Source organism: Stenotrophomonas sp. AS012628 (assembly GCF_010608305.1).
GTDB lineage: Bacteria > Pseudomonadota > Gammaproteobacteria > Xanthomonadales > Xanthomonadaceae > Stenotrophomonas > Stenotrophomonas geniculata.
Genome location: NZ_VMBJ01000005.1, coordinates 56310 through 113759 on the forward strand (window position 1 = coordinate 56310; position 57450 = coordinate 113759).

The window sequence follows — 57450 nt, forward strand, 5'->3', positions numbered from 1 at the left end:
TTGGCCCAGTCCGGCGTGTGCAGCAGCTCGGCCACCGAGACCGGGTACTGCAGCTGGCCGTGCGCCATCGCCAGCACCGGCAGCGGCTCGACGCAGCCGTCGGCGTCGGCGGGAGCGCTGTTGTCGTAGACATGCAGCTCGGCCAGGTGTGGCAGCAGTTCCAGCAGGTTCTCGCGTGCCGAATCGAAGCGGGCGTGGATCTTCTCCACCGGAATGTCATGGCCGCCGGCGGCCACCCGCGCTGCAACACGGGCAATGTGCAGGTCCACCGTGGCCAGGCCACAGAACCAGATCGCGACGTGATGGTGCTCGCAGGCCTCGCGCAGCAGGCGCGGAATGGTGTTGCCGCCCAGCGTGGTCTCGAAGGCGAAGTCCGTGCCATCGGCCATGGCCTGGCGCAGGCGGCGGGTGCCTTCCTGCCAGGCCTCGGCATTGGCGTCGGGCAGCGGCCAGCCCGCCTCTACCAGGCGGCGGGTGAACGAATCGGGGTTGAACCAGCCCAGCCCTTCGGCTTCCAGCCAGGTTCCCAGCAGCGAACTCTTGCCGGCGCCGTTGACGCCGGCCAGCACCAGGATCCGCCCCATCGGTCAGAGCGGACGGCCGAGGGTGACCTTGCGGCCGCGGCGGATCGGCTGGCCCAGCACCTTGCCCAGCCCCTCACCGCGCTGCAGGCCAGCCAGAGTCTGGTCGAATTCGCCGCGCAGGCGCAGCAGTTCTTCACTGCGCTCACCGGCATCGCTGCCGGCGGCCTTGGCCAGCAGCTCCTGGTAGGTGCGGATGTCCACGATCACCGCTTCGGGGTGGTTGTGGTTGGTGATGACCAGCGCCTGCTTCTCGCGCACGGTACGCATCAGGCTCGGCCAGCCCCGGGTCTTCACCGACGAGGCTGGGGCCTTCTCGAGGCCAGGCAGATCCAGCGGCAGGGTCATGGCACGGCTCCGGGCAGGGTGGATAATGGCCACTATACCCAATTTGGCCCAATTGGGGATAAATGGACCTTTACCTGCCGGAACCGTCCGCCGCCGCGTCCGGAGCATCGGTCTGCAGCAGGCTGTCACGCTCGCGCAGCGGGAAGCGGATCCAGGCATCCAGGCCTTGTGGGCCAAAGCGCAGCTCGCCGCTGCCGGCGAGCTCGTACGGCACGCGCTGCTCGATCAGCGCCCGGCCAAGGCCACGCTGCCGGGGCAGCTCCCAGTCTTCCACGGTGGCATGGCGTTCACACCAGTGCAGCCCCAGCCACGGCTGCCCGTCCTGCACCTGCAGGTGCCAGGACACGTCGATCCGGCCGTCCTCATGGGTCAGCGCACCATGCCGCAGGGCGTTGGTCGCCAATTCGTGGATCGCCAAGGACAGCACTTCGGCCGCCTTCGGCGGCAGCAGCACGTCCTCGCCCTGCAGGCGGCAGGCGGCCGCTGCTGGCGTCTGCGCCGCGATCTCCTCATCGATCATGCCACGCAGGCAGACCCCGGCATTGGCGCCACGGGTCAGCAGGCTCTGCGTGCGTGCCAGCGACATCAGTCGCCCGCACAACCGTTCGGCGTATTCATCCACACTGCTGACCGACTCGCGGGTCCGCCAGGCAATGGCATGGATGGTCGACATGATGTTGCGCACCCGGTGCTGCAGCTCCGCCAGCAACACCGACTGGCGCTCGGCGGCACGCTTGAGATCGTCGATGTCCACGGCGATGGCGAACACCCCGCTGACCTCGCCACCGCCATCGCGCAGGGGCGCGGCCGCGACCCGGGTCCAGCGCGCGCGGCCATCGTCGTGCAGGTACTGGAACTCCAGCCCCGGCACCACGGTCTCGCCGCGCATCGCACGGGCGATGGCGAAATCCTCCGGCCCGATGGCGCTACCGTCGGCATGCCAGCCACGCCAGCGATGCAGGTTGGCCTCATCGGTGGAAGGCACCTTGCCGCTGGGCAGGTAGGCACGCATCTGGTCGTTGGACAGCAGCATGCGACCCTGCAGATCGACGATGCACAGGCCGACCGGCAGCATCCTGAAGGCCAGCTCCAGGCGTCGCTCGCTCTCGCGCCGCCGTAGTTCCTCGCGCTCGCGCGCGGCCCGCGCCAGATGCGCGGCGGTGGTCTCGAACATCGTCACCAGCACGCCGTTGATGCGCCCTTCCTCACCACGGATCGGGCTGTAGGTGATGGTGAACCAGATGTCCTCCAGACGCCCCCGGCGGACCAGCGGATACAGCTTGTCCTCGAAGGTGAGCGTCTCGCCCTGCCAAACCCGGGTATAGAGCGGCCCGTTGATGTGCCAGACCTCGGGCCAGCACTCGCGGGTCGGCTGGCCGAGTCCACCGGGATGCTTGTCGGCCAGGATCTCGGCATAGCCATCGTTGTAGAGCTGCACCAGCTGCTCGCCCCACAGCACGATCATCGGGAAGCCATGGGCCAGCATCAGGTCCACGGTAGCGCGCAGGTGGGGCGGCCACTGCGCGCAGGCACCCAAGGGCGTGGATGACCAGTCATGGCGGGCGATACGCGCGGCCATGCCATCGTGGCGCGCATGCAGGCGCGGCGCAGGTGGCATCCCGCCACGCAGCGTGGCGGCGTGGATGCCTTCAGGACGGCGCGACATGCCGCGCAATCAGGCGATGCCCGCAGAGACCTGCGGCGCCGCCACCAGCCCGGCCAGCTGCTGCACCAGGGTTTCGATGTGATAAGGCTTGGTACAGCGCGGCGCGCTGGCGAAGCGGCTGGGCAGGTTGTCGTCGTAACCGGAGGTCAGCAGGAAGGGGGTACCCGCCTCGGCCAGCCGATCGGCCAGCGGATAGACCTGCTCACCGCCCAGGTTGATGTCCAGCAACGCCACATCGATGGGATGGGTATCGACCAGCTGCCCCAACGCCTGCAGGTCACCGGCAGGCCCCACCACCTGTGCGCCTTTCAGCTCCAGATAGTCGACCAGGAACATCGCGATGGCGAATTCATCCTCCGCCACCAGTACACGCAGCCCTTTCAGGCCCTCTGGTTTGTTGCCCGCTTCCAGCACGACCGGCGCTCCTCGATACACGCGGCCCACCTCTGCCGCAACGCCCGCAGGATGCGCGAACCGGGCTACAAGAGCGCGTGATGATGGATGAAGGTCGCGGCCACGGCGCGTTCACCGCGGCATTGCAACGCCGCGTTCAGAAGGCCCGTTCCCACTTCAGGCTGAGCAGGCTGCGGTCGTGGCTGTACAGCCAGCCGACGTTGCTGTCGATGCGCGCGTAGCGCAGGCTCAGGCTGGGTACCAGCCCGGCCACGGCCAGGCGCTCGCTGCGCACGATGGCGATCAGGTTCTGTTCGTCGTCCTGCCTGCGCGCCTCCAGCAACGGACTCCAGGTGTCGTAGTCGCGCTGGCGCAGCGACACGAATACGGTGGCCGTGGTGCCACTCCACTGCCGCGCCGCGCCCAGCCGCAGGCCGCGCTGGCGGTAGCCGTTGGCCGGGTCGGCTGCGCTGCTGTCGGTGACATCCAGCCCGGCGAAGACCGTCCAGCGTGGATTGAGCGCGCGGAACCAGGTGGCGTACAGCGATGCCAGCTCGCCGTCGTAGTTGCTGGCAAGGCCCTGCTGGCGGTAGCGCTGGCGCTTCCAGTCAGCCTCCAGCTTGAGCAGGCTGCGTGCATCCAGGGCGTACTGCCATTCCGCGTGCACGCCACTGCCGCCCTGCAGCGCATGGTTGCCCAGGGCCTGGTAGTCATAGCTGGGGGCGAGCATCACGGTCTGCCGTGCACTACGCCAACTGTAACCCGCCTGCACGTTGGCATTGAGCTCGTTGTACGCACTGTGCCCGCGCCATGCCTGACCGAAGGCGAGACCGCGCACGTACAGCCCATGATGCCCGCCGAGCACCCAGCGCCGTTCCAGGCTGGCGTCGTAGTCGAGGCCCGCCGCGCGCTGGGCGTCCGGCAGTTTCCGTTCGATGATGCAGGCGTCGCCCACGCCGAACAGGCAGGTGCGACTGGCCGAACTGCGGTTGATGTTGTCACTCCATGCCGGGCCGGCGGACAGCGCGCCTTTCCAGCGCTGGCGCGCCTGCAGGGCACTCAGGTAACCGTCCACGCGCGCGCGGACGCCGGCCGTGGCCGGATCATCGGCATTGATGCCTGCAGCGATGGCGGTGAACAGCGCGGCCGCATCGCGATCGCGCTGGTCTTCCGCATAGACACGTGCCAGCTCGAGGCGGGCCGGCAGGAAATCCGGCTGCGCCGCCAGCAGCGCTTCGTACTCCATCGCCGCGCGACGATGGTCGCCTGCCACCCGCGCCAGCGCCCCCTGCGCATAGTGGCGCAGCAGGGGGTCATGCCCCGGCAGTTCGATGTACTCATCGAGGAACGCAGCGGCGGCCTGCCATTGCTGATGCTGCAGAGAGAGGTAAAGGGCCTGGCCAAGATCATCGACGGTGCGCTCCACGCGCAGCGTCTGGCCGTCGATGGTGATGGTCGGCCGCTCCGACTCGGCCTGCTGCAGGCGCTGCTGGTCCTGCTGCTGGTGGCGCAGTTCGGTGCCCTGTTCAAGCACACGACGAAGATCGTCCTGCTGGGCGCGCACCTCGGTGGCAGCCAACAGCAGTACGACAAGGAAAATGGAATGGCGCATGGTCGATCCGTGGTGGTGCATGCAGCGGGCCGAAGCAGGGACTGGCGGATCGCGGCTTGTCCCTGCCCTGCCCCGTCAGGGGCGTGGCGATCAGTTCTTGCTGCCGCCGAAGGCGGTGTCGTACTGGCTGTTGCCGCTGAAGGTGGCGATACCGGCCAGGGTGGCCGCGTTGGCGCCGAAGAACTGGCCCTGGCTGGTGCCGGCAACGCTGCCGTTGGCGGTGGCGGTGCCGGCGAACGAGGCGTTGGCGCTGTTGATGTTGGCGTTGACGTTGATCGACAGGCCGCCACCGCTCAGGCCACCGAGCAGGGTGCCATTGCCGAAGTTGGCGCGGAACGTACCCGACAGCAGGTTGCTGCCATTGAACTTGTTCAGGCCTGCCACGCTGTAGGTGGCCACGCCGGCCGGCAGCGTGGTGCCTGCACGGTCACCGACGAAATAGACCTGGCGGTTGTTGAAGCCACCAGCGGCGCCATCCTTGGACCACTCGCCGAACCACACATCGCCGCTGCCGACCTTGACGAAGTTGAAGTGGCCCATGCCGGAATGGCTGCCCGGGGTACCGGTGATCGGCATGGCCAGTGTGCGTACGGTGACACCATTGACGGTGGTCGGGGCCGAGTAGGCCGCCAGGCCCTGGAAATCGACCGGCTTGGCATTGGACACGGTGCCAACGCCGATACCGGCCTTGCCGGCCGAGTGCGGGCCGCCGTTGACTTCCGACGCACCCACCTTGACGTACAGCTGCGCATCGGTCGCCGGGCTGGCAGCGCCGACGATGTCGGCCGCCTGCGCAGTGCCAGCCAGGGCCAGTGCAGCGGCGACGGCCAACAGGGAACGGTTGATCATTTTCATGGTATTGCTCCTTGGGTTGAGGGAACTACGGGTACAACACAAAAAGGAACGGCGGCGGATCAGTTGCGCTGACCGCCGAAGGACGTATCGAACTGGCTGTTGCCGGCAAAGGTTGCGATGCCGGTCACCGCACTGGCACCGGCGCCGAAGAACTGGCCGCTGCTGGTACCGATGATCGAACCATTGGCGATGGCCGAACCGCTGAACGCACCGGTGGCGCGATCCAGCGTGCCGCTCGCGGCGAGCCTGTATCCGGTCCCGACCAGGCCGGCGGTAACGGTGCCGGTATCGAAATTCGCCCGCAGTGCACCTTCCAGCACGCCGCTGCCATCAAAGCGGTTGATGCCAGCCAAGGTGTAGGTCACGATGCCTGCTGGCAGCGAAGTACCGGCACGGTCACCGACGAAGAACACCTGGCGGTGATTGAAGCCCGCCTGCGCGCCGCTGGATGACCATTCACCGAACCAGACATCTGCATTGCCCACCTGCACGAAGCTGAAGTGGCCCACGCCAGCGGTGGCGAACGGCAGGCCTGCGTCCGGGCCCAGCGTGCGGACCGTGGTTGCGCCACGCACCACCGTGGTGGCGTAGGGCACCAGGCTGGCCACGTCCACTCGCGCCGCGTTGGCATACGGCCCCAACGAAACGCCTGCGCGACCGGAACGGTGCGGACCGGCATTGAGTGTCGATTCGCCTGCGTTGATGTAATGGACGCCGTCCTGGGCCGGGCTCTGCCCGCCAGCGATGTCGGCAGCCATGACCGGCATGGAAGCCAGCAGGCCGATCGAAAGTACAAGGGTGCGGGGCTGTTTCACGGTTGATTCTCCCTGTCGAATACGGACTCAGAAGCGCGCGGTGATGCCAAGCTTGATCGTGCGGCCCGGTGCCGGAAGCGTTGAGCGTGTTGCCGGGTCGACGTAATAGCGGTTGCCGAGATTGCTGCCGACCAGCTCGACGCTGGCGTGCTGGTTGAAGCGCCAGCGGGCGTAGGCATCCACCGTGGTGATGTTTCCCCAGGTGAAGGGCACGTTTTGCCAGAGCAGGCTGCTGCCCCCGGCGATCAGGCGGTCGCGGTAGGCCTGCAGGTCCGGATTGTCGTGCCGCTGGTAGTGCACGATGCGGCTGCCCAGCTCCAGGCGCTCATCGAACAGGCGGGTGCCGAGTGACCAGTTCACCGACAGCTTCGGCGTGGCCTGGGTCAGCAGATAGCCGCTGACGAAGCCATCCTGGACGCAGTTGGGCACCCGCCCCTGGTCCGCATCCAGCCGTACCGCCGAGCTTTCATCGCAGACTTCGTTTTCAAGGATGCGGCTGATGCCCAGATCGGTGAAGAAGCGCCGGTTGTCGAAGCGCGCCTGCAGCTCGATGCCGCGGATGGTCTGCTTGTCGATGTTGTCGAACATGAAGTACGCATCACGCTCGATGACATTGCGGGTCTTGTGCACGTAATAGGCCAGCTTGACGTCGGCATCGGCGGTGTTGCCGAACAGCCCGGAAAGGTTGTGCACGTACCCCAGCTCGTAGTTGTAGGCATGCTCCGGCTTGAGTGGATACAGCGGATTGAGGCTGCTGGAGAACGCAATGGTGCTTTCGAACATGCTGGGGAAGCGCACCGCCTCGCTGTAGCGCAGATAGGCACGAGCGGCCGGCGAGAAACGCACCGTCGCCGAGAACGTCGGCAACCAGGCGTGATCGCGGTGCCGTTCGTTGCGCCCGGCCACCGACTGCATCGCCCCGCCCCCGATCCTGCAGCGGATGTCGGTGCCGAGGACCATCGGCAGCAGCCCGGGGATGGCGGCGACCTGGCCGTTGATGCAGGGATTGGTGGCTCGGCTGTAGTTGCCGTTTGCATCGGGCAACCAGGGAATGCCGTGCTGGACCTCCCTGGGTGTCTCGTACTTGCGCAGCAGGTCGGCCAGCGACTGATCGACGATCCAGCCCATGCCGATGCTGTCCCAGAATTCCCGCTCACTCTCGAGTGCGTCGATCTCGCCCTGCAGGCTGTCCGGCCGCGGTGGCAGTTCATTCACCCGGTACTGCGCTTCGCGCGGGACGATCGAGGTCGTCTGCAGTTCCGGGTGGGCCTGCAGGAAGTCGTCGAACGCCCAGTAACGGCTGTAACGCACGCCGGCATTGAGGGTCAGGAAGTCGACCGGACGCCATTCCAGCGTGAGGTAGCCCTCGCCCTCCTGGCGACGGCCGGCACGCGGGTACATGCGCCAGCCGTCGGACGGGCCGAAATACGGGTCACGCGAGCCGAGCTTCTCGTATTGCCAGTTGCCGCCCACGGTCAGGTCCAGGGTCGAATGCAGGGCGAAGCGGTTGCTCAGGGTCAGGCCGGTCCGGTCGTTGCTCGCATTTGCCAGCGCGGTGTTGCGCAGAATCGGGCTGGCGCCGGCATTCCAGTCCGGATTGCCCGGGGCGAAGTTCGGAAAGCCGCCTGCGGTGTAGGTATCGCTGTCCGTCTCTGTGCGCCACAGGTTGGCGTAGAGGTCCAGCCAGCGGCTGCCGGCCGGCTGGAAGCGGTACTCCAGGTTCCAGGCATCGGACGCAACCCGGCTGAGCGGCCACTGGATGCGCCCATAGTCCGGTGCCGACAGGATGCGCGACGGCATGATCTCGCCGTAGTGCGACAGCGTTCGCCGCCAGGTCGCCTTCAACTGCTGGTCATCGTTGATCTGCCAGCTGCCCTTGACCAGCCAGGACTCCTGTTCGCTGGAAGTATTGGGCACTTCATCGCCGGGCTTGAAATAGCGCGCCAGCGTGGTGATGTAGTCGATGCCCTGGTACTCGAACTGCTCGCGCCGGTCCTGGTCGTAGTAGGCGCTGCCCTGGGTCCCGGAGAAGTAGTTGCCGCGCTTGCGCCAGGCGTAGGCGGCCATCAGGTCGACGTTGTCGCCACGCACGCCCAGCGCCAGGCGCCAGGCCTGGTCCTCGCCATCGAGGGGGTTGTTGCCACTGCGCGACTTCACCGGCACTACCAGGGTGCGGTCGTCGTAGGGCGAGTTCGGCGAGCCCTGCGGGAACCCCGGCACGGTGCGGTAATCCTCGCCGGTGTGCAGCCGCGGCAGGCGTGGCGCCACCGCATTGCTGCTGCCTTCGATCTTCAGCTCGCCGCCGAAGCGCTCACCCGTTTCCACGATGTCATCGACGTCGATGGTCTTGATCACCAGCGCGCCACCGATCCCGCTGTGCACATCGCGCACCAGCCCTGGCCCCTTGATGACCTGGATGCCACCCATCAGGTTGGGATCGATGTAATTGCGGTTGCTGACGCCGTTGTAGCCGCGCCAGACCGTGAGCGCCTGTTCGCCACCGTCGATGCTGACCGGCACCCGCCCCGGCCCCTGGATGCCGCGGATGTTGATGTCCAGCGCGCCGCTGTTGCGCGCATCGCCACTGAACACACCGACCAGATCCTTTACCACGTCGGCCGGGTTGGAGCCGCGATAGCGCTCCACCCGGTCGCGCCCCGAATACGCCATGGTCAGGTCCAGCGCGAACACATCATCGTAGCCGCGCCGATCACGCGCCTCGCCCCCTTCCGACTGCAGGCGGCCGGCCACGTCCAGTGTTTTGGTCACGCGCACCCCGTCCCCCTCACCCGCCTCCGCTGCGGCCCGCAGGCTCCAGGTACCGTCCATGCCGCGCTGTGCACGCACGCCGCTGCCGCGCAACAGCTGCTGCAGTGCCTGCATCTGGCTGTACTCACCACTCACTGCACTGGAGCGGCGGCCCTCCACCAGGTCACTGCGGAACACCACCTGCACATTGGCCTGGCGGCCAAAGGCACGCACGGCGTCGGCCAGGGGCTGTTCCGGAATGGTGTACTGGCGCAACGGTGCGACGACCACCGGTTGCGCCTGCACGGCCGGCACCCAGGCCAGCGGCAGCAATGCGGTGGAGATGGCAAGAGCCAGGACGGTGGCGCGACGATGACAGGCGGATGCCGTGGACGGCATGGACAGGAACTCCTCAAGCGTGGCGGAACCACGGGCACATCCAGTGCCGGTGGCATGTCTGGCTTGAGGAGAAACGGTGTTTCGCTCTGGCTATACCTCTATAGACAGCAGGGCACAGCGAGTGCCCACGGTTTTTTCACGTTTTTTTTCCATGTGGGGCGCTGTGCGCTGTGCCGCAGGCACCTCACCACACCACCAGCGCTCCGCCGGGCAAGCGCTGCACACGCAGTCCTGCCTGCGCGGCCACCGCATTGATGGCGGTCTCCGATTGCTGCAGGTGGAACAGGCCACTGACCCGCACGCTCGCGCCCTGCCCGCCCAGTACCCAGACCGGGGCACGCCGGTAGCGCGCCAGGTCGGCGATGGCCTGCGCGGCCGGCTGATCGTCGATCACTACCTCGCCACGCCGCCACGGCGCCATGGTTGCGGTATCTTCCAGCTGCACCGGCTGCAGCCAGCGACCGTCACGGAACACACGTGCCTGCCCGGCATGCAGGCGCTGCACACTGCCATCACCCGGGCGCACATCGACCCCGCCCTCGCTGACCTGGGTCAGGACCGTGGTGTCCTGCATCGACACGCTGAAGGCCGTGCCGATGTCACGGATCTGGCCGCCCGCCGCCTCCACCTGGAACGGGCGCGCCTCGTGCGCTACCTGGAACCAGGCTTGGCCGCGCAGCAGACGAAGGTGGCGCTGCTGGCCATCGAATTCAATCGCCAGTGCGGTGCCGGCGTCGAGTACCGCGATGCTGCCGTCCTCCAACTGCACCATGCGCGGTGCATCGGTGCTGTGCAGGTCACTGCGTGCCAGCAGCAGCGCGTGCGGCGCAGCGGCAACCATCAGGACCACGGCGGCAGCACTGGCCAGCAGCCACGGCAGTCGGCGGCGTGGCGCGATCGGGCGCAGCCCCTGGCGGTCTTCGGTCAGTTCGGGCAGCGCGGCCAGCACCTCCGGCCCGGCGGCATCCAGCCCCCGCCAGAATGCCTGCTGCTGGCGCCAGGCCAGCACATGCTGCGGATCGGCCCGCAGCCAGCGCTGCAGGGTTCGTTGCTGGCGTTCCGGCAGCGGGCCTGCACTGCACCGGATCACCCAGCGCAACGCCTGCCTGGCCTGACGCGGCGAGGGTTCGGACGTGGTCATGGTTGTGGCCTGCCGCACCGCGAACGGGTGCGCTTTCCTGTTGTGACAACGGCGGGCGCGATCTGCCCACGGCAATCGCAGCTCATCGGCGTGTTCCCTGCTGGTGCTGCTGGATCAGCAGCGCCGCGCGCAGCACGTATTTGCCCACCACGCTCTTGGAGATGCCGAGGCGGGTGGCGATCTCGCGCTCACTCAGGCCCAGGTATCGATTGAGCACAAAGCACTCGCGCACCTGTGCCGGCAAGGCAAGGATGGTCTGGGTGATCTCGCGCAGCTGTGCCTGGTCCAGCGCCTGTGCCTCACCGTCGTGGCCTGCATCGGCCATGTCGGTGGCGTACGCGGCCATTGCGCGCCGCTCGCGGGCGTCGGACTGACTGCGGTTGAGCGCGTGGTGATAGGCCATCCGGTACAGATAGCCGCGCGGCTCCAGGATGGGCGGATCGCCGGGTACGCTGCTGGCCTTCAGGTACAGGTTCTGCAGCGTGTCCTCGGTACTGGCCGGGTCGAGATAGCGCGCGATGAAGCGAGACAACGCACGGCGCTCGCGGATCAGCAACTCGACCAGCGCCAGGGCATTGGGAGACATAGGTGCCAAGGCCGGACCGGGGAATGATGGGCGTGATGGCGACGGTCCGGACGTGGATTGTGGGCTGCCGGGCCGCAGGCGGCAAGCCGCCGCCGCCCACATCATCCATGCAGGGCAGATCCGAGCATGGCTCGACGCCACAGTGGGATTGGCCGAACATGACTCGGCCCTACAGACAACAGGAGATCCCGATGGCCTACGCACGCATTGTTTCGACCGCCGACAACTACCTGCACCACATCAGCAATGGCAGCTTCGATGTGGATGCGGACGAGCCCGCCTCGCTGGGTGGCCAGGGCAAGGGTTTCGCACCGTTCGACCTGTACCTGGCCTCGCTGGCGGCATGCACCGCCATCACCCTGCGCATGTACGCGCAGCGCAAGGGCTGGGAGCTGGGCGAATTCCATGCCGAGCTGCGCTCGGAACGTGACGCGGATGGACGCTTCCACGTGCACCGCGTGCTGCATGCCAGCGCCGAGCTGAGCGATGCACAGTGGCAGCGGTTGCTGGAGGTGGTGGAGAAGACCCCGGTTACGTTGGTGATGCGCGAAGGTGCACGCATCACCAGTGAGCGTGGGGCTGCAGCGTAATCCCATCCACGCCTGGCGTGGATCTACAGACGACGCTCGCCGGGCATGGCCCGGCGCTACCGGAGCGGCGCGGGGCCATCGGGTAGCGCCGGGCCATGCCCGGCGGCCACTCAGCGCCGTGAATGCAGCACGGTGCGCTGGCGCATCGCGTTGAATTCCTGCTCCACCTGCTGGATATCCTCGGCCTGGAACCCGGCCGCATCCAGCAGCTGGTCGGCGGCGGCCGCCGCCAGCGGATCATCGTCACGCTGGCGCCAGCAGCGCGCCGGCAGGAAATAGCCTACTTCGCTGCGCCCGCGCATGATCACCACAGGCCGGCCCGCATACAGCAGGAACTCGGCCAGGTGCTGGCGCAGCCCCTCCACTGAAACATAGGCCGGTCCCACACCCAGCATCTGGCTGGACGGTTCAGGACTCTCGAACAGCTTGCGACGGCTCATCCACTCCTCCTTTTGAACAACGCGTGGTCTCCCTTCCTTAGACGGGCGCATCGCTGCGCCCCCGCCACGCACGACGTGATCCGCATCACGCCCGCCACTCAGAACCCGGTATTGAACTCCAGCTGGAACACGTCGATCGACAACGGCGCACCGGACACTTCCTTGGCCGCCATCCACTTGCCGCTGATCCAGCTGCGCGCATCCAGCGCGTAGGCGCCGCCCACGTAGTAGCCACGGGCGTTGGTGCCGCCGAGGTGGAAGTTCGGGTCGTTGTACGCGTCCGGCAGCGCATCGGCCTCGATATGCTTGTAGCCCAGCAGCGCCTGCCACTGGCCCTTCTCCTTCAGGTCAGTGGCGCCGAAGGTGGCCTGCACCATCCAGGCGGTGTCGCCACTGCGGAAGGTATCGATGCTGGCGGCGCCACCGGCACCGTAGTTGTTGACGATGCCGTTGTTGGCGCGGCTGAACATGGCCTGCTTGTCGTAGGCCAGGTTGCGGATGTAGTCGCCATCCAGGCGCAGGCCGATGCCCTGGGCCAGCTGCGTATCCCAGCGCAGGTTGAGCGTGGCCAGGCGGAATGCCGAGGCCAGGCCGACATACTGCGGGGTCGGCGTGTTGGCCGGGTCCAGCGGATTGCGCGCGATGTCGCGGATCAACATCAGGGTATTGCCCTTCTGCATGAACGCTGGGCGCGACCAGTCGGTATCGCAGCCCACCGCGCCCGCATATAGCGCGCACGGCGAGGACAGGCGGCCGCTGATGTTCTTGAAATCGTAGTAGCCCAGTGCGGCACGCAGCGCATTGTCGTCGTTGAAGCGCCAGTTCATGCCGACCTGTGCACCGGACAGCCACTTGTTCTCGTTCGGGGTCTTGACCCGGCTCTGGCTGGGCGCGCTGTCGGAGGTGTACTCCAGCGGTACCACGGCCAGGTTGGCGAACAGGCCGAGGTCACCACCGTCAAAGTCATGCTGCAGGTTGGCGGCCAGGCCGTCGAAGTTCAGGTCGTTGGAGAACAGCGTGTCGCTGGTCCAGAACGGATTGCCGAAGCGGCCGCCGCGCACCGTCACCCAGTCGGCCGGGCTGTAGGCCAGCCAGGCCTGGTCCAGCCACACGTCCTTCTTGCTCAGGCCACCGCCCAGCTGCTCGGTGGTCGACACCGGGCCATTGCTGCTGCCGCTGGCCAGGCGCACGCCGGCCGTGGTGTGCTGGCCGATGGTGGCCTCGATGCCCAGGCGGGCGCGGATGCGCCACAGGTTGCGGCGGTCCTGGCGGGTGTTCAGCAGCGGCGGCAGCTGCAGGTTGGTGTTGGTGTTGGTGTCGAAGCCGTTGCCGGAATTGATCGACGACCAGTTGCTCACGATGTCGCTGTTGCGCTCGGAATAGAAGCGCGACTCGCTGCGCACGCGCATGTCACCGGTCACCTTGATGCGCTTGGTCCACTCAGCCACTTCGTTCGGTGCCGCCCAGCCCTCGGACCTGGCCTGCGCCATCACGTCCTGGCGTACTTCGTCACGAATGCCGTCGCGCACGCTCTGCGGCACGTAGGGCACGCGCACGTCGCCGGCCTCCAGGGCCACGCCACCGCTGGCGGCCGAAGGTGCGGTGGTCGTAGTGCGCGATGCGGCCGCTGCTTCAGCCTCGGCCTGCACCAGCAGTGCCTGGCCGTCTTCTGGCTTCAGCGCGCCGCTGGCGATCAGGCCCTTGATCAGCTTGACCATGGTGGTTTCTGCGGCCATCGCACCGGCCGGGGTGGCCAGGCTGAGCAGCACGGCGCAGCACAGCAGCGCCCGTCGGGCCGGCCGCGGGCGGCGGGAGTCGGTTCGTGCGCGGACGTGGTCGTTCATCACGGTTCTCATCGAAAGAAGGGAAATCACGGAGGTCGGGAATCAGGCCCCGGGCCGGCGGCCCTGGATCAGCACGCGGGCGGGGAAATCGAGCGACGGCGGCGGTGCCTGGTCGACCTTGCCGATGCGTCGCAGCGCATCGAGCACGGCCGCGTCGGCCTCCTCGTTGCCACTGCCACGCACCAGCTCGACCTTTTCCAGGCGGCCATCGTTGGACAGCCACACATTCACCTGCAGCTGGAACGCCAGGCGCTTGACCTTGTCGTCGCGCGAGATCGCCTGCTGCATCAGGTAGCCGAGATAGCGCCCATAGGTGGCATTGCCGGCGCCGCCACGGCCCACGCCGGATGAACCGCCGCCACTGCCGGACTGGATGCCGAAGTTGTCACCACCGGCCTGCGCATCGGCATTCATCGTCACCGGGTCGGCGTTGTCCGGGGTCGGCGTCGGCTCTTCCGCCGGCGTCGGTTGATCCAGCGGCTCCGGCTCGGGAATGGTCTCTTCCGGCGGCGTCTCCGGCTCCGGTGGCTTTTCCGGCGGCGGTGGCGGCGGCGGAGGGGGGGGCGGCAATGCCAGCATCGGCGGCTGCACCACCGGCCGGCGGGTGCTGGCGGTGTCCTTGAACAGCATCCACCACACGGCGATGCCGAGCACCAGCAAGGCGGCCAGTACCAGTGCAATGGTCACCAGCAACTGGCGACCGCGCATGCCGGGCTCCGGCCGAGGGGATTGATGGGCCGTCATGCCTCAGCCCTGCGCCTTGCCGGTGACCAGCCCGACCTGGGCCAGCTCCAGCCGCCGCAGCAGGTCCAGCACCTCGACCACGCGGGCGTACTGCACCTGCGCGTCACCGCGCACGATCACCGGGAAATCCGGCGTGGTCGCGCGCTCGGTGCGCAGGCGGTCTTCCAGCTCGGCCATCGTCACCGGATAGGCATCCAGGAACACCTGACCACTGGGGTCGATGGTGATCGCCTTGGTCTTCGGCTTCTCCAGTGCCACGCTGTTGCTGGCCTTCGGCAGGTTGACCTCGATGCCGGGGATGGAGGCGTTGCTGGTCAGGATGAAGATCACCAGCACCACCAGCAGCACGTCGACGAAGGGCGTTACGTTGATGCCCTTCTCGCGCTTCTTGATGCCGAACTTCGCCTTCTGGCCCATGGCGCGCCCCTCAGCCCTGGACCGCGGCCGGGCCGCGCCCGTCCTGCTCTTCGGCCAGGCGCGCGGCGAACTCGTCGATGAACACCGCCATGTCGGCGCCGATCGCCTCGGCACGTGCACCCAGGTAGTTGTAGCCGAACAGCGCCGGAATCGCGACGCCGAGGCCGGCTGCGGTACACAGCAGCGCCGCGGCCATGCCCGGTGCCACCGAATTGATGTCCACCGCGCCGGCCATCGCCGCCACCACGAACACCAGCATGATGCCGATCACGGTACCGAACAGCCCCACGTACGGCGCGCCTTCGATGGTGGTCGACAGCCAGTTCATGCGCCGTGCCATCGCTTCCTGCTCGCGCACCATCACCGCATCCATCGAGGCGCGGATCGCGGCGATGGTGGCGCCACTGAGGTAACCGCTGTTGCCATCGCGCTGGTGGCGCTGCTGCATTTCATCGATGGCCACCTGGTAGATCCGCCACAGCGAACCGTCGTGCATCGCGGTCGGCGCCTTGCCCTGGCGGTCCATGTCGGACAGGGTGCGCAGCGGCACGCCGGACAACTTGCCGAAGCTCTCGGTGAACACCGCGTTGGCCTTGCTGGTGCGGCCGAAGTGGCGCCCCTTGGCGATCATGATCGCCCACGACAGCAGCATCATCAGGCCGAGGATCGCCACCACCACCCAGGCGTCGAACGGCATTGCCTTGAGGATGAAGGCGAAGTGGCTCTGACCGGCGGACTGCTCGTCGGCACCGTAGCTGATCAGGCGCGAGTCGGCGCCCTGTGCGGTGGCATCGGCCAGCAGCAGTGCCGTCGGTCGTGCCACGCGAGAGATACGCAGCTCATCCAGTGCGCCCTCGAAATTGGCCAGCGGCTGCGCCGCGCCAGGAGCATCGGCGCCCACCACCGGGGCGGTGCCCAGCGCCGGCAATTCGCCGCTCAGCTGTGCGACCACGCGGCCATTGAGGTACAGCTGCAGAGCGCCCTTCTCCGCAGTCAGCGCCACATGCGCCCACTGCCCTTCCGGAATCGGCTGTGCCGGCGTGCTGCGATGGCCATTGAGCTGCACGAACGGCACCCGGTTCTCGATGCCCAGCACCAGTTCGGAAGCACCGTCACGACGGGCATAGATCGCCTGTGCGGCGTTGTTGCTGCCCGGCTTGATCCAGGCCGAGACGGTGAGCGGCGCGCCCGCCTCCTGCGCAAGCGATGCGCTGGCCGGCAGCGGCAGCGGGGCTGCGCCCAACTGAACGCCGCGGCCGATCACCGAGCCTTCCGACGGCGGCGCCACGGCCACGGCGTTGTTTCCATAGGCGGTGGTGTCGCGTGCCGGCGCATTGGCCTCGGCAAAGTGGTAGACCAGCGTGTAGTCCGGGTCGAACACCTGCTGGCCATTGCCGCTGGCCGGGGCCTTCTCGTTGCCGTAGTACATCCAGATCGTCTGCGGTGCTGCGGCGCTGACCGCCGGTACGTCCACCCAGACCAGGGCCAGGCCCAGCTTGGGATCGAACTGTTCGATCTGGTGGGCCAGCACGGTGCGGCCATCACCCGAGACGAAGCGCAGGTCGTTGCCCGCGTCCTGGGTGCCGTCGAAACCGAAGTTGCCGGTATGCAGGCGCAGCAGCAGCGGCGTGCGACCCGGGTCACCGGCCAGGCCCGCGCCCTGCGGGCCGGCGTCGACGGTGATCGGCTTGCGGTATTTCCATTCGGCCTGCCACCAATTGGCATCGGCCGCAGCGACCGGCAGCGCAACCAGCGCGGCCAGCAGCAACAACACTCGGGAAAGCAAACGGTCCATGCGAAGGGTCTCCGGAGAACGCATGTTCAAGGGAAGGGTCAGTAGCTGGTGCTGATGTTGAAATGCAGGCGCGGGTCGTCCTTGCGCGTGACCGGGCCATCGGCATAAGGCCAGGCGTAGTCCAGGCGCAGTTGCAGGTGTTCGCCGAGGCGCATCTGCGCGCCCAGGCCGACCGAGGCCAGGTTGTACTTGTCACGCTGCTCGGGCAGCGGCTGGCGCAGGCGCAGGTAGGCCGCGTCGGCAAAGCTGTAGACACGCAGGTCGGTGCCGCTCCACAGCGACCACGCCGGGGTGCGCCATTCCAGGCTGGCCAGGCCGCCGTAGTCGCCGATCGCCTCGGCCGACAGATAGCCGCGCACGGTGTACATGCCACCGGCGGCAAACTGCTCGGCCGACACCAGCGGCGCGTCGGTCACCTGCAGCAAGCCACGTGCGTACCACTGCCAGTCGTTGCCGAAGGTGTGGGTGTTGGCCACGTCGGCCTTGAAGGCCACGAAGCTCGGGTCGGCCCAATAGCGCTTCTGGCCGAAGGCGGTGGCGTCGCTGCCGTAGCCGAACAGGCGGCGGGTGCCGGCAACCAGCTGTGTGTTGATGCTCAGCTGATCCTGCTCGCCCTGGCGCACGCCCACGAAGGCCAGCGTGATAGGCGCGTACTTCAGCGGCGTCTTCAGGCTGTCCTTGCCCATCTGGGTATCTTCCTCGGTGTCCTTGAAATCCACACCAAGGCTGAGCTGGCGCCACCACTGACTGCTGCCGGCCAGTCGATAGTTGAGCTTGAGGCCGATCGAGTGACCGTTGCCGATCACGTTGGTACCGGTGCCGGTACCCACCTGCCCACCCGCGTTCAGCACGCGGCTGTCGGATTTGTAGCCGGACGCTTCCAGGCTCCACGGCGTGCCTTCGAACGGCATCGTGTACGAGGCCGAGAACACCTTGGCCTGTTTGGTGTCTTCCGGTGCCAGATACACGCCGATGTTGGCGCTGTGCCCGCGCTTCCACAGGTTGTCGTAGGCCAGCGATGCACTCAGGCGCAGCTTCTCGGTGTCGGCGCTGTGGTCATTGTTGAGTGACGCGCTGGCACGCCACGGCGACTTTTCTTCGACCTGCAGGTCCACATCCATCGTGCCCGGCACCTGGCCTTCGCGCACCAGCGGCATCACCTGGCGACGCCCGCCCTCATTCAGCGCGGTCAGTTCTTTCTGGGCCTGGTCGAAGTCCGGCACCTTGCCTTCCGCCAGCGCTGGTACGCGTTCGCGGATGCGCTCGGGCGATTCGTGCTTCGTTCCCACGACCCGCAGCTGGCCGATCGGTGTCTGCTGTACCTTCAGCAGCACTACGCCACCACTGACCTGCTGCTCGGGAAGCTCCACGTAGACCGACTGGTAGCCCGCCTGCTGGTACAGCGCATTGACTGCATCGCGTGCCTTCTCGACATCGGCCAGGGTCTTTCCCGGGCCGAGGAAGGGCTCGACCGCGCGCTCGATCTGGCGCGGATCGAGCACGGTATTGCCGCGCACGATGTATTCATTGATGTTCACGCTGGGCGCAGGCGCTGCCTCCTGCGCGAACAACGGCAGCGGCATCGCGGCCAGGGCCAGCACCAGGGGATGCAGGCGCAAGGGAAGGCGGACGGCTCGGCACGGAACAGGAGTCATCGAAGGCATCGCGTCGTATCGAAGGTAATGGCCATGGAGCGGCGCGTGGGTCTACCAACAGGACGTGCACGTCGCGTCAAAACCGCCAACAGTTTTATGACAGCACTGTCATCTTTTGACAGCGCCGCAACGCACGCAGGCGGACCCTGCCTTCGCCACACGTCTTCATTGCAGAACGTCGATTGCCGCGGGAAGTTCGAGATGCGTGAATCATTGATAATGGAGCTGCGCGCTGCCCTCACCCTTGCGTTGCTGCTGGTGTTGGCCCCGCTTCACGCCGACGAGGCGAAGAAGCAGGAAGGCGCCGCGCCCTGTATCGAAGTACAGGTCAATGGCGAGCGTATTCCGGCCTGGGACTGCCTGCAGCGCAAACTTGCGCCGGCATCGAAAACGGCGAAATCACCGGCGCTGCCGGAGGCCGAACGCCTGATGCGGCAGCCCGGCAACCAACTGATGCAGTACAACCTGGAAGGCACACGACAGCGCATGGGCGATGCCTTTGGCCGTTCGGTGGTACCGCAGCGTCCGGCTCGCTGAGCCAGCGCCTTTGTAGAGCCGAGCCCATGCTCGGCTGTCTTTGCATTCATCGGCGATGCCGCGCAGGAGCTGCCGAGCGTAGGCTCGGCTCTACAGTGCGGCCGGCACGATGCCATCGGTCGGCACCGGCGGCAGCTCAGGCACCGGCAGGCTGCGCGATTGCCCGGCCTGGTTCAGTTCCACCGCGCTGGCACTGATGCTGGCCAGCACCGTGCAAGGTCCGAGCCGTTGGCCGGGCGCATACGCTTCCGCCGGGCGTCCATCCACCGAGAGCAGGGCCAATGGCGCATGGTCACCGGCCATCACGCCCAGCACCACCACCTCGGTCTGCACTGCACCGGGGGACAGCAGCCGCACCAGCGGCAGGCTAGCCACTGCATCGAACATCGGCCGTACCGGCGCCACGGCCTTCGCCTCGCTGGCCGCGGCCGCTGGCGCCACGGCAGACAGGGTGACACCCCAATAGGCCACCACGGCCAGCAGCAGCGTCGCCGCCAGCAGGGTCAGTATGCGATTGCGATCCCAGCGCCTGCCATCCATGTTCCGCACCACCGCCACGTTCGTGTCCGCCCACGCTAGCAGCTGTGGCTGACGCTTTTGTTTCATCATGCCGGCCTACGCTGGCAGGTATCGACCCGGACAGGAGGCAACGTCGATGCAGCGCGTGCCGCGTGGTTTCACCCTGCTGGAACTGATGGTGGTGCTGGTGATCATCGGCATCTGCACGGCCGGAATCGGGCTGGGCCTGGGCAGCCTGCTCGACCCGGGCCGGCAGCTGCGGCAGGAAGCCGAGCGGTTGGCGCAGCGCCTGCAGGTGGCGCGCGATGAGGCGCGCATCGATGGCCGCCCCCTGCGTTGGGAGGCCGACGCCAACGGCTATCGTTTCAGCCGCCGCGAAGGCAGCGGTTGGGTGACCGTTGAACACGATGATCTGCTGCGTCCGCAGAAGTGGCAGGCAACGGGCATTGCGGTGCAGCCCGCCAACCCCATTGAGCTGAGCCCGGAGTGGATCGGTGTCGCCTGGGAGCTTGGATTGTCGCTGGAGGGTCGCAAACTGCGCCTTCGTGATGATGGCAGCGGACAGTTGCAGGTCGTGCAATGAAGCAGGCGGCGCGCGGATTCACCCTGATCGAAGTGCTGATCGCATTGGCGATCGTATCGATTGCACTGGCGGCGGTGATGCGCTCGGTGGCAGTGGCGACCGACGATCAGTCACGGCTGCGTGATCGTCGCCTGGCACTGTTGTGTGCGCAGGATCGCTGGCAGGAACTGCGCCTGAGCGGACAGGCACCGCAGGATGCCCGGCAACGCTGTGTGCAGGGGCGCAGCAGCTTCCTGGTGCTTCAGCATCTGGGCACGGGCAACGATGGCCAGCCGCAGGTGGAACTGAGTGTGGTTGCCGAGGACGCTCCTCGGCAGTCGCTGGCGCGGATGCAGTTGCCATGGACGGCGGCGCAATGAGGCGCGCCGTCCGCGGCTTCACCCTGATCGAGGTGATGATTGCGATCACCATCATGGGCGTACTGGCACTGATCTGCTGGCGGGCGCTCGACAGCGTGGCCAACAGCGACCAGCGCCTGCGCCAGGCCGATGCCGAGACCACGACGGCGCTGCGCGTGCTGCAGCAGTTCCAGCGTGATATCGAAATGCGCGCAGACGATGCGTTGATGAATGGTGCAGTGCGGCCGGCCGATCAACCGCAGCGGCTGCTGCCGCCTTCGCTGGTGAGCGAGCGGCATCCGGATGGGAGCTTCGCGCTGGAGATCACCCGCAGTGTCGGCAGCGATGGGCTGCGCTGGCAGCGGGTGCGCTGGTGGCGGCAGGGAAGTACGCTTTGGCGGGCCAGCGGCGCAGCGACGGATCGGTATCCCCTGCCGGCGCCGGATCTGTCGAAGGGCATTGCCGTGGCGCGCGAGGTACAGCGGTTCGAGGTGCGGGCCTGGCAGCCAGGAACGGGATGGGCCGTGTTGCCGAGCGAAGGCGAGGTAATGCCGGCCACCGGACTTGAACTGCGGTTGGGCCTGCGCGATGGGCGTGGGCCGCTGAGTTACCGGCGGGTGCTGGAGCTTTAGGATTCTTCCCAGGCAAGGCATCCACGCACGGCGTGGATCTACGGTGGGTGCCGACCGTGCCTTGGTGGGTGCCGACCGTTGGTCGGCATTGTTGTTGGCTCCGGAATCCGCGCATTGCATGGATCCCCCCGCCTGCCGCCGGGCACTCTCCTGCACCCGGCGGCGTTGTGTCGGTGGTCCTCACCGCTGATGGCCGCTCCCTGCCCTCCGTGCCGTCCTGGCTGGGGCCGCCACCGCTCCGTGGCGGCTGGCCCGATGCTGTCCGTTCTTCCGGCCCGATCGCATCCACGCAAGGCGTGGATCTACCTTGGTGCCGACCGTTGGTCGGCACGCTTGCAAGAGGCCTACCGGCGCTGCGTGCCCTCGTCGCGACTTGCCTGCGGGAACTGGAAGGCACTGTTGGCGTCATAGCCAGCGTTGGCAGTATTGCCACGCGCCGGCGGGTTGATGCTGCTGGTGCCGCTGCCGAAGCCGAGGATCTGCACACTGATCACCGAAGGCTGGTTGCGCCGCGCATCATCCTGGCTCTTGCGCATCACATCCTGTGCCGCTTGGCTGGCGCTGTTGGCTGCTGCACTGGCCGAGGCCAGCGCGTTGACGTTCACCGTGGCCAGCACGGGCAGGCCCTTGCTTTCACCCTGTACCTGGATGTTGGCGGCATTGAGCACCTGCAGCGCGGCCAGGTTGATGTTGCCCGAGACGCGGATGCCAGCCTCGCCCGCATCGATGGTGCCCAGCGGCGCGATCAGGTCGACGTCGCCCGGTCGTACTTCGGCAATGGGGTTCAACGTTGCGATACCTGCACCACTGGCCGGGGCCTGCGGCGACAGGATCACGTTGCCCCAGCCGTCATAGACGCGACGCGGTGGCGTGTACAACAACGTGGTCTGCGAACCACGACCGGCGTTGATGTCACCCTGCTCCGACCAGGCCAGGATGTCTCCGCCGAACGTTGTCATCACCCGAGACAGCCCCAGCAGAACGCTGTCCTGGCTGAACAGACGGATGTCACCCTGCCCCTGGGTCACCAGCCCGGCACTGGCCGGCGGCACCACGCCCTGCACACCCACCACGATCTGTCCGCCCGGCGCCATCAGCTCGATGTTGCCGCCGGCTTCGGTACGCACGCCGGAGCCTCCGTACATCAGGATGTCGCCGGTGCGCTGGATCGTCGCCCCCGTCGCATCCTTGTCCGGCATCAGCGTGGCGATGGCCTCGCGGCCGCGCAGGTAAGAACCGAAACGCGGACCTTCGGCATCGGTGTACTCGCGGCCACCTTCACGCAGTTCGGCGTAGTAGACCTGGCGCAGGAAGATGCGCTGCTGTTCCTTCGGCAGTCGGTCGAATGCTGCCAGGGCCTCGGCGCCATCAACCGCCAGACCGAAGCGCTGCTGCAGCCACTCCCTCAACTCCTTGTCGTAGATCTTCACCGCCTTGCCCGGCTGCGCAGCCAACGACTGCGAGGAATCGGCGAGGTTGGCCGGATCCAGGTAGTGCGTGCGCAGTGCATCGAAATCAATGCCCTGGTTGCCGGCAGTCACTGCGATGCTGGCGCCGGGACGGGCATCGCCTTGCACGACGCCGCCCAGGCTCACGATGCTTCCGGCCTCTTCCTGGCGCAGCTGCCGGCCCGCACTCACTTCGACGTTGCCGGGGCCGGCAACCGTCAGGTTGCTGCGGATGATGTCCCGGCCCGCTTCGATCCCGCTGATATCGGTACCGCTGGTGTTGAGCGCGGTGACATCCGCGCCGATCACATCGCGACCGGCGCGCAGCTGTACCGCCGAGCCCGCTTCGTACCAGTCGAATACGGTACGCGCGCCGTTCTCGGCATTGCGCGACAGTTGCCGCCTGTCGCCGCTTCCCAGCCCGATGATATCGCCGGCCACTGCATAGAACCGGCTGGCCACGGTCGGTGTGGTTGGCAACAGCACGCCGAGCGCGGTATTGGGACCGAAGGCAAAGTACGGCAGCGTAGTGCCAGGACTGGCGCCGTTCCCGTCCGCGGGTACATTGCTGCGCACGGTTCCCGCGTTTCCGGGGCCTTGCGCGATGAAGCCGGGATTGAATGGGCCGGGGACACGGGCATCACTGCTTGAGCGCACAATCTGAGTGGCCCGGTCGGTAGCCAGGATCGATCCTCCCGCCAATACCTCCAGCCGACCCGACGCCGAGGGCGCCAGCACGATGACGTCCTGGGCATCGGGCACGCTGCCACTGCGCAGACTGGCGAGATTGATGTTCCCGGAGGCCGCGATGGCCGTGAACCGGGAGGGATACAACCAGTAGTTGAGATAGGCATCGCCATTGCTGGGGTTGATCCTGATCACCTCCCTACCCTGGTTGCTGCCGGTCGTGTGCTGCGTGCCAACCAGGCCCGGCGAAAGATTTCCGCCTGCGGAGAACAGGTCGAGCGCGGTGCGCGGCGTCCACAGCGAGAACCAGCTTGTGCCCGACGCGTGACCGCCCCCTTCCAGCAGGATATCGTTGAAATTGGCCACGGGAACCCGGCCGGGATCGGCGGCACTACCCAGTACCACATCGCCGCGCGCCTGCACCTGGGCGGTGGAATCGCCCAGCGCCAGCACCGGCCCGGCCATCGCAACGGGTGCGTCGGCCACGAACGGATTGTGCAGGCCCAACGTGCCGTAGCTGCTTTGTATCGCGCTGAGACCGCCGATGCGCGCCGCCTGCAGCAGCGTGCTGCCGCGTAGATTGGTCACGGTGCCGTTGAGATCCAGATCCTGCTGGAAACCTTCGGGCTGCTGCGCGCTTGCGCGCAGGCCGGGGTTGACCGCTCCGCCGCTTCGCAGCGTCAGGTCTCCGCCCCCCGTCAGATGCAATTCACCGTTGCTGACCCGTCCGGTCGACCCGACCGCCGCGACGATCGCGCTGGAATGGGGCGCCGTCAACAATCCCAGAGCATTGCCCATCGGCGCGATCACGCCCGAGTGGCGGCCTGCTTCCAAGGACAGATTACCGCCGCCCAGCGTGCCGAAACCGGTAAAGCCGACCAGGCGAGGCGTCGCATCCAGCTCAGGGCCCACCGTGCTGTAGGTACCGAAATTGATCCACCAGCTGGTTGCGCTCTGCACTACACCAGCAGTCGTGCCCGATCCCTGGCGCCACAACCAGTTGCCCACCGCGGCGCTGGAATGCCCGGCCTGGTCGCGCTGCGGCGTGCCCGCCTCTGCGCGCGCGCTCCAGGTATCACCGGTGATATCGCGGCCCGCTTGCACGTGCAGATTGCCACCCTGGTCGGGATACCACGCCTGGTAAGTGGCGATGGCGGCATCGTAGCGGCCGGACGCCTGGACCGGGCCCAGCAGCGCGGTGTTCCTGGGCACTGGGGCCCGCCCCGGGGTGAACTGCGTGTCACGGCCATCACCCAGCGCCGTCGGCGCACCTGCGGTGTACACACCGAAACCGGACTTCATGCGCACATCCTGCGCGGCCAGCAGCGCCAGGTCACCCTTGCCGGTGCGCAGGACGCTCCAGGCCGGTGCACCCAGGCGCTTGCCATAGGTCGTGACTTCAGTCAACGTGCCGCCGCCATAGCAGTAGCCCATCGCCGCGCAGATTTCTTCCTCCGACATGCCCATCTCGGCCCCGAGCTCCGTAGCCGGGCGGCCGACCCACGATTCATCGCCCCACCATGCCAGCGAGCCTTCCTTGTCGACCAGGCGCGGGGCCGGACCGCAGTAGGGTCCGGAATCACAGACATCGCTCTCGGTCATGCCAAGCTCCCGAGCGAGATCCGCTACGGGTTTTCCGACCCACGACTCATCGCCCCATAGATCCAGCGAGCCATCCACGGTGATCACGCGGTCGCCCTTCCATTCCGTCGTCGTGGTCACCGTACCGATGGTGCTGTAGTGGCTGTCGGCCAGCACGATGCTGCCGTCACTCCCCCAGCGCCGGGTACGCGGATCGGCGGCGGTCGTATCAGCACCGGCCACCGCGGTCAGGTCCCACGAGGTGGTGCCTTCGGGCAGCATGGCCGCCAGCGCCCAGTTGCGGCCCTGGCGTCCGCTGGCATCGGCCGCCCGCAGCTTCACCGGTGCATCGCCTGGCAGCTCCACCTTGGTCATCGACGGGATGATCGCACCGGCATGCAGGTTCAGCGCGCCTGAAAGCTTCATCGCCATGGGCAGGGCGACGCCGGCCGGCCACACCTGTGCGGCCAACGGCGCCGGCGTGCGCAGGCGGAAACCGGCACCCAGTCGGGCACCGGACTGCAACGCCAGCGCCTGTGCCAGCACGGTGCCGGCCACCATCACCTGTCCGCTGTCTGTGGTCACTACCGCGCCCAGCACGGTACCGGCCGGCAGCAGCAGCGGCCCGGACAACACCATCTCCGCCGGTAGCACGGTTCCGGCCGGCAGGGTTACCGCCTCGAAGGGCAGCGCATAATTCAGCGTGGCACCGGCGCGGAACTCGGTGCCGCCCTGGAGCTGGACACCCTCGCCCGGCACGATCAGGTCACCGCCAAACGCGGTGTTCGGTGAACCCGTACTGCGTCCTTCCAGCAACACCCAGCCGTCTTCATCGGGATTGGCAGGCGGTGGCGCGAACCCATCGTTGATGCTGCCGTAGACATTGACGTCGCCCTCGGCACGCAGTACCAGCGCGGCCGACTCACCGAAGCCACGGCGCGCAGGATCGGCCCGGTTCGACTGCGGTCCGTAGCGGTAGCCGGACAGATCGATATCACCGGCCACGACCAGATCACCGCGCGGGTTGTCACTGCTGGTTCGCGCCATGATCTGCACACCGGGGCGCAGGCGATAGCTGCCCAGTGCGGAGATGCGCTGCTGCAATCCGGTATTGGCCAGCGCGGCGTTCATCCATTGGCTGTTGTCCGGATCCACCACCGTATCCAACCATTGCTGGTTGATCACCTGCGGACGATGGCCATGCACGTCCGGAGCGCTGGCCAAAGGCGCCGAATCATAGCTGCGGAAGGCGTTGACCTGCACATCGCCGGCACCGGCGATGTGGATGCCGCTGGCCACCTCGATCGCTGCATCGTTGCTGCCCACGCGGGGCACGTTGAGCTTGACGCTGCCGCGTGCGCGGCCGTCGTTCTGGCCCGGCCCGCTACCGGTGGCCACCGACGTGCCGGCGCGCAGGTCCATCGAGGCAGCCGCACCCAGCTGCAGGCTGCCGTTGGCCGAGGTCAGTTCGATCATGGCCCGGTTCGGGCTGTCGATGATCTTGCCGTAGCTGTCCACGCGCAAGGCGCTGCCATGCGCGTCCAACGTGCCATCGATACGCAGCACGTCGCGGGCGGACAGGCGGATGCTGCCGACCTGTTCGCCACTGGCATCAATGCGGCCATTGACCTGCAGGCTGCCGCCATCGACGCTGATATCAACGTTGCGGGCCTTCACCTCATCGCCGATCACCAGGTCGCCTTCGCTCAACTGGAAGGTCCGGCCACCGGTAATACCATCGGCGGTAAGCCGTGTATTGAGCCCGGAGAAGTCCTGCAACTGGCGTGCGCGCACCACCACTTCGCCACCGTCATAGGGCACTTCGGTGCCACCGGCGTCGTAGCGGCCGCTGGCACCGCCAAGCAACGAACCTGCCAGATCGACACGGCCGCCCTGCGGGCCCAGCGCAGCAACGGTCAAGCGGCCGCCGCGGTTGTTGCGGGCGGAAAGATCGATCCGCGACGCCGCGTCGGCAACGATGTCACCTTCGCGGCTCGACAGCGCCACGTCACCGCCCCAGCTGTACTTGTCCACGTCGAACAGGCTGACCTTGCGCCCTGCCATGTCCAGCACTGCATTGCTGCCAAGCACCACGCCCTGGCGTGCGTTGGCCTCAAACCTGCCGGACGCCAGCGCCAGCCTGCTGTCGATCACAACGCGTTCGGCCGTGATGGACAACTCCGCACCCAACGCATCGCTGCCCGCGGTCGCCGCGGCGCCGCGCAGCTGCACCGTACCGCCATTGCGGATGGCCAGCTGCGCACCCGCGTTACCCGTAAGCAGCGGGGTGACGATATCCAGCGCGCCGCCGCTGAACTGCCAGCCGCTGCCTGCCACGTAGTCGCCCTGGCGCTGGAAGACGTCCAGGCTGCCCTTGCCCGAGAACAGCATGCGGTCCGACGCTGCCAGGGTAACGCCGGCAAAGCCGAGCACCTGGCGACCGGCCGCCACAGACGAGTTGGGGCGGGTGAACGGCGCACGCCCCAGTTCCAGCACCCGTGTATTGATCTCCAGCTGCCCTTGGCCGAGCCGGCCCACCATCGCCTCGCCGGGCGGTTGTGCCAGCTCGCCGCCGGGCAGGTCGGTGCCGGCCAATGTCCCATCCCAGACCAGCGTGTCGGCGAAGATGCGCGCGCGGTCGGTGGCGGCAGCATAGCCGTGGATGGCCGGCGCACCCAGCACCAGATTGCGCAGGCTGCTGCGACCGGTCGCGCCATCGCGCGTATCCAGGTCGACACTGCCGAACACGTTGATGGCATCACGCGCGGTCAGGCTGAGCGCCTCCAGTGCGGGAGCGCCGATGGCGGTGTTTCCGCGCAGCAACCGCTGCAGCACCTCCTGGTTCATGGTCATGCCCGTGGGCAGGCCGCCGGCCGCCGACGCCATCGCAATGGCCTCGGTGCTGCCCAGGTTGAGTGCGGACATGCCCAGGCCGAGCTGGCGCGTGCCATAGCTCAGCGAGTCACCCATGTTCAAGGCGCCGTCGGTGACCACGTTGATGCTGCCCGCCGACAGCAAGCGGGTCTGCCCACTGCAGTCCGCCTCGCAACCGCCGATGTCGATCGCTACCGGCCCGCCGGCACTTCCGCCCTGTGCACTGAGCGCCGTCAGGCGCTGGTTGGACACGGCAAGCAGGCCGCCCGCGACCAGGTAGGGCGCCGTGGGCTGCGCCACGCTCGACGGGCCCGACTGGGACAGGGTGTCGATCGAAACGCCCTGCTCGACCAGGATACCCCTGCCTCCGAACGCGGCCGACAGCAGCACTTCCTGCGCCGTCAGGTTGACGCCGTTGCGCACCACGATGTGCTGTGCGCCGCCCTCCAGCGCATAGGTGGTTGCATCGCGCCGCAGCGTGCCGCCGATCAGCATCGTTACCGGACGGAATGCATTGAGCGTGGTATCGGAGACGGTAGCGCCGCGCCCGCTGGCGGCATCGGCGCCCTCGCTGGCGATCTCCAGCGTTGCACCATTGGAGACACGCAGATTGACCGAGAGCGTGCCGCCGAGCCCGTCACTGCTGCCGGCGCCAAAGCGGGACAGGCCGAGGAAGGTTGCCGCCGGGGTACCCGACCGTCCTGCGCCTTCACCGAACACCAGGTTGAGGCTCCCGGCATCCACCGTCCGCCAGCGCAGCGCTTCGCCACGCCGCTCGGCCACGCCGTGCACGAACGCGTTGTAGGAGGTTTCGTTGTAGCCGGCGTGGCGGCGAACCGCCTCCGCTGGTGTCAGCACCAGGTCGGTGAGCAACGGCGACACCGCCCCGCCCAGGCCCTGCGCGCGGTGCCCGCTGATGCGCCAGGAGCCGGTGCCGGTCGCCACCGGCGAGACGTTGCCCATCGCGCTCTCGGCGCCGATCTCGACGCGGAATGCGCCCTTCTGCAATGCGTAGTTCGCCGGCAGCAACGTGTAGGTTCCCGCCGGGAGTCCAGGCACGCCGTCCGGAATGACGATCTCCTGGCCGACACGGGGATCGACGCTGCCGTCACCGGTCGCCAGCGGTGCCTGCACGTCCGCTCGGCCCGGCACGATTGCGTAGACCGCATTGCCCGCGCGACTGAAGCCATAGCGTGGATTGGCATCCGCCAACGAATGCCGCAGGACATCGACCGAGCCACCGCGCCCGGCGACGAACGCAGCGCCGGTCAACTCACCTCCGCCGGAGACATCCACGATGCTGCCTGCGGCACCGTTGAAGGCGTTGGCGACGATATCCACACCGATCGGGGCATCGATCGATCCAGGAACCAGCACATCGAACTCGGCGCCGTTCCGGCGCCATGTCACACCGTCCACGGTACCGCCAAACGGAAGCGCCAGGCCGGCGCCACTGATCGAGGTCACGCTGCCACCCAGCAGGTCGACGCGGCTGGCGCGATTGGTGTTTCTTTCACCGCCACCCAGTTGGACGCGGCCCCACGGCGCCTGCACGTTGCCGCCCTGCACCACCGTCGCCGCGACCAGTTCCAGGCGGCCGAATGCCGAATCCGGTGCCGGTTGCGTGGCACTGCCAACGCCGTGGATGCGCAATACAGCTTCCGGGTTCTGCCAGGCAGGCTGTCCCGACGGACCGATGTCCGCAACGCCAGCGACGATGCGCCCGCGCGCCCGGGCCGCCGGGTACAGACGGGCTGCACTGATATCGATCGAACCCGGGGACGACAACGAAGTTTCCTGGGCGCTGCTGGCTCCCGGTGCCAGCAGGCGGATGTCGCCACGGCTGTCCAGGTTGACATGGTCGAAGCCCGCCAGCCAGCTAACGTCGCGCAGGTCGATCAGGTTCGCCTTCACATCGAAACGATGTTGCTTCCCTTCGTCGAACCGCGCCTCGACCGGCCGCAGCGTGCCCTCCCCCGCCGGCTGCCACCAGCGTCCCTGCGCAAGGCGCACGTAGGGCGCGCTCAGCAACAGGCGGCTGCCCTCGCTGTTGCCTTCCGCAAACCCCAGGGCGCGCTCATTCATGCCATGGATGCGCAGGCTCTGGTCCATGCGCAGATTGACATCTCCCTGGGCGCGGAAGTCGCCGAACAGGGCCAGATGATCGAAACCACCGGCCTCGATCTGCTCCACCGACAGTGCCGCATGGCCGTACTCAAGGCGTGCAGGCAGGTCCGCCGTCTGCGCGGCGTGCTGGGTCAGCGAGATCACCCGCGGCGCCAGCACGTCCTTGCCCAATGCCGTTCTGCCGTAGGTGCCGCCCCCAAAGGCAACACCGAGGGTGCCGCCGCGCGCGCCGTCGCCGCCCGCTGCTGCGTCCAGTTCGCCCTGCAGGTACAGCGCATTGCCCGCGCGCAGCACGATGCTGCCGCCATCGCTGTCCACCCGGGTGCGCCCGCTGCCATCAATGTCCAGCAGCGCCGAAGCACCGGACGCGTCCAGCCGCGCACCGCGCTCCACCACCACGAAGGTATCGGGCGGCAGGTGGCGTACGTTGTCCTGGTCTTCCCAGTCCAGCGCCCCCCCGATCTCGATCGTTCCACCCTTGCGCACCTGTCCGCGCAATGTCCGGCGCGCGTCGGGCAGGGAAACGCTATCGCCACTCACGTCAAGCAGTGCGCCTTCAGCGATTGTCCACTGGCGCTCGCGGCGTGCATCGCCGCGTACGCCCGACGGATCGAATGCCTCATCCAGGCGGATGCGGCCGCCGGCCGCCTTCAGACCGCCAGCCACGTCCAGGTTGCCGGCGCTGAACAGTTCGATCGACTGGCCGGCATCGACCTCGATCCTTGCACCCTTGCCAACGCGCAGATCGGCCGTGGACAGCAGATGCCCTGCGCGCAGTGCCAAGCTCGCGCCGCCGCGCTGCGATACACGCCCGCTGGCCGGATCCGCCTCATACAGCGACGGCGTCCAGGCCTGAACGCCCTGCTCGCGGGCCAGTGCCTGCTGTGCGCCCTCGGCCAGGCGCAGCGCCGGTCGTTCGACCTGCAGCTGGGTACCCTCTTCAACCGTCAAGCCGTTGTGACCGGCGATGTCATAGCCGGCGAAGCCACTCCTGAACAGTGCTGGCTGCAATCGCAACGACGCCGCCGATGCATCCGTGCCAGGCGCGCCGATGGACACCACACCGCCGGTTGCCAACGTGAAGTTGCCGCTGCCGTTGCCGAGCGCGCTGAAGCGTGCGTCCTCGCCGATACGGATCCGTCCGCTGCCGTCAGTGCCAACCTCGGTGCTGGCCGCGAGCAGGCTGGCACTGCCACCCTTGCCTACGCGCCCCTTGCCACTGGCATCGATCGCGCCGCCGGCATCGACCAGAATCGCGGCCCGCTCGCCCACATGGATGTCGTGGCTGCTGTTGAAGCGCACCTGTCCGCCGTCGATCCACGCCTGTGCGGGACCGCCATCCGGCGCAGCAAGCGCGTTGCCCCAACCGCCGCCAAGATCGATCCGTGCGCCGGCCGCAACATCCACCGCACCACGTCCGGACGTCAGCAATGCCGTGGGCCCGCCAAGCGCCGCAAGCAGATTTCCGGCTTCCACCTGCCCGCCGGCAATCTGCACCGTTCCACCAAAGTTGACGCGGCTTGCGGTGAGTCCAAGCCGGCCGCCCTCCTGCAACCTGAGCGTGCCGTCGAGGTCGATACGACCGGCCGATGCGAGGTCCACCTGCCCCCATCGCTGGGCGCTCAGCACCTCACTGTCCAGCCACACGGTATTGCGCTGTGCTTCCCCGACTGGCGCCTGCAGCGTCCACGGCCGGGTGTCGGCCTGGAGCGCTCCAATGCGGACATTCGAGTCGAACACCGCGCTGCGCCCGCTGTTGTCGAAACGCCCGAGCCAGAGCTGGGCGTTGCGGGCCGCCGCCGTCTGTGCCTGCGCGTAGCCCTCCTGCTCCTGATCGGGCCGGCGCGTCTGCTGTGCGCCCTGGAAGGCCACCGTATCCACCTGGCCCTGCAGAACGGCCGTGGGCGCCGAGATCAACAGGCGGCCAGCATCGCGTCCCACGGTATAGCCATTGTCGAAACGCTGGGTGGGTGCCACCAGCGGATTGCGGAACGATTCGGTCACCCCCCACCGCTCCTGCTTCACTTCATAGCCCTGGTACAGACCGTCGTACAGCATCTCGGCCGGTGCATCATCAAGCCGGTACAACTGCCCGTCGCGGCCACGCAGCCAGCTCTGCTGCACCACGCCGGACTGCACATCCAGGCTGCCACCGGCCAGATTGATGCGCGAACCGGCGTGGCTGACCACTTCCTTGCCTGCCAGCTGGACGGTGCCGCCCTGCGCCGCCCATTCGCTGATCGAATGCCCCTGATTGTCCAGGTAGCCACCCACTTCCAGCAGGCCGCCGCCGGCATACCAGCGCGTGCCTTCATAACCGCCGGTACCGGCGGCAACTTCGGTCAACTGGCGGCGGTCGATCCACACCTCGCTGCTGATCAGCTTGCCGCTGTCACGGTTGTCCGGCGAATCGCGCAACTCATTGCCCTGCACCTTCACCTTGACGTTGTTGCTTTCCATCGCCACCTGCACACCCACCGCACCGGAGACGTCCACGCGCGCGCCATCATCCAGATAGCTGCGCCGGCTGGCGTCGGCGATCACCTGGCCGCCGGTGGCCACCGCCAGCGAACCGGCCTGGAAGTTCACATCGCCGCCGGAGACGACTTCGATGCGGGATTGCTCACGGCGGTCCTGCAGGCGCGAGAGATTGTCGAAGGTGCCACTGTTGCTGGAACCGCGCAGCTTGTCCTGCTCGGCCGATTCCTTGATGAGCGCGTTGCGCTGGCTGTCCAGCGCCGTGCTCTTGCCATCGTCTTCCAGCAGTACTGCCGTGGTCGAGCCGGCGGCCAGGGTCACGCTGCCGGCCGCATCGGACGCCGAGTTCAACAGGTGCACCGTACCGCGCTGGTTCAACGTGGTGGTCGCAACCGCAACGCCGGCCTGCTCGACGGTGCGGCCGGCCAGCGTGACATCGCCTTCGCGCGCCTGGATCAGACCACTGTTGCGAACACTGCCCGCCGTGCTGTCAGCGACGAAGCGCGGGGCAATCTCATTGCCGCGGGTGGTGGACGCGGTGTTCTGGGCGGTTCCCACGCCGCGACGGATCACGAAACTGTCACCGGCGGCCAGCTGGGTCTGTCCCTTGCGGGTTTCAATCTGGCCCGCGTTTTCCACGCTGTGGCCAGCCAGCATCACATAACCGCCGCCCCGTGTAGCCGTGGTCGGTTCGTGCGTGGTGATGCGCGCACCGCGTTCGACCATGACCTTGCCCACGGCGTCGGTCAGCGCCGAGGTGTTCGCGTCGGCACTGTACAGGCCCTGCTCGCGGAACTGCGCATCGCTGATGCGTGCGGCCGCTGCCACCAGATTGCGGACATTGACCTGGCTGTTGTTGCCGAACACCACACCGTTGCGGTTGGCCACGAACACCGTGCCATTGGCCTTCAGCTGGCCAAGGATCTGGCTGGGCCTTGCGGCGGGATCATTGACCCGGTTCAACACGGCCCAGTCGGGGTTCTGCAGGAAATTCAGTGTGGTGTTGCCACCAATGTTGAAGGTTTCCCAGTTCAGGATCGCCTGGTCGGCGGTCTGCTCGATGTTGACCAGCACCCGCCCGTCGGCCGCCTGCGACTGGATCGCGTCGCGCGCATTGATCCAGCCACGCGTCAACGGATTCTCGTCAACCTTCAGGCCATCCTTGCCCAGGCCATCGGCCACTACGAATCCCGCCTCGCGGCGCGCCTGCCGTGCCTGTTCCTGCAGGCGCTGCTGCAGGGCGATGGCCTGCGCGGCCGTACCAAGGTTGTCGATCGACTGCTGCAGCTTCTGCCGTGCCGCATCCTGCTGCTGCGCGGGTAGCTGGAACTGGATCGGCACACCATTGGGCATGCGCCCGCTCTGTGCGGCCGCGCCCTGCGCCGCACCGCGCTCGGCGAACCAGCCGGGGCTGAACGCCTGTTGGGCCTGAGTGGCCGGAGCCACCACGCTGCCCAGGGCCACTGCGACGGCCCAGGCCATCGGGTGGCTGCGCCACAGGGCAGCAGGGAAACGGGCGGTGGGCGAATGCGGGTGCGACATCGGGGACCTCGTCAACCTGATGGGCCGCGCTGGCGGCGGCGTGTACGGATGGGCCTGCACCAGGCACGCCCTGCACCTCATAGACGGTGGCGGCGGCGTGAAGGCGACAGGCGCATCACTGTCATGCAGCGGACATACGCAGAAGGCGCCGGCATTGCTGCCGGCGCCCTTGTACGTTTCCTGCAACTACCAAAGCAATCGCAGTTACAGCGGACGGCCGATGCCCGAGCAGGTGCTGGGGTTGTTCACGGCCCCGGCGTTGGTGGCGGTCGCAAAGCGGGTGCGGATCGCATCACGCCAAGCCTTGGTCAGCGGGATGAACTTGTGCGCGCGGATGGCGGCGTCGTTCGGGCCCTGCTCCACGCCGTTGATCACCGTGCTGCCGTAGTGGCGGGTCAGGAAGCCGCGGATGTTGGCGCCCACGGTGCCGTTCTTGTAGCACTGGCCGAACACGAAGTTGGTGTAGCCCGCGATCGGGTAGCCCGCGTTCGGGTTGCCGAACACCGGCACCCAGTTGGCCGGGTTCTCAGCGGCGGCATCGGTCGGCGGAGCGACGGTTTCCAAGGTCGCCTGCACGCTCACTTCGTCCGGCGAGAAACCCTTGACCTTGGCGACCTTGGTGGCGTCGGTCAGGCTCGGGATCACGTCCGGGCCGACGTAGCCGATGCGGCCATCGGCAGCGTACACGGCGTTGTACACCGAGGTGCCGCCGGTGGCCGGGGCAGCGACGAAGTTCGACGGAACCGTGGTGAACAGGTTGGCGAAGGTCGACTGCACCGAGAAAGCCGGCACGCCATTGGTCAGCTTCAGCGCGGTACCGGAGACGTCGGCCGGCTTGCAGGCGCTGGTCAGGAAGCGGGCCAGCAGCTCGGTGGTACCGCTGCTCTCGCCACGGTAGACCACCTGGATGGCACCGCTGCGGGCGCTGTCGATGCTCGACCAGCTGGTGATCTTGCCGGAGAAGATGCCGCAGATCTGGGTCACCGACAGGTCAACGGCCGAACCGGCCTTGTTGAACGGAATCGTGACCGAGGTGGCTACCGACGGGATCTGCACCAGGGCGCCGTAGCGGTTGGCATCGCCGGACACGTTGTAGGTGCTGTTGTAGGTGTTCAGCTCGGTGCTGCTCAGCACCGAATCGCTACCGGCGAAGTGCACGGTACCGGTGGTGGAGAACAGCGCCGAGTTGTTTTCCAGGAAGGCCTTCTTGCCGGTACCCGAGCCGGTCACGGCGTAGCTGAAGTTGGCCGGCAGGATGCTGTCAGCCGAACCCTTGTAGAGGTCGGCCGGCAGCGAGGCGCCGCCGCCGGTGACGGCGGTCTGGGCCGAAGCGGCACCGGCAGTGGCCAGCAGCGCGGTGGCAACCAGCGCGGCCAGGGTCTTGTACTTGTTCATGATCTTCTCCTGAAGGGTTTACTGCGAAGGGAAACACCAAGGGAGGAACGGTCACTACACGCCTGCTGCCGCCGAGGGCCTCCCAGCCCACTCTGCGGCGACGTGTCCATGCTGGTCCGCGCCGATGACAGGCCGCTTAAGAAACCTGTGGAAGATCGGAAAAAGGTGTGGAGGATTGTGTGGAGAATCGAAGGCACGCCGTGCTGCGCGCTCGCCGGGCATGGCCCGGCGCTACCCGTGTTGCGCGTTGCGCATCACTGCACCAACTGGTTCATTTCCATGATCGGCATCAGCACCGCCAGCACGATCGTCAGCACCACGCCCCCCATCACCAGGATCATGGTCGGCTCCAGCAGCGCGGTCAGCGCCATCGCGCGACGCTCGATCTCCCGCGAGATCGTCTGCGCAGCGCGATCCAGCAGCGGCGCCAGCGAACCGGTCTTCTCGCCACTGGCCACCAGATGCACCAGGATCGGCGGATACACCTTCTGTACTTTCAATGCAGAACCCAACGCAGCGCCTTCGCGTACGCGCGCGGACACGTCGTCGGCGCAACGCGCCAGCAACGCGTTGCCCAGGGTCTGCCGCGCGGCCTCCAACGCGCGCAGCAGCGGCACGCCCGCATCCAGCAGGATCGCCAGCGTCGAAGCAAAGCGCGCACTGTTCACCCCCAGCACGAAGCGCCCGATCATCGGCAGCCGCAGCAGCATCGCGTCCCAGCGCAGGCGCAACTCGGGCCTGCGCAGGGCCAACCGCCAGGCCACCACCAGCGCAGCGATGCCGAGACCCACCCACACGCCCCAGCTGCGCACGAAGGCGCTGGCCGCCAGCATCACCTGGGTCAGCATCGGCAGCGTCTGCCGCGCCTGCACGAACGCAGTCACCACCTGCGGCACCACGTAGCTGAGCAGGAAAATCACGATCGCCACCGATACCAGGCTGATCGCCGCCGGGTAGATGAAGGCGGTCAGCACCTTGGCCTGCAGCGCGTTGCGTTCTTCGATGTAGTCGGCCAAGCGCTCCATCACTCGCGCCAGGTCGCCGGAGTCTTCACCTGCCCCCACCAGTGCCCGATAAATCGGTGGGAAATCGCGCGGCCGCGCGGTCAATGCCACGGTCAGGCGCTGGCCGGCACGCACGTCGGCGCGTACCGCGGTGAGTGCCTGGGCCACGTGCGGGCGCTCGGCCTGCTCGATCACCGCACTCAATGCGCCTTCCAACGGCAGGCTGGCGGCCAGCAGACTGGCCAGCTGGCGCGTGGCCCAGGCCAGCTCGCTGGCGGACAGCCGCCGAGCGCCCCAGCCACTGCCGGCACTGCGCGCCGCGCTGACCTGCACAGGCGTCAGCCCACGCCCGCGCAACAGCTGGCGCGCACCGCGCGGGCTGTCGGCATCCAGCTGACCCTTCTCGATGCGGCCCTGCGCGTTGGCGGCCTGATAATCGAACAGTGCCATCGTCGTCTCAATCGTCGCCGGTGACGCGCAGGATCTCTTCCAGCGTGGTCACCCCGCTGTCGACCCAGCGCTGGCCGTCCTGCCGCAACGTCCGCATGCCGGCACGCCGTGCCGCCTCGCGTAGCGCAGGCTCGCCCTGCCCTTCATGGATCAACGCGCGCGCGCGGTCGTCCACCACGAACAACTCATGGATGCCGGTGCGTCCGCGATAGCCGCTGTTGGCGCAGGCCGCGCAGCCCACCGCGCGCCATACGGTGCGACCCTCGCCGTCCACCTCGGCACGACGGCACTGCGTGCACAGCCGCCGCACCAGCCGCTGCGCCAGTACGCCGCGCAACGACGAAGCCAGCAGGAACGGCTCCACGCCCATGTCGGCCAGGCGGGTCACCGCCGAGATCGCATCGTTGGTGTGCAGCGAGGCCAGCACGCCATGCCCGGTCAGCGACGACTGCACCGCAATCTGTGCGGTTTCCAGGTCGCGGATCTCACCAATCATGATCGTGTCCGGATCCTGACGCAGAATCGCGCGCAGCGCGGTGCCAAAGCTCATGCCGATGCGCGCGTTGACCTGGATCTGGCCGATGCCGGCGAAGTCGTACTCCACCGGGTCTTCCACGGTGAGGATGTTGCTGGTGCTGCTGTCGAGTTGGCCCAGTGCGGCGTACAGCGACGTGGTCTTGCCGCTGCCGGTCGGCCCGGTGACCAGCACGATGCCGTGCGGCTGCCGGATCAACCCGGTAAACGTGGCCAGGGTGTCATCGGCCATGCCGAGTCGCTGCAGCTGCAGCCGGCCGGCATCCTTCTCCAGCAGGCGCAGCACAGCACGCTCACCATGCCCCGTCGGCACCGTGGAGACACGGATATCCAGTGGCCGGCCGCCCACACGGATCGCGATGCGCCCGTCCTGCGGCAGGCGCTTCTCGGCGATGTCCAGGTGGGCCATGATCTTGATGCGCGACACCAGCGCCGCATGCAGTGCGCGCCGGGGCTGCACCATGTCGCGCAGCGTGCCGTCCACCCGGTAGCGCACCACCGAATGGGTCTCGAACGGCTCGATGTGCAGATCGCTGGCGCCATCGCGTGCAGCCTGTGCCAGCAGCGCATTGATCATGCGGATCACCGGCGCATCGTCCTGCGCATCCAGCAGATCGGTGACCTCCGGCATGTCCTGCATCAGCCGGTCCAGGTCGACTTCGCTTTCGGCGGCACCGACCACGGCAGCGGCATCACCGCCGTCACGGTACTGCTCACCCAGCCGCTGCTGCCAGGTCGCGGCATCCAGTGTCTGGAACGGCAGCGGTCCATGCCGGCGGCGCAGCTCGGCCACGGCCCACGCCGCGGTGTCGGCGGTGCCAAGCAGCACCGGCTCGCCGCCGGCCTCGGACAGCATCACGCCATGGCTGCGCACCCAGGCGTACGGCAGCGGCGCGGCGGCGCTCACGGCCCAATCACCAGTTCCGGCGTGTAGCCCAGCCCACGCAGCTGCTGCAGTGCCGGGTCCAGCGTTGCCGGATCGCGCGGCAATCGCACGCGCAGGCGCTGCCCGCTCTCGCCCGGCGTCGCTTCGGCATAGGCCTGCAAGCCCAGTGCCCGCACCTGCGCCACGCCCTGGCTGGCACGCGCCGGGTCCAGCCCCTGTGCGAACTGCACCAGCTGAGCATCGCCGTCACCGGCCGGATACAGCGCTGCCAGGCTGGTGTTCTGCAACGGCTGGCCCTGGCCATCGCGCGCATTGCTCTGGCCGAGCACAGACAGGTCCTGCGACGGCAACTGCGGTGCCGACAGCGCCGGCAACGCCCAGCTCTGCACGGGTTGCGCACCGGCCTGCGCATTGCGCATGTAGTCGTAGCGGTCGCGGGTCAAACGCTGGCCGGCGGCGGGGTCACGCACCACGTGCGGGCGCAGGAACACCATCAGGTTGGTCTTGGAGCGCTTGCGCGTATCACTGCGGAACAGCGCCCCCAGCACCGGGATCCTACCCAGGCCCGGCACCGCATCACGGCCATGGCTGACGTTGTCCTCCAGCAGGCCACCGAGCACCATGATCTGGCCATCATCCAGCAGCACACTGGTATCCAGCGCACGCTTGTTGGTGATGATGCCGGCGGCACTGTTGGCACTCTGCGCATCGATGCTGCTGACTTCCTGGTAGATGTCCAGCTTCACCGTGCCGCCCTCGGAAATCTGCGGGCGTACGCGCAGCTTCAGGCCCACGTCCTCGCGCACGATGGTCTGGAACGGGTTGTTGCTGCCGCCACCGCCGTCGGTGACGTAGCGGCCGCTGACGAACGGCACGGTCTGGCCGACCATGATGCTGGCCGCCTCGTTGTCCAGCGTCATCAGGTTCGGCGTGGACAGGATGTTGGCACCGCCCTTGCTCTGCAGCGCAGTGGCCAGCGCTTTCATGTTGAGGATCTGGCCGACACCGGGCAGGTTGATGGTGCCGTCGATCACGCCGATCTTCAGGCCATCCTTGGGCAGCACGTCCAGCGTGGTACGCGCGCCGGTATTGAGCCCGCTGCCGCCGGTGGCACCACCGAAGTGGGTGCCACCAAAGGTGCGTCCGTTGCCCAGCATCCACTGCACGCCCAGCTCAGCCGCGTCGGTCTGGTTGACCTCCACGATCAGGCTTTCCACCAGCACCTGTGCACGGCGCTGGTCGAGCTGGTCGATCACACGCCGCAGGTTGCGGTACACCGGCTCCGGTGCCGAGATCAGCAGCGTATTGGTGGCCACGTCCGCCTGCACCGAGATGCCGTTCTGGCTGAAGCCGGTGCTTCCTGCGTCGATCGGGTCACGCCGGCTCGGGTCCAGCCGCTGCGATTCCAGCGCATTGCCTCCGGTCTTGGCCTGCTGCGGCTGCGACGGCTGCGCGGGCGCGGAACGGTTGGCGTCACCCGGCAGTGGTGTGATGCCTTCATTGCTGCCCATCGCCGCTGCATCGCTCTGACCCGCCACCACGCCTCGCAGCACACCGGCCAGCTGGTTGGCCTGGGCATTGCGCAGGTAGACCACATGCAGGTTGCCGGATTCATCCTGGGCACGGTCCAGCTTCTCCACCAGCTGACGCGCCAGGCGGGTGCGCCCGGGGCTGCTGGAACGCAGCAGCACGCTGTTGCTGCGCGGGTCGGCCATCACCACCACCTTCTGGGTGGGCTCGGCGCCCTGCGCATCCAGCAGCGGCGCGACCATCGCCGCGACGTCAACGGCAATACCTTGCTGCAGCTTCACCACATCGGTATCCATGCCGGCCGGTGTATCGACGCTTGCGATCACCCGTGCGATGCGCTCCAGGTTGTCGGCGTAGTCGGTGATCACCAGGGTGTTGTTGCCCGGATTGGCGGTGATCGGATTGTCCGGACTGATCATCGGCCGCAGCACCGCCACCAGCGCGGCTGCGTTCTCGTAGCGCAGCGCGAAGGTGCGGGTGGTCACCTCACCGCCGGCACCACCAGTGCCGACGCGTCCTCCCAACAGCTTGGCATCGGCCTGCGGCACCACCCGGCTGATGCCGCCGTTCTCTACCACGGCGAAGCCACGCATGCGCAGTGCGCCCAGCAGCAACTGGTAGGCCTGGGTACGGCTGACCGGGCCATCGGAAACCACTGTCATCTTGCCGGTCACCCGTGGGTCGACCAGGAACTGGCGGCCGGTGAAGCGTGCGGCCATGCGCAACACGCCACCGATATCGGTGTCGACCAGGTTCAACTGCACCGGCTCATCGCGAGCGTCCTGCGCCAGCACCGACGCCGGTGCGTGGGCCATGCACACGATCAAGGCCAGTGCGGTACTGCAGGCAAGGCTGCGCATCGCCCTCATGGATGGGCACCCACGTTGAGCGCCATCACGATGTTTCCGGAAATCCGTGCCGCCGGCATGTTCGCATCCCCTGTGCGTGTCAGTTGCAGCTGCTGCAGTTCGATGGCCGGATCGGCCAGCACGGGCAGCAGCCAGTTCCACAGCGCGTCAGCGGGCACCGCGTGCACCTGCAGGTGCCAACGCCCGTCGCGCGCTTCGATATGCAGTCCGTCGGCGAGGCCGGCTGACTTGATTCCATCACGCAACCCGGACATCGTCGGGCGCTGCCCCTGCGTCTGCTGCTGGCGCTCGCGTGCCTGCAGCAGTGGTGCCAGTACACGCGCCTGTGCCTGCAGCCGCGGTAGCTCGGCCTGCCAGTGCGTGCGCTGCTTCAGCAGGGGCTCCAGCCACAACGACCACAGACCCGCCACCAGCAGCGCCACCACCATCACCCACAGCATCAGCCGGTCGCGCGGTGGCAGGCGTTGCCAGCGTTGCTGCAGGCCTGCCAGTCCCTCGCCCAGTCGCAAGATTCGGGTGGTCACTGTCCAGCCCCGTTCACCCGCAGGCGTCCACCGGCTTCGCGCGCCAGCTGCAGGCCCTGCGCCTGCACTGCCTGCTGCCAGCGCTCAAGTCGCTGTGGATCATCGGCCAATGCCTGGGCATCGGCATCCAGCTCCATGTCCAGCTGGCCCGGTTGGTAATGCAGGCTGCGCACCTGCCCCGCCAGCTCCGGGACCGCCTGCAGCGTGCTGGCAACCTGGCGCTGCAGCGGCGGCAATGGCGGCGCCGGCGGTGGCACCGCAAGTGCTCGCCTCGCCTGCAACACCGGGTCCACCACATCGGTGACCTCCGGGAAGCGTGCGCTGAACTGGCGTGCCATGTCCTGTTGCAGGGCCTCGCCCTCACTTCGCCACCGCGAGACCTGCAGCTGCAGACCGAGCGCGGCCAGCAACATCGCCGCCAATGCCAGCCCGATCGCAAGCCGCGGCGCTTTCTGGCTCGCCCCGGGCAGCGGCAATGACCAGCCTGGCAAGGGGCCAGAGGCCTGCCGTTCATGGGGGATGGCGGTGGCCGGCAGGCTGTCCGGCCACGTGGGCGGCACACCATCGATCCACTGCACGGCCTGCATGCCGGCCTGTTGCAGGCGCACTGCCAACGCATGCATCACCGCACAGGCATCACGTCCGCCATACCATTGAACGAAACCCCGGTCGCGCCCGCTGCGTACCAGCAGGTGCTCGCCGCTGACCTGCAGCGTGGCATGACCGTCCTGCCAGGGCAGCAGCAGCGGCGTCGGATACAGCGCCTGCAACCGCAGTGCACACGAAGCCAGCAGCTGCTGCGCCTGCAGGAGCGCCTGCTGGCCCAGCCAGGCCACAGGAACCGTGCCGTCCGTCGCCTGCACACCGTGGGCCAGCGCTACCTCCTGCAGGTCATCCAGCAGCATCGCCTCCACCTCACCCTGCAGCGCCGACTGCAGACGGCGCCCGGACAACGGTGGCAACTGCAGTTCCAGCAGGATCAGGTCGTTCGGATCGAGGCAGGCATGCACCGCAGCCTGCGGATGGCGCAGGCCCAGCGCCGCCAGCGTGTCGCGGCCGTGAGCCAGCACCTCGCCCTTGTGCAGCTGCGCCCAGTCCACCGCGCTGTCGGCGCGCAGACGCTCAAGCGCCGGCAAGCGCACCCGAAGCTGCACGGTCATGCGCCGATCCTCGTCCACACGCGTTGCACACGCACGCCATCGTCGCGGTACTCGCGCCAGAGCAGCGCGCGAAAATCAACCGCGCTGCCGTCAGCCTGCACCTGGCCGACGGCCAGGAACCACTCGCTATGGATACCCAGGGGAAGCACGGCCATCTGTTCGTTGCTCAGTTGAAGTCGATTGGCGATGTCGCCGCGGTTGAGCAGCCAATGACCGCCGTCGCGCTCACCGAGCAGCGCCTGCAGCCGTGCGGGCTCGACCGCAGGCGTCACCGCCTGCAGAACGCTCAGGTCGCTGGTATTGGCGTTGACCAGGGTCTGCGCCGGCAGCACCACGGTGCGTCGCGCCAGCGCCTGCAGTGCCACCGGATCGGCACCGGCCAGTGCCTGCGCGATCAGTGATTCGCGCGGCAGTGGGGCCTGTGCCTGGATGTCACCGTCGCGCAGGCGCGCCTGGATGTGGTCCGCCGCGGATGCGCAGGCACCCTGGCCCAGCCCCTGTGCAGCACACAACGCGATGAACGCGTGCCGCGCCTCGGGGTCCGGCCTGCCATGTGCCAGCAGGTTGCGCAGGTTGAACATCGACTGCGCATCGACCAGTTGCAGCTGCACCGGCAACGGCGCCTGCAGTTCCAACGGGCGCGCCCAGCGCCCGCTGCGCACCGTGGTCAGCTGTTCCTTTACATCCTCACGCAGCTGCTGCGCCGCACGCTCCAGCGTGACGTCCACCGCCATGCGCACCTGCGCGCGTAGCTGGTCACCACGCAACGCACGCAGCTGCGCCGACTGCCGGGTCAGCAGTGCCGTGGCAATCACCGCCACCAGTGCCACCACAAGCAGGGCGACGATCACCGCCATGCCACGTTGACGGACACTCGAAACAGAACGCATCCGGGCTGACATCGGCCTGCCTCACAGCTGCCAGGAGCCGATGTCCGCGTTCCCGGCGTCGCCGCCGGGCTTGCTGTCCGCGCCTAGCGAGAACACATCGATGTCGCCATGGGTTCCGGGAATCTGGTACTGGTACGGATGGCCCCACGGGTCATTGGGCAGGCGATCCAGATAGGGCGTGACCGGCATCGTGCCACCGCCCTGCGGGGGCTTCACCAGTGCCTGCAGGCCCTGCTCGGCACTGGGATAGCGACCGTTGTCCAGCTTGAACAGCTTCAAGGCCTGCATCAATGCGGCGATGTCCTGGCGCGCCGCCACCACGCGTGCCTGGTCGGGACGGTCCATCAACCGCGGCACGATCAGCGCGGCGAGGATGCCGATGATCACCACCACCACCATGATCTCGATCAGGCTGAAACCCTTCTGCCGAGCTTTGCGACCACGAACCTGCCTTGCCATTGTTCCGCCCTCGTCATCCTGGAAGAGACCGCTGCGCCATGGTCAGCGGTGCATGTGTCAGTACGATAAACATCCGCCGGTAATTCGCTGCGCGTGTGCCTGTACGGGCGCAACACGCGCAGCCGGCGCACATGCAGACTCGAGCAGGTGCCGCGGCACGCCGGCCAGCGCATCGTCGATGCAGCCGCGCAGCAATGGGTGCGCACAGGCCTGCAGCAGCCGCACGCACTGCATCGGCGACCAAGCTGTTCCATGATCGAGGCCGATGAACATCCGATAGGCCTGGTGATAGCGCAGGTCGTCGTACACGCGCTGGGCACTATTCAGATCGCGCATGACCACCAGCAGGGCCGCGCGTTGCCGCAGCCGCGCATCGCCTCCATCAAGCGGCAGCAGGCTCATGGCCACTTCGGGCCAGGGCCGCAGCTGCAGATCGATGGCTTTTCGCAGCGCCACCAGTGGGTGCGCACTACCATCCAATGCCGCCCAGCGCGCCGCATCTGCCCAGGCGTCACTGGACAGCACCCAGACCCAGGAGTGCCCATAGCGCTGCACGTTCAATGGCGTATGCCGCGCCTGCTCCAGTGACTGGCTCAGGTGACGATCCAGCTCCAGCATGCTGATCCTGCGACTGTCTGCCATCGGCGCCGCCCGTGCTCCGCGACGCGTGGTGCGCCGTACTCTGGAGAAGACGTCAGCAAGGCAGGTGAAGCGACAGCGCACATGCAGCTCTGTGCGCTGCGTGGCGCTTCATCGCCAACGTCATCGCAGCGTCATCTGCCTGCAGGCTTCGCGCTCCAGTCGCGGTGCGTCGCCCCCGCAACGGCGCGCCAGTATCGCCACATCGCTGCGCGCGGCGAACGCGGCCAGCGCATCGGTCATCTCCGCGTCATCGCACCATGACCCCATCGCAACGCGCAGCGCCGGCAATTGCCAGCTGTCCATCACACTGTGGGTACCGGCCACGAACCAGTGCCACAGCCGATGGTGCAGCACCTGCTCATGCAGCTGCGCCAGATCCCCGATGCCATGCATGTCCATCAGCAACAGCGCACGAGCAAGCGCCGCAGGCGGCAACGCACCGGTTTCAGCCAGTGGCAACACCTGCTGCTGCAGGCGCAACAGCATCGCCAGCGGGTGCGACTGCGGATCGAAGTCCAGCAGCACAGCCTTTTCCTGCCACTGCGCGTCGGACACCACACACACCCATGGCGAGCCGTAGCGGTGCACCATCAACGGCCGTCGCTGCGTGGTTTCCAGCAACGCCGACAGATTGCGACGCAGATCCAGCACGCCGATGGTCTCGTTGCGCATCCTTGGCTTCTCCTTGCTTGCAACAGCCCTGCGCGGTGCGCACGGCCAGCGTCTTCATCTATCCAAGGACGGCAATGCCACCCGGAAAGCGACGCAGATCCAGCGACATCGTCAGTCGCAGCTGCTCAAGTGCCGCGTCCGGATCATCGATGCGGAAGCGACCGCTGACCGGTGCGCGCGCCAATGCCGATTCGCCCAGCAGTACCTTGCCGCGGCGGTAACGGTTGATCTCCTCCACCACCTCACGCAGCGGTGCGCGGCGGAACACCAGCATGCCCTCGGTCCACGCACTCACTTCCGACGCCACGGCCTCGGTCACCACACCACTGAGGCGCTCGTCGTACTGGGTCTGCTGGCCCGTCTGCAGCTGCAGCCGGCCCTGCGGATGCTCGATGCGGGCACTGCCCTGCAGGCAGGTCACCCGCACCTGGCCATGGGTGTTGCGTACGTCCAGGCGCACCGCTCCCTCATCGGCAATCACGCAGCCCGGGCCCGCGAACAACGCCAGGCGCAGGCCGGCCTGGGTCTCGATCGCGGCCTGGCCCTGCACCAGCTCGAAGCCTTCGCCCTGCGTGTCCGCGCGGCGGCGCAGGCTGCTCTGCGTATCCAGTTCGATCTTCAGCTGCGGCAAGGGTGCAATCTGCAGCCGTTCACCGGTGCCGGTGTGGAAATCGGCCGCCATCGCCGTCACCGAGGGCCATAATCCCAGCGGCGGACGGATCGCCGCCACCACCACCAGACTGGCCGGCGCGGCAATCGCCGCGCCCAGGAAGGCACGCCGGCTCCAGCGCTGGGCCGGCGACGGCGCGACCGGTTGGCGCGCGGCGGCGGGCAGCTGCTCGCCGGCCAGCCGCACCTGCTCCCACTGCCGGCGCGCACGTCCGAACGCTTCACGATGACGCGGGTCGGACTCGCACCACGCGCGGAACCGGCGCCCGTCGGCGGCGGTCGCCTCGCCCGAGGTCAGCCGCACCACCCACGCGTGCGCCTGACGCTCAACGGCATCCAACGGGCGTTGCGGGCGATCGTCAGGATCCATGGGGGCTCATGCCGGACCCGCACGCTGCGGGGTTCTGCTCGGCGTCAAAGTGTAGACGGATGCCGTCGCTCAGAACCGCACCTGGCGCCCCTGCCCGCTGCGCTCGGCCAGGTAGTCCTGGGCCGCCTTCAGCTCACGCTGCACCAGTCGCAGCGACACACCGAGGTGGTCGGCCACGTCGCGCTGCTGCAGGCCGTCGACACGGATCGCCAGCAGGATGCGGCGACGACGCTCGGGCATGCGCTGCAGCAGGCCGACCATGTCTTCCAGCGCGAAGTCCAGTTCGGCCGCCTGCGCCGGGCCGGGTGCCGGGTCGGCCATGTCCATCAGCGTATCCACCTCCTCCAGGCTCAGCAGGCGGTGGTCAGCACGTTGGCGGTCGATCACGGTGTTCATTGCCATGCGCAGCAGGTAGGCCGCGGGGTTCTGCACGGCGTCCAGGCGGTCACGGCGCGCGCTCAGGCGCATCCAGGTGTCCTGCAACGCGTCGCCAGCCAGCTCTTCCGAGCCCAGCTTGCGCACCAGCCGGCGCTTCAACTCATCGTAGGCACCCAGAAGGTGGTCCATCAGGTCAACTGCCCCAGCCGTACCGTTGCTCATGTTCGAATCCTTGAAGTCATGGAAGGGGCGCGCGCCCGCCACAGTCGTGGTCGGTGCCGGAAGGACGGATCTGCAGCGTCACCGGCTGTGGCAGCGCGGCGGTCTCGGTCGCCAGCACCAGGCCCTGCATTGCCTGCAGCAGGTGAGCATCGCGGCGATCGCTGCCACTGCCGGACAGCAGCTCGGGCTCGCTCACCTTGCCCGCGCCGTCGATGCGGAAGCGCAGCGTCGCGGCATAGCGGCCGGGCGCGATCTCGGGGGCGTCGCAGAACGCCGCGCGCAGCCGCTGTTGCAGGCCGCCATAACGACGCCGACGTTCGGCCTCGGGAAGTTCGGCACCAACACCGGGTTCGGCGGCCGAGGGCATGCCCCGACGCAGCACCACGCGCTGCTCGCCGATCACCTCGGCCTCGACGCCGGAGTCCTGCAGCAGCGCCTGCAGGGCGGGCAGCGGCGGCAGGCTGGCGCGCAGCGCATGGCTGCTGCGACCCGCGGCAAGATCGCCCGGGTACATCACCGACCACCCGCTGATGACGCTGAAGCGCTCGACCGCCTGTTCCAGCGGCTGCGCAGGGATGTCGTAGGCATGAACAGCGTCCTGCGCGACAGCGGCAAAGGACAGCAGCAGCCATGCGGCGATGGCCACCTTCCAAGTTCTGACCGCATGGTGTCCATTCAGCCCCCTGACGTAGAACACATGACCCTCGGCAGCGACAGCAGCTGCAGTGGACGCGCACCACGACCGGAACCCCGGCCCGCGCGCGACCCGCAAGCGGGCTCAAACCGTACCGGGGGCACATGTCATTGCGATGACCGCCGCCCACAGCCTGGCGTCGAGCCAGGCTCCGTAGAGCCAGTCACGCATCAGGAATCAATGAATCGAACAGACCACGCCATCTCCGCATGGGGGTCAGAGCCCATTGCGAAGCAACGGGATCCAACCCCGACAGATCGCGGGGAACTGTCAGGCAGCGGGGCGGTGTGGCCAGGCAGGACCGTTGGCGCCATGGATGGCGCCATCGAGCCCCCAAGGAAGGGTTTACGGCGTGTCCTGCCTGGCCACACCGCCCCGCCGCCCCACGGAGCATCGCTGTTGCTGTTGCTGTTGCTGTTGCTCCTGAGGTTGCCGGCCAGCGGCCGGCACTACCCGCGGGTGCCGGGTGCAACCCGGCCGCAACCACCCATCCCTCAAAGCGGCAGCTGGGTCGTCTGCTTGATCCGCTGCATCGGAATCTCGGTCTTGGTGTTCTGCACCCCGGCAATCCGGTTCAGGTGCTGCATCTGGAACTGCCGGTAGGCATCAAGGTCCGCCACCGCCACCCGCAGCAGGAAATCGCAGTCGCCCGCCATCAGATGGCATTCAAGCACTTCCGGGAAAGACTTGATGCTGTTGATGAAGTGGTTGGTGGTGTCCTCGTCCTGCCCGCGCAGCCAGACCCGCACGAACACCGTGAAGCCACGGCCCACCTTGGCCTCATTCAGCAGGGCAACGTAGCGGTCGATGTAGCCGCCCTCCTCCAGCAGCCGTACCCGCCGCAGGCAGGCCGACGGCGACAGCCCGACCAGCCGGGCCAGCTCCAGGTTCTGCAGGCGGCCGTCGCGCTGCAGGGCGTCGAGGATGCGCCGATCGAGGTTGTCGAGTTGATACTGCATGCAATTTCGCCCTTGACGCCTTCAGCCGCATGAAATTTCAATCATCCAGAATCAAGTGGCATCAACGCAACCCGATTTCGCGATTGGACCGCTAGCATGGGCCACCCCCACCTCGTTGTGCCGCTCCATGGACGCCCGTACCACCCTCCCCCTGCCCGACACCTGCGATACCGCCCCGCGTGCCGAATTCCTGCGCGGCCTGCGTGCCGCCGTGCCGGTGATGATCGGCTTCATTCCGTTCGCCCTGGTGCTCGGCGCGCAGGCGGCCCAGAAGGGCCTGAGCGCACTGGAAGTGCCACTGATGACCGGCCTCAACTTCGCTGGCGGTTCGGAGTTCGCCGCCGTCGAACTGTGGACTTCGCCACCGCACATCGCATTGATCGTGGCGATCACCGCGCTGGTCAACAGCCGCCACCTGCTGATGGGCGCCAGCCTGGCCCCGCTGCTGCAGCATCTGCCGCGCCGCCGGGTGCTGCCGGCGCTGTTCTTCATGTGCGACGAAAGCTGGGCGATGGGGGTTGCCGATGCGCGCCGCCGTGCGCTCGGCTTCAGCCTGGCCTATTACCTGGGCGTTTCGGCAGGGCTGTACACGGTCTGGGTGGCCTGCACGGCACTGGGCGCGATCGTCGGCCCGATGTTGGGCGACATCCATGCCTACGGTTTCGACATGGCCTTCCCTGCGGTATTCCTGGTGCTGCTGCGCGGCATGTGGCAGGGCATGAAGGCAGCACGGCCGTGGCTGGTCAGCCTGATCGTGGCCGCCGCCACCTACCTGCTGATCCCGGGCGCGTGGTACGTGGCCAGCGGCGCACTGGCCGGCCTGGCGGCCGCCTGGCTGCTGGCGGAGGACGCGGAATGATCTTCAATGGACTGATCCACTGGACCTCGGTGCTGACCATCGTGCTGATGGCCGCCGCCACTTACCTGACCCGCATCGTCGGCTTCCTCGCGCTGCGCAACCGCACGTTGAGCAGGCGCGCCGTGACGGTGATGGAAGCTGCGCCGGGCTGCGTGCTGATCTCGGTGATCGCCCCGGACTTCGTCGCCGACAAGCCCGCCGACCTGGCTGCACTGGCGATCACCCTGCTGGCCGCCACGCGGCTGTCGATGCTGCCGACGGTGCTGATCGGCGTGGCCTCGGCCGGCGTGCTGCGCTATCTGATGGGCTGAACGCAAGAACGCATTCACCACGTGTTGCGACTGGAGACTCAAATGTCGCCATTGGCACGACCTGAGCGTTCGTCTGGCAGTTCAAACGTGGCCCGGAGCCACCTGCTGGAGGTGTTTGAAAAAATTCCGATTGCCTGATCGAGCCGGAGTCGATACGCATTGATTGCCGAGTCGGCTGGTCGAGCTGATCGGTCAATCGAAGTCCTACACGGAGAATACCAATGAGCAATCTACGAACTATCGTGGTGGCAATAGGTATCACTCTCACCTCTGCCGGCTGCGGGCCAATGGAGTGGCAGTTGAGTGCATCGTGTGAAGAAACCAAGAAGTGCCGGATAGAAGGCAGGATCGGTGGCAAGATCGGCGGAGGAGAACGCAATGGCCTACCCTGGTTCGAGCGGATTCTGCAGGCGTCGACATCAGAAGTGCCAGATGCCGCGCAGTTCGAAATCGACGTCTCGGGTTCATCCATAGCCTTCCCAGCCAATGGATCTGTAACTCTGCTGCTGTTCGATGGCCGGCAAGGATCCACCATCGCCGCCAAGCAGTTCCAATGGCATCGAACAGGAACCCTCCTTCGACTTGTCGATCCGGATGGTGCGAACGCGTGGGCCGCAGCTGCGGCCGGTCCGGCTACCGAGTTGAGGTACGACCTCGCAACATTCGATGTAGGTGCGGCTCCTGGGCCAAACACCATTGCGGCGGCCTCTCGATACAGAGGAGCCACCAAGGCGGCCTCAGTCTCGGACTTTCAAGTCTGTACGAAGTATCCATCGCCGTATCAGTGCGGGCTGACCCCTTGATGCAACGCCGTCAGTCCAAGCGTACCCAACCGGGCTCCATTCTTGGGCACTACGCTGGCCTGACGGCAATCCTTCTGGCCACAAGTGCGTGCCAATCCATTCAGCTGCCTCCCCGGAACCTGGTCGGCAACGATGGCGCATATGCCACACTGCTGCGAGGCCCTTCCTCACATCTGAAGATCAGCACAGTGTCGGTGCTATCCGGCCCGGAAAGCTCGGAGCATCCCAATCGATCCATCCAGTGCAGGTGGTCATCCGTCGCAACTCGAGTTCTCTGGGCAGATGGAGCGCTCTCGGCCGCGCAGGCGTCTCGGCTCTGCAAGGCCGCCGCACGATCCGCTGGACTGCCGCTCCAGGCCAATGGGCTTGAACGGACGCCTGTGCGCTATCAGCTCACGATCGTAAGTGACGGAGGTGGCATCTGGCGACAACTGCCAGGACCAGAGCAGTCAGGCCAGATGGTCAGCTTCTGGTTTCCCTCCAGCCCCGACATCGATTCGCTGCGCAGGCGCGCGATCGCCACCACCGCACACGAGTTCCAGCATATCGCCACTGTATTGTCAGGGCAGCCTCGGCGCGGCAGTCAGCGTGAACCTGACGCCTATCTGGCAGGTGCATGTGCCCAGCTGTTGATCGAAGGCGCCCTTGCACGTGCGGACCTCCCTGGCGGACACGACCCCCGAGCTGATCCGTTTCTGCCACCCGCGGCCAGGCACTCCGCGCATGCGGGCAGTACGACCGCAACAGCGCTGCTGCGGTTCTTCGGTGACGCGGAAACCTTGCGCATCAATGAGGGAGGCCGCCACCTGGTGCAGCATTGCCACGAGACGATCGGTTTTCCTCTGCAGCAGTGAACGCCCACTGCGACACCCCGTCGCAGGCCGTCGCGCCATCCGCTTGATCAATGTCAAACCGCCCGCCGCCGCGCGGGCGTATTTCTATGCAGGACCCGAACACGCCGGCGCTGCCGGCATCCACAAGGACCCTGCGATGAGCTACACCCCCGACAACGTCCAGCTTCTGAACGCCATGCAGAACGTCATGGTGATCTCCACCACCGACCTGCAGGGCAATATCACCTATGCCAACGACCTGTTCTGCACGCTCACCGGCTTCGCCCGCGAGGAACTGATCGGCCAGCCGCACAGCATCGTGCGCCACCCGGATGTGCCCAAGGCGGTCTACAAGGACATGTGGGACACCATCAAGGCCGGCAAGACCTGGACCGGCATCGTGCCCAACCTCGGCAAGGGCGGCGTGCTCTACGTGGTAGACACCACCGTGCAGCCGCTGTTCGACGCCGACGGCAACATCACCTCGTACATCAGCATCCGCCGCGTGGTGAACGACCTGATGCAGAACTACGACCTGGTCGAGTTCAGCAAGGAAAAGTTCGACGACTTCTACGAGGCCGCGTGAACGCCCTCCCGGCCAGTACGCCCTTCAGCCGCCTGCTGGTGGGTTTCGCGTCCGAGTCGGGCAACGCCCGCGCCCTGGCCCAGCGCCTGGGCGCGGACCTGCAGCCGCACGGGCCGCAGGTGCTCCCGTTCAACGACATCGACGTGGCCAGTCTCGGCCACGGCGATGTGCTGCTGGCGATCTCCAGCTCGTTCGGCGATGGCGAACCGCCGGCCAATGGCGAGCAGTTCTTCGAAACACTGCGCCAGACCCCGACGCTGCGCGGCCTGCGCTATGCGGTGTTCGGCCTGGGTGACACCGGCTACCCCAGTTTCTGCGGCTTCACCAAGGCGCTGGATGTAGCACTAAGCGAGCGCCAGGCCCAGCCGCTGCTGCACCGCGTGGACGCCGATCTGGGCTACGAGCAGTTCTTCCAGCAATGGCAGCCGGTGCTGGGCCAGGTGCTGGAGGGTGACCTCAGCGCTGGCCAGGACCTGCGCCTGCAGGTCACCGCCTATGGCGAAGACAATGCCTTTGCCGCCCCCATTCTCGAGCGTCGCCGCCTGAACAGCAGCGACCCGGCCGCGTGGCACCTGCAACTGGACATTGCCGGCAGTGGCATGGCCTATCGCGCGGGCGACACCCTGCACGTAGTACCCGAGAACGATCCTGCCCTGCTGCAGGCATTGGCCACCTGGTACGGCGACACCACCGCCGTGGCCGCCCTGCATGACCGCGAGCTGCGCCTGCTGAGCAAGGGGGTGCTGCGCGAATTGGCCCGGCTCAGTGGCAGCGAATTGCTGAAGGACCTGTTGAAGGTCAGCCAGAAGCGTGAACTGGACGCCTACCTGCACGGCCTGGACCTGCTGGATGTGCTGCAGGACCACGCCACGCCGGACAGCGTGCCGCTGGCCCGGTTGCGCGAACTGCTGTCACCGCGGCTGCCGCGCGCCTATTCCATCGCCTCGCACCCGTGCGACGACCAGCTGAGCCTATGCGTGCGCGAAGTGCGCTACACCCTGCGCGGCCGCGAACGCTTCGGCACTGCCACCGGCAGCCTGCTGCATGGCGGCGACCATGCCCGTGTGTACTGCCGCTCCAACCCCGGATTCCATCTACCTGACACCGGCGAAGCGCCGCTGCTGCTGGTCGGCACCGGCACCGGCATCGCACCGCTGATGGGCCTGATGCAGGAGCTGCAGGCCAACGCCTGCGAACGTGAAGTGCACCTGGTGTTCGGCGAGAAGCATCGCCAGCACGACTACCTGTACCGCGACCAGCTGCAGGACTGGCACACGCGTGGCGTGCTGGCCGGCCTGCATACCGCGTTCTCGCGCGATGGCACCGAAAAGGTCTATGTGCAGCATGTGCTGCAGCAGCGCGCCAGCGAAGTGCGCGACGTCCTGGCCCGCGGTGGGCATCTGTACCTGTGCGGCAGCAAGCGCCACCTGGAAGGCGCGGTGCGCGAGGCCATCGATGCCATCGGTGGTGAAGGACACTGGGACACACTGCGGGGCGAAGGCCGCACGCACTGTGAACTGTATTGATCCGTTGATCCTGTAGAGCCGAGCCCACGCTCGGCTGCTGTTGGCGGTGTCGCGCAGAGCAGCCGAGCATGGGCTCGGCCCTACAGGTGCAGGTCAATCGCCGACGATGCGGCCGTCGACCACGCGCGCCACCTGCTGGCCGAACATGGCCACGTCCTGCGGGTCGTGGCTGATCAGCAACAACGGGATGCCGGTCCGGTCCAACACGGTTTCCAGCTCCTGGCGCAGGTGCTGCCGCAGGTCGTGGTCCAGTGCGGAGAACGGCTCATCCAGCAGCAGCGCCTGCGGCTGCGTCACCAGGGCGCGCGCCAATGCAGTGCGCTGGCGCTGGCCACCGGAGACCTGCGCGGGCAGCAGATCGCCCACCGTGTCGATGCGGAATGCGTGCAGCCACTGCTCCACCGCATCGAAGCGCTGGCGCGCGCGCGGATTCAACCACCCGCGCTCCAGCCCGAACGCCACGTTCTGGCGCACGCTAAGGTGCGGGAACAACGCGTAATCCTGGAACACGTAGCCCAGCCGGCGGCGCTGCGGCGGCAGATCCACGCCGTTGGCCGCATCGAACAAGGTCTGCCCCTGCACGCGCACATGTCCCTGCCCGGGCCGCAGCAGCCCGGCCACCGCCTTCAGCGTCAGGCTCTTGCCGGCACCCGAGGGTCCGAACAGCACTACCTGCCGCTGCGTGCACTGCAGCGATACGTCCAACACGAAATCCTGGCCGGCCGCCCGCAGGCGGCGCTGCACCTGCAGGTCAAGCCACATCACGCAGCTCCCGGCGACGTCCGCCCACCAGCCGCGCAGCCAGCAACAGGATCACGATGCAGACCACCGAGGTCAGGATCACCAGCGCATTGGCCTTGCCATCCTGACCGGCCTGCACCGCCTCGTAGATGGCGATCGACAGCGTCTGCGTGCGACCCGGAATGCTGCCCGCCACCATCAGCGTGGCACCGAACTCGCCCATGGCGCGTGCGAATGCCAGCAGCAGCCCGGCAAGAATGCCACGCCAAGCCAGCGGCAACGTGATGCGGAAGAACACCGCGGCTTCGGACACACCGAGCGTGCGTGCGGCTTGTTCCAACTGCCCGTCCACTTCCTCGAACGCCGCGCGCGCAGGCTTGAACACCAGCGGAAGCGAAGCCACCGCCGCCGCGATCACTGCAGCCTGCCAGGTGAACACCAGGTTGATACCGAACCACGACTGCAGCCACGCGCCGATCGGGCCATTGCGGCCGATCAGCACCAGCAGGTAGTAGCCCAGCACCGTCGGCGGCAGCACCATCGGCAAGGTCAGCAGCGAATCCAGCAGCTCACGGCCGGGAAATCGCCGCCGCGCCAGCAATGCGCCCAGTGCCACGCCCAGCACCAGATTGATCGCGGTGGCCCAGCCGGCCACCTTCAGCGACAACCACAGTGCGCTCCAGTCCAGATCCATGCCTCAGGGCTTGCCGAACCCGTGTTTGGCCAGGATCGCCTGGCCCTGTGCCGAACGCAAGAAGGCGGTGAAGCGCCTGGCTTCCGCCTGCTGTGGGCTGGCCTTGATCACGGCCAGCGGATAGGCAATGCGCCCGGGCACCGGCACCGCGAAGGCACGGCGCACGCGGTTGGGCATCGCCTGCGCATCGGTGGCATAGACGAAGCCGGCATCCACTTCACCCCGCGCCACGTAATCCAGCGACTGGCGCACGTTCTGCGTCGTGATGATCCTGCCCTGCACCGACGGCCACAGGCCCGCCGCTTCCAGCGCGCCCTTGGCATAGCGGCCGACCGGCACGCTGTCCGGGTTGCCCAGTGCGATGCGCTGCACACCGGCACCGGCCAGGTCCTTCAAGGTACGCGGCGCCGCCTTGGCCTGCGGCGGCACCACCACCCACAGCGCGTTCACCGCGAACACCTCGCGGGTGCCGGCCGCCAGCAGATCCTGCTGTTCGGCCTGGTCCATCGTGGTTTCATCGGCCGACGCGAACACATCCACCGGTGCGCCGCGGCTGATCTGCTGCAGCAGCACGCCGGAGGCGGCGAAGTTGAAATCCACCTTGGTTCCCGGGTGCGCCTTTTCGTAGGCCGCGCCCAGTTCACGGAAGCTCTCGGTCAGGCTCGACGCCGCCGACACCGTCAGCTCAGCCGTCCAGGCCGGTACCGTGGCCAGCAGGCCCAGCAACAACAGTCCAGCTCGCTTCATCGTCGGCTCCCGGCCAGGTTCAGTTCGGATCGGATTCGTCGGCCACCGCCAGCGCTGCCAGGCGCTCGGGCTGCAGCAACAGGATCTCGCGCTGCTTCACCGCGATGATCCCATCATCGCTCAGGCGGCGCAGCACGCGGCTGGCGGTTTCCGGCGCCATCCGCAGGTAATTGGCGATCTCGGTACGCGCCATCGTCAGGTTGAAGCGCGTGGCGGAAAAGCCGCGCCGCGCGTAGCGCTCGGACATGTCCAGCAGGAACGCAGCCATGCGTTCTTCGGTACGGTGGTTGGCGGCCAGGGTCGCGACCTTGCCGATCTCCGCGCTGAGCAGGCTGAACAGCTTGGCCTGTAGCCCCGGCATGCGGGTGGCCAACAGGCTGAGCTTGGGGAACGAGATGCGGCACAGGTGCACGGTGTCCAGCGCCACCGCATTGCAGGGAAAGCGTGAACCGTGGATCGCGTTGAGGCCGATCACTTCACCCGGCAGGCTAAAGCCCAGCACCTGCTCGTTGCCCTGGCTGTCATCGACGAAGGTCTTGACCATGCCAGCGCGCACCGCAGCAATCGAATCGAACGATTCGCCAGCGCGGAAAATGTAGTCACCCGCATGGAACGGACCGACATGGTCCACCAGCACGTGCAGATCGCCCAGTGCTGTCTTGTCGTAACCCTGCGACATGCATGCGTCGGAGAACGCACAGGTGCTGCAGAAGTGCAGTGCGTCGCCATCATCGGCGGCGGCGGGGTTGGGTGTGGCCCGGCCGAGACGGCCCTGCGAAGGCGGAATTGAAGACATCGGGGCAAGACTCAAGCGATGGCGGCCGCCGGCCGGAAGCATGCGGCCATCATACGCCACAGCAGGCGCCCTTCTTCGGCCAGGCGCAGTACGCGCGCATCCCACTGCGCCCAGCCGCGTGCCAGCAACGGCGACAACGCGGGCAGCTGTTCGGCAAAACATTCCTCGAACGGTTCATCGTTGCGCCACTCGAAGGCAGCCGCATCGAGGGCGTGGTCACAGGCGATGCTCTGCGCCACTTCGGCCACCAACCGCTCGTCCTCGGACAGGATCAACCCGGCAGACACGCCCATGTGCCCGGCCTGCAGCCGCGCACGCCATTCGCCCAGTTCGTCCTCCAGCCGGTAGAACACCTCGCCGATCTGGCTGCAGGCGGACAGCCCAAGGCCGATGAAATCGCTGCGGTCGCGGCGTGGCACACCGGCAAGATCGCAATGGCGCTGGCCATCGCCCGGACCGTGCGGGTTCGGCAGATCGCCGCGCTGATAGTGATCGCCACCGATCGGTTCATAACCCGCAGCGCGCAGCAGGCGCCAGGCCTGCAGCCAATGGACGGCCGAGGGATGTTCCGGCAGCGCACACGGCGCCGGCAGCAGGATGCGCTCCGGCGCCTCGGCCAGCACCTCGTGCAGCCGTTCAATGAAGCCGGCGTCCTCGCTGCCGGGTACCCGCAACTGGTAGTAGCGCGCGGTGAAGCCCACCTGTCGCGCCTGTGCCAGCAGGGTCGGCCCCGGTGCATCGGCACGATCGATCACGTTCAAGCGGGTGCAGCCCACCGCACGCAGCTGCGCCGGCGCCAGCGCGCTGCCTGCGTCCAGCCGCACCTCCACCTGGGGCCGCGCCACGGTGCGCAGGTGCTGCGGCACCGCATCCAGCAGCTGGCCCAGCTGCGGCGGCGGCAACGTCTCGGCCAGCCCCAGCTGCAGCACCATCGCCACCACTTCACGGTCCTCGGCCAGCGCGTCGGCCTGCAGCCGCAGCGCCAGCAGCAGGGTATCCAGATACGCCTGCGGTGGCGCATCGCGTCCGCCACGGCCGGCCTGGAAGCCGAGCGTCAAGCCACGCGGAATCAGGTGCTCGTTGCTGGCGCGCACGGCGGCGCGCCACCCGCTTTCGCCAAAGCCGGTGCTGAACTGGTCAGCCGGCGGAAACAGCACGTGCCGGGGCTGCCGCAGCAATGCCGCCTGCAGCGCAGTGTCCTCGCTCTCGTCAACGTGGAAGCTCATGGCAGACATCTTCGGGCGTTCCTCTTCGCGTGGCCCTGATTGAAAT

48 protein-coding genes (1 of these 48 cut by a window edge) are annotated in these 57450 nt (G+C 67.4%); 11 read left to right on the top strand and 37 right to left on the bottom strand.

Translation table 11 applies throughout. The annotated features are described in order from the left end of the window. From G5A07_RS04275 to G5A07_RS04320, 10 genes are all read right to left on the bottom strand, one after another. A protein-coding gene (locus tag G5A07_RS04275; RefSeq protein WP_010485380.1) for a hypothetical protein crosses the window boundary here: on the bottom strand, positions 1-584 show its 5' portion. The gene continues 46 nt to the left of window position 1, outside the view; the window shows 584 of its 630 coding nt (coding positions 1-584); its start codon is at positions 582-584; the stop codon falls past the left edge of the window. Between the two features lie 3 nt (positions 585-587). After that, positions 588-929, bottom strand: a complete 342-nt coding sequence (locus G5A07_RS04280) for a type II toxin-antitoxin system prevent-host-death family antitoxin (RefSeq protein WP_010485378.1) — start codon at positions 927-929, stop codon at positions 588-590. A 70-nt stretch (positions 930-999) separates the two neighbouring features. Further along, positions 1000-2595, bottom strand: a complete 1596-nt coding sequence (locus G5A07_RS04285; protein ID WP_191862915.1) for a PAS domain-containing protein — start codon at positions 2593-2595, stop codon at positions 1000-1002. Between the two features lie 9 nt (positions 2596-2604). Then, a complete protein-coding gene (locus G5A07_RS04290; protein WP_019337750.1) occupies positions 2605-3009 on the bottom strand; it encodes a response regulator in 405 nt (134 codons plus the stop codon). Positions 3010-3145: 136 nt separating this feature from the next. After that, positions 3146-4600: a surface lipoprotein assembly modifier gene (locus tag G5A07_RS04295; RefSeq protein WP_019337751.1), complete on the bottom strand. Its 1455-nt coding sequence runs from the start codon at positions 4598-4600 to the stop codon at positions 3146-3148. A 90-nt stretch (positions 4601-4690) separates the two neighbouring features. Next, positions 4691-5455 (bottom strand): Slam-dependent surface lipoprotein, encoded by a 765-nt coding sequence (locus tag G5A07_RS04300; protein WP_043396189.1) that lies wholly within the window; start codon positions 5453-5455, stop codon positions 4691-4693. A 59-nt stretch (positions 5456-5514) separates the two neighbouring features. Next, complete coding sequence (locus G5A07_RS04305; RefSeq protein WP_010485368.1) at positions 5515-6270, bottom strand: Slam-dependent surface lipoprotein; 756 nt, start codon at positions 6268-6270, stop codon at positions 5515-5517. A gap of 27 nt (positions 6271-6297) precedes the next feature. Continuing rightward, a complete protein-coding gene (locus tag G5A07_RS04310) occupies positions 6298-9417 on the bottom strand; it encodes a TonB-dependent receptor (RefSeq protein WP_191862916.1) in 3120 nt (1039 codons plus the stop codon). 184 nt (positions 9418-9601) lie between these two features. Further along, on the bottom strand, positions 9602-10558 hold the full coding sequence (locus G5A07_RS04315) for a FecR domain-containing protein (protein ID WP_043396195.1): 957 nt from the start codon (positions 10556-10558) through the stop codon (positions 9602-9604). 82 nt (positions 10559-10640) lie between these two features. Then, on the bottom strand, positions 10641-11144 hold the full coding sequence (locus tag G5A07_RS04320; RefSeq protein WP_191862917.1) for an RNA polymerase sigma factor: 504 nt from the start codon (positions 11142-11144) through the stop codon (positions 10641-10643). 191 nt (positions 11145-11335) lie between these two features. On the opposite strand from G5A07_RS04320, the gene G5A07_RS04325 reads away from it, so the two are divergent. Further along, positions 11336-11734: an OsmC family protein gene (locus G5A07_RS04325; protein ID WP_049480979.1), complete on the top strand. Its 399-nt coding sequence runs from the start codon at positions 11336-11338 to the stop codon at positions 11732-11734. A 110-nt stretch (positions 11735-11844) separates the two neighbouring features. On the opposite strand, the gene G5A07_RS04330 is transcribed toward G5A07_RS04325, so the two are convergent. From G5A07_RS04330 to G5A07_RS04355, 6 genes are all read right to left on the bottom strand, one after another. Beyond that, entirely contained in the window at positions 11845-12174 is a 330-nt protein-coding gene (locus G5A07_RS04330) for a hypothetical protein (protein ID WP_005409871.1), read from the bottom strand. A 98-nt stretch (positions 12175-12272) separates the two neighbouring features. Beyond that, complete coding sequence (locus G5A07_RS04335) at positions 12273-14018, bottom strand: putative porin (RefSeq protein ID WP_053443144.1); 1746 nt, start codon at positions 14016-14018, stop codon at positions 12273-12275. 42 nt (positions 14019-14060) lie between these two features. After that, entirely contained in the window at positions 14061-14726 is a 666-nt protein-coding gene (locus G5A07_RS04340) for a cell envelope integrity protein TolA (RefSeq protein ID WP_191862918.1), read from the bottom strand. A gap of 39 nt (positions 14727-14765) precedes the next feature. Continuing rightward, positions 14766-15179 (bottom strand): biopolymer transporter ExbD, encoded by a 414-nt coding sequence (locus G5A07_RS04345; RefSeq protein ID WP_005409874.1) that lies wholly within the window; start codon positions 15177-15179, stop codon positions 14766-14768. 10 nt (positions 15180-15189) lie between these two features. Next, positions 15190-16974 (bottom strand): MotA/TolQ/ExbB proton channel family protein, encoded by a 1785-nt coding sequence (locus G5A07_RS04350; protein WP_191862919.1) that lies wholly within the window; start codon positions 16972-16974, stop codon positions 15190-15192. A 38-nt stretch (positions 16975-17012) separates the two neighbouring features. Continuing rightward, the gene (locus tag G5A07_RS04355; RefSeq protein ID WP_191862920.1) at positions 17013-18629 is read right to left on the bottom strand and encodes a ShlB/FhaC/HecB family hemolysin secretion/activation protein; all 1617 of its coding nucleotides are present in this window, start codon (positions 18627-18629) and stop codon (positions 17013-17015) included. A gap of 201 nt (positions 18630-18830) precedes the next feature. Between G5A07_RS04355 and G5A07_RS04360 the strand changes: the two genes are divergently transcribed. Then, entirely contained in the window at positions 18831-19166 is a 336-nt protein-coding gene (locus tag G5A07_RS04360) for a hypothetical protein (RefSeq protein WP_191862930.1), read from the top strand. 90 nt (positions 19167-19256) lie between these two features. Here the strand turns inward: G5A07_RS04360 and G5A07_RS04365 are convergent, their stop codons facing one another. Further along, complete coding sequence (locus G5A07_RS04365; RefSeq protein ID WP_019659857.1) at positions 19257-19706, bottom strand: general secretion pathway protein; 450 nt, start codon at positions 19704-19706, stop codon at positions 19257-19259. Positions 19707-19821: 115 nt separating this feature from the next. Between G5A07_RS04365 and gspH the strand changes: the two genes are divergently transcribed. The 3 genes from gspH to G5A07_RS04380 are packed head-to-tail and all read left to right on the top strand — an operon-like array spanning position 19822 to position 21238. Next, positions 19822-20268, top strand: a complete 447-nt coding sequence (gspH, locus tag G5A07_RS04370) for a type II secretion system minor pseudopilin GspH (protein ID WP_191862921.1) — start codon at positions 19822-19824, stop codon at positions 20266-20268. Next, positions 20265-20627, top strand: a complete 363-nt coding sequence (gene gspI, locus G5A07_RS04375) for a type II secretion system minor pseudopilin GspI (RefSeq protein WP_010485344.1) — start codon at positions 20265-20267, stop codon at positions 20625-20627. The genes gspH and gspI overlap by 4 nt, the downstream gene beginning before the upstream one ends. Next, positions 20624-21238: a prepilin-type N-terminal cleavage/methylation domain-containing protein gene (locus G5A07_RS04380; protein ID WP_019337766.1), complete on the top strand. Its 615-nt coding sequence runs from the start codon at positions 20624-20626 to the stop codon at positions 21236-21238. The genes gspI and G5A07_RS04380 overlap by 4 nt, the downstream gene beginning before the upstream one ends. A gap of 344 nt (positions 21239-21582) precedes the next feature. On the opposite strand, the gene G5A07_RS04385 is transcribed toward G5A07_RS04380, so the two are convergent. The 15 genes from G5A07_RS04385 to G5A07_RS04455 form a co-directional block, all read right to left on the bottom strand. Next, entirely contained in the window at positions 21583-33975 is a 12393-nt protein-coding gene (locus G5A07_RS04385; protein WP_191862922.1) for a filamentous haemagglutinin family protein, read from the bottom strand. A 204-nt stretch (positions 33976-34179) separates the two neighbouring features. Continuing rightward, complete coding sequence (locus tag G5A07_RS04390) at positions 34180-35370, bottom strand: substrate-binding domain-containing protein (protein ID WP_010485337.1); 1191 nt, start codon at positions 35368-35370, stop codon at positions 34180-34182. Between the two features lie 254 nt (positions 35371-35624). After that, the gene (gspF, locus tag G5A07_RS04395; RefSeq protein WP_010485336.1) at positions 35625-36824 is read right to left on the bottom strand and encodes a type II secretion system inner membrane protein GspF; all 1200 of its coding nucleotides are present in this window, start codon (positions 36822-36824) and stop codon (positions 35625-35627) included. A gap of 7 nt (positions 36825-36831) precedes the next feature. After that, a complete protein-coding gene (gene gspE / locus G5A07_RS04400; protein WP_019659863.1) occupies positions 36832-38265 on the bottom strand; it encodes a type II secretion system ATPase GspE in 1434 nt (477 codons plus the stop codon). Then, positions 38262-40643, bottom strand: a complete 2382-nt coding sequence (gspD, locus tag G5A07_RS04405) for a type II secretion system secretin GspD (RefSeq protein ID WP_191862923.1) — start codon at positions 40641-40643, stop codon at positions 38262-38264. The genes gspE and gspD overlap by 4 nt, the downstream gene beginning before the upstream one ends. Next, complete coding sequence (gene gspM / locus G5A07_RS04410; RefSeq protein WP_191862924.1) at positions 40640-41167, bottom strand: type II secretion system protein GspM; 528 nt, start codon at positions 41165-41167, stop codon at positions 40640-40642. The genes gspD and gspM overlap by 4 nt, the downstream gene beginning before the upstream one ends. Further along, positions 41164-42327: a type II secretion system protein GspL gene (gene gspL / locus G5A07_RS04415; RefSeq protein WP_043396239.1), complete on the bottom strand. Its 1164-nt coding sequence runs from the start codon at positions 42325-42327 to the stop codon at positions 41164-41166. Before gspL ends, gspM begins: the two co-directional genes overlap by 4 nt. Next, complete coding sequence (gene gspK / locus G5A07_RS04420) at positions 42324-43229, bottom strand: type II secretion system minor pseudopilin GspK (protein WP_043396242.1); 906 nt, start codon at positions 43227-43229, stop codon at positions 42324-42326. Before gspK ends, gspL begins: the two co-directional genes overlap by 4 nt. 9 nt (positions 43230-43238) lie before the next feature. Beyond that, positions 43239-43676, bottom strand: coding sequence for a type II secretion system major pseudopilin GspG (gspG, locus tag G5A07_RS04425; protein WP_043396245.1), 438 nt, complete (start codon positions 43674-43676; stop codon positions 43239-43241). A gap of 57 nt (positions 43677-43733) precedes the next feature. Continuing rightward, complete coding sequence (locus tag G5A07_RS04430; RefSeq protein ID WP_262405827.1) at positions 43734-44294, bottom strand: hypothetical protein; 561 nt, start codon at positions 44292-44294, stop codon at positions 43734-43736. 144 nt (positions 44295-44438) lie between these two features. Beyond that, positions 44439-44990 carry a hypothetical protein gene (locus G5A07_RS04435; RefSeq protein ID WP_191862926.1) on the bottom strand — a complete coding sequence of 184 codons (552 nt, stop codon included), beginning with the start codon at positions 44988-44990 and terminating at the stop codon, positions 44439-44441. Positions 44991-45048: 58 nt separating this feature from the next. After that, positions 45049-46029 carry a DUF4880 domain-containing protein gene (locus G5A07_RS04440; protein ID WP_043396250.1) on the bottom strand — a complete coding sequence of 327 codons (981 nt, stop codon included), beginning with the start codon at positions 46027-46029 and terminating at the stop codon, positions 45049-45051. A gap of 69 nt (positions 46030-46098) precedes the next feature. Then, complete coding sequence (locus G5A07_RS04445; protein ID WP_019337777.1) at positions 46099-46629, bottom strand: sigma-70 family RNA polymerase sigma factor; 531 nt, start codon at positions 46627-46629, stop codon at positions 46099-46101. Positions 46630-46645: 16 nt separating this feature from the next. Then, positions 46646-47326, bottom strand: a complete 681-nt coding sequence (locus tag G5A07_RS04450; protein WP_191862927.1) for a TonB-dependent receptor — start codon at positions 47324-47326, stop codon at positions 46646-46648. 491 nt (positions 47327-47817) lie between these two features. Continuing rightward, a complete protein-coding gene (locus G5A07_RS04455) occupies positions 47818-48282 on the bottom strand; it encodes an Lrp/AsnC family transcriptional regulator (RefSeq protein ID WP_005413654.1) in 465 nt (154 codons plus the stop codon). 127 nt (positions 48283-48409) lie between these two features. On the opposite strand from G5A07_RS04455, the gene G5A07_RS04460 reads away from it, so the two are divergent. The 6 genes from G5A07_RS04460 (at position 48410) to G5A07_RS04485 (ending at position 53200) form a co-directional block, all read left to right on the top strand. Next, the gene (locus G5A07_RS04460; protein WP_010485324.1) at positions 48410-49141 is read left to right on the top strand and encodes an AzlC family ABC transporter permease; all 732 of its coding nucleotides are present in this window, start codon (positions 48410-48412) and stop codon (positions 49139-49141) included. Then, positions 49138-49452 carry an AzlD family protein gene (locus G5A07_RS04465; RefSeq protein WP_043396259.1) on the top strand — a complete coding sequence of 105 codons (315 nt, stop codon included), beginning with the start codon at positions 49138-49140 and terminating at the stop codon, positions 49450-49452. Before G5A07_RS04460 ends, G5A07_RS04465 begins: the two co-directional genes overlap by 4 nt. 221 nt (positions 49453-49673) lie before the next feature. Beyond that, positions 49674-50255: a hypothetical protein gene (locus tag G5A07_RS04470; protein ID WP_125438161.1), complete on the top strand. Its 582-nt coding sequence runs from the start codon at positions 49674-49676 to the stop codon at positions 50253-50255. A gap of 458 nt (positions 50256-50713) precedes the next feature. Continuing rightward, positions 50714-51109, top strand: coding sequence for a hypothetical protein (locus G5A07_RS04475; RefSeq protein WP_043396261.1), 396 nt, complete (start codon positions 50714-50716; stop codon positions 51107-51109). A gap of 136 nt (positions 51110-51245) precedes the next feature. Then, entirely contained in the window at positions 51246-51674 is a 429-nt protein-coding gene (locus tag G5A07_RS04480; RefSeq protein WP_010485321.1) for a PAS sensor domain-containing protein, read from the top strand. Continuing rightward, positions 51671-53200 (top strand): sulfite reductase flavoprotein subunit alpha, encoded by a 1530-nt coding sequence (locus tag G5A07_RS04485; protein ID WP_010485320.1) that lies wholly within the window; start codon positions 51671-51673, stop codon positions 53198-53200. The genes G5A07_RS04480 and G5A07_RS04485 overlap by 4 nt, the downstream gene beginning before the upstream one ends. 93 nt (positions 53201-53293) lie before the next feature. Here the strand turns inward: G5A07_RS04485 and G5A07_RS04490 are convergent, their stop codons facing one another. Genes G5A07_RS04490 through G5A07_RS04510 form a run of 5 tightly spaced genes read right to left on the bottom strand, consistent with a single transcriptional unit; the run spans position 53294 to position 57404 of the window. Further along, positions 53294-53962 carry an ATP-binding cassette domain-containing protein gene (locus tag G5A07_RS04490; protein WP_010485319.1) on the bottom strand — a complete coding sequence of 223 codons (669 nt, stop codon included), beginning with the start codon at positions 53960-53962 and terminating at the stop codon, positions 53294-53296. Continuing rightward, a complete protein-coding gene (gene modB / locus G5A07_RS04495) occupies positions 53952-54635 on the bottom strand; it encodes a molybdate ABC transporter permease subunit (RefSeq protein ID WP_005413347.1) in 684 nt (227 codons plus the stop codon). Before modB ends, G5A07_RS04490 begins: the two co-directional genes overlap by 11 nt. A gap of 3 nt (positions 54636-54638) precedes the next feature. After that, entirely contained in the window at positions 54639-55382 is a 744-nt protein-coding gene (gene modA, locus G5A07_RS04500; RefSeq protein WP_010485318.1) for a molybdate ABC transporter substrate-binding protein, read from the bottom strand. Between the two features lie 19 nt (positions 55383-55401). Then, positions 55402-56178 (bottom strand): helix-turn-helix domain-containing protein, encoded by a 777-nt coding sequence (locus G5A07_RS04505; protein ID WP_010485317.1) that lies wholly within the window; start codon positions 56176-56178, stop codon positions 55402-55404. Between the two features lie 11 nt (positions 56179-56189). After that, the gene (locus tag G5A07_RS04510) at positions 56190-57404 is read right to left on the bottom strand and encodes a coproporphyrinogen III oxidase (RefSeq protein WP_010485316.1); all 1215 of its coding nucleotides are present in this window, start codon (positions 57402-57404) and stop codon (positions 56190-56192) included. Positions 57405-57450: the final 46 nt, after the last annotated feature.

What these genes read in the sequence shown, in the direction of transcription:
- G5A07_RS04280 (WP_010485378.1), bottom strand. Translation starts at nt 929, where the DNA reads ATGACCCTGCCGCTGGATCTGCCTGGCCTCGAGAAGGCCCCAGCCTCG.
- G5A07_RS04285 (WP_191862915.1), bottom strand. Translation starts at nt 2,595, where the DNA reads ATGTCGCGCCGTCCTGAAGGCATCCACGCCGCCACGCTGCGTGGCGGG.
- G5A07_RS04295 (WP_019337751.1), bottom strand. Translation starts at nt 4,600, where the DNA reads ATGCGCCATTCCATTTTCCTTGTCGTACTGCTGTTGGCTGCCACCGAG.
- G5A07_RS04300 (WP_043396189.1), bottom strand. Translation starts at nt 5,455, where the DNA reads ATGAAAATGATCAACCGTTCCCTGTTGGCCGTCGCCGCTGCACTGGCC.
- G5A07_RS04310 (WP_191862916.1), bottom strand. Translation starts at nt 9,417, where the DNA reads ATGCCGTCCACGGCATCCGCCTGTCATCGTCGCGCCACCGTCCTGGCT.
- G5A07_RS04315 (WP_043396195.1), bottom strand. Translation starts at nt 10,558, where the DNA reads ATGACCACGTCCGAACCCTCGCCGCGTCAGGCCAGGCAGGCGTTGCGC.
- G5A07_RS04320 (WP_191862917.1), bottom strand. Translation starts at nt 11,144, where the DNA reads ATGTCTCCCAATGCCCTGGCGCTGGTCGAGTTGCTGATCCGCGAGCGC.
- G5A07_RS04325 (WP_049480979.1), top strand. Translation starts at nt 11,336, where the DNA reads ATGGCCTACGCACGCATTGTTTCGACCGCCGACAACTACCTGCACCAC.
- G5A07_RS04330 (WP_005409871.1), bottom strand. Translation starts at nt 12,174, where the DNA reads ATGAGCCGTCGCAAGCTGTTCGAGAGTCCTGAACCGTCCAGCCAGATG.
- G5A07_RS04335 (WP_053443144.1), bottom strand. Translation starts at nt 14,018, where the DNA reads ATGAACGACCACGTCCGCGCACGAACCGACTCCCGCCGCCCGCGGCCG.
- G5A07_RS04340 (WP_191862918.1), bottom strand. Translation starts at nt 14,726, where the DNA reads ATGCGCGGTCGCCAGTTGCTGGTGACCATTGCACTGGTACTGGCCGCC.
- G5A07_RS04345 (WP_005409874.1), bottom strand. Translation starts at nt 15,179, where the DNA reads ATGGGCCAGAAGGCGAAGTTCGGCATCAAGAAGCGCGAGAAGGGCATC.
- G5A07_RS04350 (WP_191862919.1), bottom strand. Translation starts at nt 16,974, where the DNA reads ATGGACCGTTTGCTTTCCCGAGTGTTGTTGCTGCTGGCCGCGCTGGTT.
- G5A07_RS04355 (WP_191862920.1), bottom strand. Translation starts at nt 18,629, where the DNA reads ATGACTCCTGTTCCGTGCCGAGCCGTCCGCCTTCCCTTGCGCCTGCAT.
- G5A07_RS04360 (WP_191862930.1), top strand. Translation starts at nt 18,831, where the DNA reads ATGCGTGAATCATTGATAATGGAGCTGCGCGCTGCCCTCACCCTTGCG.
- G5A07_RS04365 (WP_019659857.1), bottom strand. Translation starts at nt 19,706, where the DNA reads ATGGATGGCAGGCGCTGGGATCGCAATCGCATACTGACCCTGCTGGCG.
- gspH (WP_191862921.1), top strand. Translation starts at nt 19,822, where the DNA reads ATGCAGCGCGTGCCGCGTGGTTTCACCCTGCTGGAACTGATGGTGGTG.
- gspI (WP_010485344.1), top strand. Translation starts at nt 20,265, where the DNA reads ATGAAGCAGGCGGCGCGCGGATTCACCCTGATCGAAGTGCTGATCGCA.
- G5A07_RS04380 (WP_019337766.1), top strand. Translation starts at nt 20,624, where the DNA reads ATGAGGCGCGCCGTCCGCGGCTTCACCCTGATCGAGGTGATGATTGCG.
- G5A07_RS04385 (WP_191862922.1), bottom strand. Translation starts at nt 33,975, where the DNA reads ATGTCGCACCCGCATTCGCCCACCGCCCGTTTCCCTGCTGCCCTGTGG.
- G5A07_RS04390 (WP_010485337.1), bottom strand. Translation starts at nt 35,370, where the DNA reads ATGAACAAGTACAAGACCCTGGCCGCGCTGGTTGCCACCGCGCTGCTG.
- gspF (WP_010485336.1), bottom strand. Translation starts at nt 36,824, where the DNA reads ATGGCACTGTTCGATTATCAGGCCGCCAACGCGCAGGGCCGCATCGAG.
- gspD (WP_191862923.1), bottom strand. Translation starts at nt 40,643, where the DNA reads ATGAGGGCGATGCGCAGCCTTGCCTGCAGTACCGCACTGGCCTTGATC.
- gspL (WP_043396239.1), bottom strand. Translation starts at nt 42,327, where the DNA reads ATGACCGTGCAGCTTCGGGTGCGCTTGCCGGCGCTTGAGCGTCTGCGC.
- gspK (WP_043396242.1), bottom strand. Translation starts at nt 43,229, where the DNA reads ATGTCAGCCCGGATGCGTTCTGTTTCGAGTGTCCGTCAACGTGGCATG.
- gspG (WP_043396245.1), bottom strand. Translation starts at nt 43,676, where the DNA reads ATGGCAAGGCAGGTTCGTGGTCGCAAAGCTCGGCAGAAGGGTTTCAGC.
- G5A07_RS04430 (WP_262405827.1), bottom strand. Translation starts at nt 44,294, where the DNA reads ATGCTGGAGCTGGATCGTCACCTGAGCCAGTCACTGGAGCAGGCGCGG.
- G5A07_RS04435 (WP_191862926.1), bottom strand. Translation starts at nt 44,990, where the DNA reads ATGCGCAACGAGACCATCGGCGTGCTGGATCTGCGTCGCAATCTGTCG.
- G5A07_RS04440 (WP_043396250.1), bottom strand. Translation starts at nt 46,029, where the DNA reads ATGGATCCTGACGATCGCCCGCAACGCCCGTTGGATGCCGTTGAGCGT.
- G5A07_RS04445 (WP_019337777.1), bottom strand. Translation starts at nt 46,629, where the DNA reads ATGAGCAACGGTACGGCTGGGGCAGTTGACCTGATGGACCACCTTCTG.
- G5A07_RS04455 (WP_005413654.1), bottom strand. Translation starts at nt 48,282, where the DNA reads ATGCAGTATCAACTCGACAACCTCGATCGGCGCATCCTCGACGCCCTG.
- G5A07_RS04460 (WP_010485324.1), top strand. Translation starts at nt 48,410, where the DNA reads ATGGACGCCCGTACCACCCTCCCCCTGCCCGACACCTGCGATACCGCC.
- G5A07_RS04465 (WP_043396259.1), top strand. Translation starts at nt 49,138, where the DNA reads ATGATCTTCAATGGACTGATCCACTGGACCTCGGTGCTGACCATCGTG.
- G5A07_RS04470 (WP_125438161.1), top strand. Translation starts at nt 49,674, where the DNA reads ATGAGCAATCTACGAACTATCGTGGTGGCAATAGGTATCACTCTCACC.
- G5A07_RS04475 (WP_043396261.1), top strand. Translation starts at nt 50,714, where the DNA reads ATGGTCAGCTTCTGGTTTCCCTCCAGCCCCGACATCGATTCGCTGCGC.
- G5A07_RS04480 (WP_010485321.1), top strand. Translation starts at nt 51,246, where the DNA reads ATGAGCTACACCCCCGACAACGTCCAGCTTCTGAACGCCATGCAGAAC.
- G5A07_RS04490 (WP_010485319.1), bottom strand. Translation starts at nt 53,962, where the DNA reads ATGTGGCTTGACCTGCAGGTGCAGCGCCGCCTGCGGGCGGCCGGCCAG.
- modB (WP_005413347.1), bottom strand. Translation starts at nt 54,635, where the DNA reads ATGGATCTGGACTGGAGCGCACTGTGGTTGTCGCTGAAGGTGGCCGGC.
- modA (WP_010485318.1), bottom strand. Translation starts at nt 55,382, where the DNA reads ATGAAGCGAGCTGGACTGTTGTTGCTGGGCCTGCTGGCCACGGTACCG.
- G5A07_RS04505 (WP_010485317.1), bottom strand. Translation starts at nt 56,178, where the DNA reads ATGTCTTCAATTCCGCCTTCGCAGGGCCGTCTCGGCCGGGCCACACCC.
- G5A07_RS04510 (WP_010485316.1), bottom strand. Translation starts at nt 57,404, where the DNA reads ATGAGCTTCCACGTTGACGAGAGCGAGGACACTGCGCTGCAGGCGGCA.